The following is a 52975-nucleotide window of genomic DNA, read 5'->3' on the forward strand; positions in this document are numbered from 1 at the left end:
GACGTTCTCCGCGAGCCACGCCAGGCGCTCCGCCGGGCGCGGCAGCTCGAGGACCTCGAGGCGGAGACTCGAGCGTGCCAACGGGCCGCGGTAGGTCCGAAGCGGCTCGCTCTTCCCGAAAGCCAGCTGTGCCACGACATCGGCGACGACCCGGTCGTTGGCGGTCGCGGTGGTGCCGAGCACGGCGGTCTCGGGCGCCAGCGCGGCCAGCATGTCCTTGACGCGGCGGTAGTCGGGCCGGAAGTCGTGGCCCCAGTCCGAGATGCAGTGCGCCTCGTCGACGACCAGCAACCCGACGCGCTGCGCGAAGGCGGGCAGCATCTCCTCGCGGAACTGCGGGTTGTTGAGCCGCTCCGGGGAGATCAGCAGCAGGTCGACCGCGTCGGCGCGCAGCAGCTCGGCCACCTCGTTCCACGCGTCGCGGTTGGTCGAGTTGACCGTGTGCGCCCGCAGCCCGAGGCGCTCGGCCGCCTCGACCTGGTTGCGCATCAACGCCAGCAGCGGCGAGACGATCAGCGTCGGGCCGGCGGGCGGGTGGGGGCCGTTCTCCCGCAGCAGGGCCGTCGCGACGAAGTACACCGCGGACTTCCCCCACCCCGTCCGCTGCACGCAGAGCACGCGCGAGCGGTCCTCGACGAGGTCGGCGATCGCGTCCAGCTGGTGCTCGCGGAACGTCGCGTCGGGCCCGGCGAGAGACCGGAGATGCCGTTCGGCACGGGTTGCGATGGCGGTGCTCATGGGCACAGGCCAAGGTAGTGCAAGGCCGGCGGGCCAACTGTCACGCCCTGCCGCAATTCGGGTGGTTGACGCGTGCGAACCCCGGCAGGAGGGTCGCCCGATTATGTCCAATGTTCGAAGGTTTTCACTTGCCGTCGCCACCGCCCTCGCGGCCTGCGCGGCGATCGTCCCGGGAGCTCAGGCGACGTGGTCGTCGGCCTCCTGGACGCTGCCGACCACTAGCAGCCAGCTCGCCGGCGCGTCGTGCGCGAGCACGACGTTCTGCGTGCTGACCGGCTATCAGTCCGGCGGCACTCCCCGCGGCTTGTCCTACAAGTACAACGGGACCACCTACAGCTCGGTCGTGCCCGCCGCGACTACGGCGGAGCTCTACAACGTCACCTGCACGTCGACCACGTTCTGCATGGGCGTCGGCACCGACTACGCCACCTCGACTCCCGCCCCGCACGCCGAGTCCTTCAACGGCACGTCGTGGACGACGGTCACGTCGGCCACGCCCACCGGCGCCACGTTCACCGAGCTGGCGGGCATCGCCTGCCCGTCCACCACCAGCTGCTTCGCCGCCGGCCGCTTCCAGAAGGCCTCGGGGACGACTCCGCTGGTCGAGACCTACAGCGGCACGTCGTTCTCGCAGACGACGGTGACGCCGCCGACCGGCACGACGAACTCCCAGCTCAACGCCATCGCGTGCTCGGCGACGACCGCCTGCACGGCCGTCGGCGGCTACGACTCCGCCAGCCCGCGGACTCCGCTGATCTTCCGCTACAACGGCACGACCTGGGCCACGCAGACCGCGGCGGTCCCGGCGGGCTCGACGTACACGGAGCTGACCGGCGTCGCCTGCCCGTCGGCGACGGTCTGCCACGCGGTCGGCTACTACCTCGACAGCCTCAGCGCCGAGCACGCGCTGGCCGAGACTTGGAACGGCACGGCGTGGTCGACGCGCGCGGTCGCCGATCCGTCCGGTGGCCAGGACGCCTCGCTGACCGGCATCTCCTGCTACTCGACGACGGGCTGCGAGGCGGTCGGCAGCTACACCAACAGCACCAACCTCAACGTCGAGAAGCTGGCGGCGGGTTGGAACGGCACGGCGTGGTCGCTGCAGTCGGACGCGCGTCCGATGAGCGTCACCGACGCCCAGCTGATCGGCGTCGGATGCGTGTCGAGCTCGTTCTGCCGCGCCGTGGGCGTGTCCAACTACGACGGCACGACTGGCGTCACGGGCCTGCGCCCGGCGATCGACGTCGGCCCCTGAGGCCGCGCGCCAGCACGCGGACGGCTCGGCGGCGTCCGAGCCGTCCGCGCCGCGCGCTCGCGCGTGCGGGCGGGGAGCCCGACCGTCTAGGCTCGCGCCCGGTGCCGTCGGCCGCCGACATCGAGATCCTCCGCCTCGCCGCGTTCACCGACGACCCGCGCGGTGGCAACCCCGCGGGCGTGGTGCTCGACGCCGCGGGCCTCGACGCGACCGACATGCAGGCGATCGCCGCGGAGGTCGGCTACTCGGAGACCGCGTTCGTCGACGGCGACGCCGTGCGCTACTTCAGCCCCGCGATGGAGGTCCCGTTCTGCGGCCACGCGACGATCGCCACCGCGGTCGCGCTGGCCCGCCGCGACGGCCCGGGCGAGCGCGTGCTGAGGACCGCCGCCGGCGACGTCGCGGTCCGCACCCAGCACGAGGACGACGGCGGCGCGATCACCGCGACGCTGACCAGCGTGGCTCCGCGCGTCGAGGACGCCGGCGCGATCGACGAGGCGCTGGCCGCGCTGCGCTGGAGCGCGGACGACCTCGATCCCGCGCTGCCTCCGCGCATCGCGTTCGCCGGGGCGCGCCACCTGATCCTCGCGGCACGCACGCGCGCGCGGCTGGCCGACCTCGCCTATGACTTCGACGCGCTCGCGGGCTACCTGTCGGCGCGCGGCCTGGTGACCGTCGCGCTCGTCCACCGCCAGGACGCCACGACCTTCCACGCGCGCAACCCGTTCCCGGTCGGCGGCGTGGTCGAGGACCCGGCCACCGGCGCGGCGGCCGCGGCCTTCGGCGCCTACCTGCGCGCGCTGGGCCTCGTCGCGCCGCCGGCGCGGGTGACGATCCACCAGGGCGACGACCTCGGCCGCCCGAGCCTGCTGCTCGTCGACCTCGACCCGGATCCGGACAGCGGCGTGCGCGTGACCGGCGGCGCGGTGGCGATCGCGTCGTGAACGAGCTGGCGCGAGGCCTGTACCGCTGGGCGGCTCGCCACCCCGAGTGGCACCCGGGCGCCCACGCCGGCGACTTCGGCGCCGAGGTCGGGTCCTACGCCGCGCTGGCGGGCGACGAGCTGCTGCTGATCGACCCGCTCGTCGCCGAGGACGACACGTCGACGCTCGAGGCGCTGGACACGCTGCACGGCGCCGCCACCGACACCTCCATCTTGATCACGATCGGCTACCACGCGCGCTCGGCCGAGGCGCTCGCCGCCCGCTACGGCGCCACCGTGTTCGGGCCGCCACAGGTCGCCCGACGCCTGGAGCGCGCGCGCTTCGCGCCGCTGGAGCCCGGCGGCGCGCCGGGCCCGGCCGGCGTCGTCGCCCACGCGATCGGCAAGCCCCGCCGCGGCGAGACGCCGCTGTGGCTGCCCTCGCATCGCGCGCTGGCCTTCGGCGACGCGCTGGTCGTCACGCCCGCGGGCGAGCTGCGGATGTGGGCCCAGGACCAGGACGAGCCCAAGCGGCGCGCGTTCTACCGCGAGCGCTTCGCGCCGACGCTCGCGCCGCTGGCGGCGCTGGAGCCCGCCCACGTGCTGGTCACCCACGGCGAGCCGGTCCTCGGCGACGGGGCGCGCGCCCTGCGCGCGGCGATCGCCGCCGACCCGTGGTTCCGCGCGGGCTGAGCCGCCCGCGCCGCCGCGCGAGACCTACAGCTCGGGCCAGCCCGCCCGCAGCCGGTCGAAGACGTCGTGCAGCGCGGCGCGCGCGCCGCGCTCGGTGCCGAAGAGGTTCGGGGTCTCCAGCGCGAAGCGCGCGAGCGCCCGCAGCGCGGGATCGCCGACGTCGCGCCCGGTCGCGGCCGCCATCTCCGCGATCACCGCGTCCTGGCAGTCCATCCACAGCCGCAGCGCGTAGGCCCGCAGCGCGGGCGTCTCGGCGACCAGCCGCAGCTGCTTGCGGAAGCGCTCGGACCGCTGCTGCCCGGCGAACGCCCCGCGTGCGCCGATGAACGCCTCGATCGCGTCGAGCACGCGGACGCCCTCGCCGCGCTCGCGGATCGCGGCGGCCAGCGCGGCGCTGCGGTCCTCGCTCAACCCCATCCCCAGCTCCAGCTCGACGCCGCCGTGGAAGATCAGCGACTCCTTGCCCTCGGGGAAGTGCTTGAACAACGTCGTGACCGCGGTGTCGGCCTCCTCGGCGATCTCGGCGACGGTCACCGCGTCGTAGCCGCGTTCGAGGATCAGCTTCAGCGCGGCCTCGGCGAGCGCCTGGCGGGTCTGGAGCTTCTTGCGCTCGCGGCGGCCGAGGGCGGGAGCGGTGGGGTTGGTCGCGTCGACGTCGGTCACGCGTCCAGCATAGAACGAAGTCGTATTGACACCAAACATGTAGTCGCTACGCTTTTGGCATGACTAGCGCAAAGCGCACCCTCTTCCTCCCGATCCTCGCCCTCGTCCTGCTCGCCGACGCGCTCGACATGATCGACGCGACCGTCACGAACATCGCGGCGCCCACGATCGTCGGCGACATCGGCGGCGGCGACGCGCTGATCAAGTGGCTGACGTCCTCCTACGCGCTCTCGATGGGCGTCCTGCTCGTCCTCGGCGGGCGGCTCGGCGACCGCTACGGCCAGCGCCGCCTCTTCCTCGTCGGCATGGCGGGCTTCACCGTCGCCAGCGCCCTCTGCGGCGTCGCCTCGTCCCCCGCGCTGGTGATCGTCGCCCGCGCGATCCAGGGCGCGTTCGGCGCGCTGCTGATCCCGCAGGGCATGGCGATCATGACCAAGGCCTTCGACCGCGAGCAGCTCCAGACCGCGTTCGGCCTGTTCGGCCCGCTGCTCGGGCTCTCGTCGGTCGGCGGCCCGCTGCTGGCCGGCTTCATCATCGACCACGACCTCGCCGGCCTCTCGTGGCGCCCGATCTTCCTCGTCAACGTGGTCCTCGGCGTCGTCGGCCTGATCGCCGCCACCCGCGTGCTGCCCCACGACGAGCCCGACCCGGAGGCCAAGGTCGACGGCGTCGGCGCGGGCCTGCTGGCCGCCACGATGTTCGGCCTGATCTTCGGGCTGATCGAGGGCTCGACCGACGGCTGGACCGCCACCGCGATCGCCTCGCTGGTCGGCGGCGTCGCGTTCGGCGCGCTGTTCGCGCGCCGCCAGACGACCGCCGCCGCGCCGCTGCTGAAGCCCTCGCTGCTGGCCGACCGCGGGTTCACCTCCGGCCTGCTGACCGGCCTGGTGTTCTTCGCCGTGACCTCGGGCCTGGTCTACATCATCTCGCTGTTCATGCAGCAGGCGCTGGGCGCCGACCCGGGCGACGCCGCGCTCGGCCTGCTGCCACTGACGCTCGGGATCATCGTGTCCTTCGCGCTCTCGATGGGCGCGGGGCTGGCCACGAAGCTCGGACGAACGCTGATCGCGGTCGGGATGCTCGTGACGCTGGCGGGCGCCGGCGGGCTGCTGGCGATCGTCGCCACCCAGGGCCTGGACACCACGCTGTGGACGCTCGCGGGCCCGACGTTCGTCACCGGCCTGGGCATGGGCCTGTGCTTCGGCACGATCGCCGACATCGCGCTCGGCGACCTCGCCCCGGAGGAGGCCGGCGGCGCCTCCGGGTCGTTCTCGGCGGTCCAGCAGCTGGCCTCCGGCATCGGCTCGGCGGTCGTCACCAGCGTCTACCTGGCCAACGCGAACCTCACGACCGCGATGACCACCGCGCTGGTCGTCGTGCTCGGCGCGACCGCGCTCTGCTTGCCGGTCGTGCGCCTCCTGCCGCGCCAGGCCCAGCCCGAGGAGGCGGTGCCGGCCGCCGCATAGGCCGCTGGCGCGCGCGGCGCGCCCGGACCACCGGTCCGGCCGCATCGCGCCCCACTGGTCCTGGTCGCCCGCGCCACGACGCGCTTGGCTTGGGGCATGTCCGCCCGCGTCGCCCCCGCCACCGGCCTCCAGGCCCGCCTCACGGTCTGGTTCGCGCGTCGCCTCTACGGCGACCCGATGGCCGAGTCCACCGCGATCTTCGCCCGCCACCCGGCGCTGCTGCGCTGGTACGGGCTGTTCAACCGCGCCGTCGAGCGCCCGCGCGCGGTCCCGGAGCCGCTCCTGCACCTCGCCGCGCTGAAGGCCGCGACCGTCGTCGACTGCGCGTTCTGCATCGACATCGGCTCGGAGCACGCGCGCCGCGCCGGGCTCAGCGACGAGCAGCTCCTCGCGCTCCACGATCCGGAGCCGTCGGGGCTCTTCTCCGCCGACGAGCTGCTGGTCGTCGCCTACGCCGACGGCCTCACCCGCACGCCCGCCGTCGCCGACGACGCCGTCGCCGCCGCGCTGCGCGAGCGCTTCGGCGACCGCGGCCTCATGGAGCTGACGTACCTGATCGGCTGGGAGAACCTCCGCGCCCGCCTCAACGTCGGCCTCGGCATCGAGGCCGGCGGCTTCTCGGAGGGCAGGGTCTGCGCGCTGCCGGCGAGCGCGGCGACGGCCTCGGTCGCGACCGAGGCCTGAGAACGACGAAGGGCCGCGTCGGGTCCGCGGCCCTTCTGTGATCCTGCGTTCATCGGGGCGCCCGGATTCGAACCGGGGACCTCACCGACCCGAACGGTGCGCGCTACCAGGCTGCGCCACGCCCCGAGGTACTGGTCCAGTCTACCCGGACGTGCCCGCCACGGCCTTGTAGTAGCGGACGGCCAGCCCGGTGACCAGCGTCTGGAAGGCGTGATCGAGCGTCGTGTCCTCCCCGCGCGCCCACGCGGCGAGGCCGAGGTCCTCGATGGCCTGGGCCTCGGCGATGACGTCGTCGCAGAGGTCCGGGTGGCGATCGGCGAAGAACGCGCCGATCGAGTAGAGGCCGGTCTCCGTCAGCGACCCGAGGAGATCGGCCTCCGCCTCGCTCACTGCGTCTTCTTCCCGCCCAACAGCGAGCCGACCGCCGAGACGGCCTGGTCGACGGTGTTGCCGACCGCCTGGCCGGTGCCCTTGACGGTGTCGCCGACCTGGCCGCCGACGGTGTCGCCGACCGCGTCGGTCGCGCCCGACACCGCGCCGCCCACCGACTGCGGCGGCGCCTGCGTCGTGCCGCCGCCGGTCAGCGCGCCGAGGTTCGGGTCCACCAGCGGCTGCGTGCTGCCGGTGACCGGCGCCGTCGCGGTCGTGGTCGCGCTCTGGACCGGCTGGGTGACCGTCGTCGTGCTCGTGCCGGAGCCCGTCTTGCCCGACGACGACGCGCCGCCCTTGGCCGAGGACGCGGCGGTCTCGCGGGCGTCGGCGCCGCCGCCCGACGTGTCGCCCGCGCCCGAACCGGCGCCGGCGCCCGTCGAGCGGTCGCCGCTGAAGTCCTTGCGCGGATGCCCGGAGCCGTCGGCCGCCCCGGCCGGGCCGCTGGTCGTGCCCAGGCCGGCCGAGCTGGTGTGCGACGCGGTGCCGCGCGCCTGGGACGCGCGCGTGCCGCTCGCGCCGCCGCCGGGACGGTGGCCCGTGGAGCCGCCGGTCGCGGCCGCGCCCGTCACGGCGCCTCCCGTCGCCGCGCCGCCGGACGGATCGCCCGCGGCCCGGGTCTTGGCGGCGGGCGTCGCCTGCGCGGCGGCCGCGTCGCCGGGCCGCTTGGCGCCGCCGCCGCCCGCGACGTGCTCCACCGCCCCGGTCCCGACGCCCGCCAGCGCGACCGCCGCGGCGACCGCGCCCGCCTTCATCCAGCCCGCCATCGCGTCGCCGTGCTGGCCGACGACCGTCGAGGCCTGGGCCAGCGCGAGATGGCCGCCGGCCGCGTCGGCGCCGCCGGTGGCCGGGTCGATCCAGCGCTTCAGGAACGCGGGCAGCGGCAGGAACGCCGCGATGCGCGCCCGGACGGGGCGCCGCGCCAGGACGCCGGCGTCCAGCCCGGCCATGACCGCGTGCTTGCGACACGGCTGGCAGTGCGTGATGTGCGACGAGACGCGCCGCTGGTCGCGGATGCCCAGGCGCCCCGCGTCGGCGCTCTCGATGATGCCCTGGATGCGCACGCACCGCTCACCGGTGCGCAGCTCCTGATACTCCTCGGTGAGGCGCCGGCGCGCGCGGAACAGCGTCGACTCGACCGCCGGCCGGCTCATGCCCAGGCGCTCGCCGATCTCGCGGTAGGACAGGCCCTCCAGCTCGCGCATGACGAGGATCTGGTGGTGGGCGTCGCTCAGGCCGCCGAACGCGCCCTGCAGGTCGGCCAGCTGCTGCTTGCTCTCGACCGCCGCGTCGGGCGTCAGCCCGGTCGCGTGGAGCTTGCCGTGGTCGGCGCCCGACAACCCGGACCCGTCCTGCGCGTCGATCGACACCTCCTCGGCGCGCGAGGTGCGCCGGAACTGGTCGATGCACGCGTTCTTGGCGATCTCGTAGATCCACGGCTTGAAGACGATCGGCCGGTCGGTCTGGCGCATCCGGCGCAGCGCGGAGACGAAGACCTCCTGCGTGACGTCCTCGGCGCGACCGTGGTCGTGGACCATGCCGAAGATGTAGGCGCTGATCCGCCGGTGATAGCGGTGGTAGAGCCGCTCGAAGGCGTGGTCGTCCCCGGCCCGGACGGCCTCGACAAGATCGTGGTCGGTGACGTCGGGCCGACTCCGCGCGGTCGCGGAGACGCCCGGTGAAGCGAGCGTTGCCAAGATCCCAGTCCCTGTCTCCCGCCTGTCCGCGACCTCCCCAGGTCACGGTGGGCGGGAACTGTAGCGTTTCCCATACCCGACATGCCAGAGCTCACACAACTCGTCGACCACCTGGACCGGTTGCTCGCGATCGACGACTTCCGCGACTATGGCCCCAACGGCCTCCAGGTACCCGGACCCACCGAGGTTCAGACAGTGGTCACGGGCGTCTCGGCGAATGGCCCATTGATCGATCGGGCCGTCGAGCTGGGCGCGCAGCTGGTCGTCGTCCACCACGGCCTCTACTGGCGCGGCGACCCGCAGCGGATCACGCCGCTGCTGCACCGCCGGCTGGCGCCGCTGATCAAGCACGACGTCGCGCTGGCCGCCTACCACCTGCCGCTGGACGCCCACCCCGAGCACGGCAACAACGCGCTGCTCGCCCAGGCGTTGGGCGGCGGCGATCCGCGGCCGTTCGCCGAGTACGGCTTCGCGGTGACGTTCCCGGAGCCCGACGGGCTGACGGTCGACGAGCTGACCGCGCGCGTGACCGCCGCCGTCGGCGGCCGCGAGCCGCTCGTCGTGCCCGCCGGGCCGGAGCGGATCCGGACGCTGGGGATCGTCTCCGGCGCGGCGACCGACGCGATCGGCGACGCGATCGACCTCGGCCTCGACGCGTTCCTGACCGGCGAGCCCGCCGAGCGCGGCTTCAGCATCGCCACCGACGCCGGCATCCACTTCCTGGCCGCGGGCCACCACGCGACCGAGACGTTCGGCGTCCGCCGCCTCGGCGAGCTGCTGGCCGCCGAGTTCGGCGTCGACCACCGCTTCGTCGACGTCGAGAACCCGATCTAGAGCAGCTCGGCCAGCGCGCGCACGGCCGGGACCACGGACGGCTCGGGCAGGCACGCGTAGCCGAGCACGAGGCGCGCGACGCCGCCGTGCTCGTAGCCGACGACGCCGACGTCGCCCTGCCATGCACGGGCCAGCAGCGGCCCGAGCGGCACGTCGGTCGGCAGGCGCGCCGACACGTACAGCCCGGCCGGGATCCCCTCGACCACGAGCCGCGGCAGGTGCTCGGCCAAGGCCTGCAACAACGTGTCGCGCCGCGCCCGGTAGCGCCCGCGCATCCGGCGCAGGTGGCGGTCCAGCTCGCCGCGCTCGACGAACCGCGCGAGCGCGAGCTGGTCGAGCTGCGGCGAGCCCGAGTCGGCGAGGGCCTTGGCGTCGCCGACCCCCTCGTACAGGCCCGGCGGGACGACCACCCAGCCCAGCCGCAGCGCGGGCGCCAGCGTCTTGGACGCCGACCCGAGGTAGACGACGCGCGCGGGCGCGAGCCCCTGCAGCGCGCCGACCGGGTCGCGGTCGAAGCGGTACTCGCCGTCGTAGTCGTCCTCCAGGATCCACGCGTCGCGCGCGCTCGCCCAGGCGACGAGCCCCGCCCGCCGCTCCGGCGACAGCGCCATCCCGAGCGGCATCTGGTGCGACGGCGTCACCAGCACCGCGCCGACCTCCGGGTGGTGGTCCAGCGCCTCGACGACCAGGCCGTCGCCGTCGACCGGGATCGGCACGAGCGTCAGCCCCTCGCGCGCGAGGACCATGCGGTGGATCGGGAAGCCCGGGTCCTCCACCGCGACCGCGGTCACACCCGAGCGTCGCAGCGCGCGGCCGAGCACCGCGATCGCCTGGGTGATCCCGGTGGTCACGACGACGTGCTCGGGCCCGGCCGCCACGCCGCGGGCGCGACCGAGGTAGGAGGCCAGGACGGTCCGCAGCGCGGGCGCTCCGCAGCGGTCGCCGTAGCCCAGCGCGACGTCCGGGACGTCCCGGATCACGTCGCGCATCGCGGCCGACCACGCCCGCCGCGGGAACGCCGACAGGTCGGCGGACTCGACGCGGAAGTCAAAGCGCACCGGCGGCGGCACCCGCTCGACCACCGCGGGCGCCTCGCGCTCCTGGCGGACGACCTCGGCGACGCGCGTCGCCGCGCCCGGGCGCGCGACCAGGAAGCCCTCGGCGGCCAGCTGCGCATAGGCCTCGACGACCACGCCGCGCGAGACGCGCAGCTCGGTGGCCAGCGCGCGCGTCGACGGCAGCGCGGTGCCGGCGTGCAGCGCGCCGCGGCGGATCGCGTCGCGCAGCTGGTCCTCGAGCTGGGCGCGCAGCGATCGTCCGTCGGCGCGGTCGACGGCGACCAGGAGATCGAGGCCGGTTCCCTCCGCGGACGTCATGACGAGGACTTTGGCACGGACCGCTCGCGTCGCTTGACGAACCAGAATCTATGCGTTTGCGGCCATGGCTTGTCGACGTCCGCGCGGCGCGCTACGTTGCATCCGTCACCAACTCCCCCACATAGGAGGCATGCCGATGGCTATCCACCTCACGCCGACCGAGATGGCACGCGAGTCCGGTCTCGAGCGGCGCGACGTCATCGCCAAGTGCATGGAGATGGGCGTCCCGATCTTCCAGGGGCGCATCGACAAGACGCTCTTCCTGGCCTCGCTGCAGACCCACGCGAGTCCGGCGGCAAGGGAGGCGGAAGCCACCGCTTAGGGCGGTGCGCGGATGACCCTCGCGCGCCAGGCGCGCGGACCTTAGACTCCTCCTCCGACAGGGTGTCAACTGAGGAGGAGCACTCATGGAAGCCGGCACCACGCCCGCCCAGGGGACGGGGTCGCGCACGATCGCTGATCTGTGCGCGAAAGCCGCTGAGCAGTTCGGCGAGCACGTCGCGGTCAAGCACAAGGTCGACGGGGCATGGCAGGACGTCACCTTCGCGCGGGTCGGCGCGATCGTGGAGGAGATCGGCCTCGGGCTGATCGCGCTGGGCCTGCAGCCCGGCGAGCGCGTCGCGATCCTCGCCAACACGCGCCCGGAGTGGTCCTACGCGTCGTTCGCGATCTCCGCCGCCGGCGGGGTCGTCGTGCCGATCTACCCCACCAACTCGCCCGAGGAGTGCGAGTGGGTGGCGGGCAACAGCGAGTCGGCGATGATCGTCTGCGAGGACGCCTCGCAGGTGGCGAAGGTCGTCGCCGTGCGCGAGCGCCTGCCCGCGCTGCGCCGGATCGTCGTGATCGACCCCTCCGGCGAGGTCGCCGACGCGGTCTCGCTCGATGACGTCCGCGCCGGCGCGGCCGAGGCGGGCGACGCCGGTGTGCTGGCGCGGCGCACCGCGGCGATCGGCCCGGACGACCCCTACACCTTCATCTACACGTCGGGGACCACGGGCCCGCCGAAGGGCTGCGTGCTCACCCACGGCAACTACCGCTCGGTGCTCGACATGGTCGCCGAGCGCGGCCTGTTCGACACCGGCGACGACCTCGTCTACCTGTTCCTGCCGCTGGCCCACGCGTTCGCGCTGCTGATCCTGCTCGGCTCGGCCGACCGCGGCACCGGCATCGCCTACTACGGCGGCGACACGAAGGCGATCGTCGGCGAGCTGATGGAGGTCAAGCCGACCTACCTGCCGTCGGTGCCGCGCATCTTCGAGAAGATCTACACCTTGGCCCAGCAGCAGCTGACGGCCGAGGAGCTGGAGCTGATCCGCCGGGTCGGCGGCGAGATCCAGGACAACCTGGTCCGCGGGCAGCCGGTCCCGGCCGAGCTGACCGAGCGCTTCGCGCCGGTCGCGCCGAAGGCCGAGTTCGTCAAGGGCCTGTTCGGCGGCCGGATCCGCGAGGCGGTCACCGGCGCGGCGCCGATCGCGCCCGAGATCCTGGAGTTCTTCTGGGGCTGCGGCATCCCGGTGATGGAGGGCTACGGGATGACCGAGACCTCGACGGTCGCGACGTCGTCGCGGCCCGACGACCACAAGTTCGGCACGGTCGGCAAGCCGCTGCCGGGCGTGGAGGTCAAGATCGCCGACGACGGCGAGCTGCTGGTCCGCGGGGCCAACATCTTCCAGGGGTACCACCGCAACGACGACGCGTCGTTCGGCGCGGTCGACGAGGGCTGGCTGCACACCGGCGACCTCGGCTCGGTCGACGCCGACGGCTTCGTCTCGATCACCGGCCGCAAGAAGGACATCATCATCACGGCGGGCGGCAAGAACCTCACGCCGGCCAACCTCGAGAACGACATGAAGCAGTCGCGCTGGGTCTCCCAGGCGGTCATGCACGGCGACCGCCGGCCGTTCCCGGTGATGCTGATCACGCTCGACGAGGAGGAGATCGTCCCCTGGGCCGAGAACCAGGCCAACCCTCCCATCGAGGACCGCTCGATCGCCGCGCTGGCGCAGGACCCCCAGGTCCGCGCGCTGATCCAGGGGATCCTCGACGAGGCCAACAGCAAGTACGCGCAGGTCGAGCAGGTCAAGAAGTTCGCGATCCTCGACCACGACCTGTCGCAGGAGACGGGCGAGCTGACGCCGACGCTGAAGGTTAAGCGCAACGTCGTCAACGACAAGTACGGCCCGTTGTTCGACGAGCTGTACGGCGGCGCGGCCTAGCCCTGCCGCGTCGGGTCCTCGGAGAGGTCCGCCTGGGTGCGGACCTCTCGCCCGACCTCGGCCAGCGTCACGTCAGACGGGCGCGCCAGCAGCTCGCCGATCGACGTGACGTAGTACGTGAAGTCGGGCGTCCGGTAGTGGGCGCGCAGGGCCTCCTCGTCGCGCCAGCGGACGACCAGCAGGAACTCGGCGATCTCGCCGAGGACCTCGGAGGCGGAGGCCCCGAGGCACCCGTCGGCGGCGCGCAGGCGCGTGGCGTGCTCGACCAGCAGGTCGCGCAGCTCCCCCGCGCGGCCGGCCAGCCCATGGATCTCGGCGTGGACGTTCAGGCTCACGCCGCGAGATCTTGGCACCGATCCGCACACGAAGCCGTACCCTTAGTCGTGTGAGGACGGATCCGACCGACAACGGCGGTCTGTTCGTCGGCCGCCGCCCCGGGACGGCGCCGACGAAGTACCGCGCCCTGCCGGAGCGCGGCACGGCGCAGCGCCAGCGCGTGGACCGCTGGATCGCCCACGGGCTGCTGGGGCTGGAGGTCCTCGTCACGCTGCTGTACTGGGGCCCGATCCCGGCGGGCTCGCTCTGGGTCGCGGCGCGCGTGCAGTACTGGACCGGGAGCGTCGGCTTCGCGATCCTCGTCGCGTTCGCCGTGATGCTCACCGTGCTCTTCGGCGGGCTGATGCTGCTCAAGCGCATCGACCGCGCGTGGATCCTCGTGCGCCGCGCGGCGGGGATCGACCAGCGTTCGGGCGTCCTGGGCCGGGTCTTCGCGACGACCGCGATCGTCTGCGCGCTGATCTTCAGCTTCTGGTTCATCGTCATCAACGGCCCGGGCTCGTCGGTGATGTCCGGCCAGGGCGGCTAGCGGATGGCCGAGCAGCAGAGGCGGCGCGGCCTCTTCGGCTTCTACCGGCAGTTCGAGGGGCTCACCGAGGAAGAGGTCAACGCGGACCTCCGCGAGGCGGCGGCCGAGCGCCGCGCCAAGGAGCTATCGCGCCCGGACCCGCTGGACCTCTCGCGCACGACGTGGCCCGAGTACCCGCACCCCGCGATCGTCAACGCCATCACCTTCGCCGCGCGGCGCGGCCTGCATCGCTACCTGGACCGCGCCAGCGGGGAGCTGCGCTCCGAGCTGGCGCACCGCCACGGCGTCGAGGAGACGCGCGTCGTCGTCGGCGACGGCGCGGCGGCGCTGATGTCCGAGGCGACGAGCGCGCTGCTGGAGCCCGGCGACGAGCTGGTCACGCCGTGGCCGTCGTATCCGCTCTATCCGGTGATCGCGCGCCACGCGCGGGCCGCCGCGGTGCCGGTGAACGGGTTCTCGGTCGACGCCGTGCTGTCGGCGGTGACCGACCGCACGCGCCTGGTCGCGCTCTGCAACCCCAACGACCCGACGGGCGAGCTGCTGGGCGTCGCCGAGCTGGCGCGGCTGCTGGAGGCGCTGCCCGAGCGCGTCGTCGTGATGCTGGACGAGGCGCTGCGCGACTTCGTGGACGCCGAGGAGGTCGACGCGACGCTCGCGCTCCTGGATCGCTTCCCCCGCCTGCTGATCTTCCGGACGTTCTCCAAGGCCTGGGGCCTGGCGGGCCTGCGCTGCGGCTACGCGCTCGGCGGGCCCGGCGCCGAGCCGCTGCTGGAGCAGCTCGCGCCCGAGCTCGGCGTCAACGAGCTGGCGCAGGCCGGCGCGCTGGAGGCGCTGCGCTCCCGCGGCGACACGCCGCGCCACCGGGCCGAGCGGATCGCCGAGCACCGCGCCGGGTTGTTGGTGGCCTTGCGCGAGCGCGGCTTCGAGGTCGCGCCCTCGCAGGCCAACGTGGTGTGGGTGCTCGCGCCCGGCCGCGACGGCGCCGCCGAGCTGTCGGCGAGCCTGCACCGCTCCGGCGTGATCGTCCAGACCGGCACCGCCGTCGGGGCCCCCGACCGCGTCCGCGTCACCGTGCCCCACCTCCCGGAGCACGTCGACCGACTGCTGCGAGCGTTGGACGTCGCTTCCGGGTAACACCGGAAGCCATGGTCATCGGAGGAGTCATCGCGATCTGCATCCTGCTGGCGGTGCTGGCGTTCCTCGCCCCACGCCTCTCCCGCCACCCGCAGAACGCCGCCACCCGCACCGCCGGACTCGGATCGCGGGGCGCATCCAAAGCCCCAGGCAAGCTCGGGGAGTGGCTGCCCAAGCCATTCCGGACGAGCCAGAAGATGATGAACAAGTCCGCCGAAGGTGGCCGGCGCGGGCGGGGGAAGCTGCCGCTCTAGGCGCTTGTGGCGTCCAGCTCGGGTTGTTGGTGGTGGTGCGGGGCGCTGGTGGGTTTTGCATCGAGAGCGGCGAGCAGGGGTTGGCGGTGCCGGCGTTTGTTCGTCTGCCGTCTTGGCTTGGGCGGGTGCCTGCGCCGCTGCGGGGCCTGGCGCAGGGACTCGCATCCAGACCTGAACCCGGGCCAGGGTGGCGCACCCTCCACCCCGCATCGATGGCAGCCCGAGGGCTTCCGGCGACCCCAAAGTGCCATCGATCCGCCGAGGCCGGCGCCCCTGGGCGACCAACGGCGTCTTCGTGCTCCTGGGCGACATCAAGGCGCCGTCGGTGGGATCGAAGGCGAGGCCGGCGCTCCCCGGAGATCGATGGCAGCTCGGGGGCGCCCGGCGACCCCGAAGTGCCATCGATCCGCCGAGGCCGGCGCCCCTGGGTGACCGATGGCGTCTTGGTGTTCCTGGGCGACACCAAGGCGCCATCGGTCGGCCCACGACGAGGCTCGATGGCCGCCGGGCGCGTGCGGCGACCCCGAGGCGCCGCAGGGCGGCTCGCAGGCAACCCGCGGATGCCGCGGGCTAAGCCCGCGTTGTGGCGCTTCGGGCCCGAACGGCGCCCCGCGTGCCGCCAACCAACGCCCACGGCAGCCCTGGGCCCACGGAGACCACCCCAGCCCGGTCTGATGTCTGGATGCGAGTCCCTACACCGGGCACGAAGCGGCGCAGGCACCCGCCCCACACAACAACGGCAGACGAACGAACGCCGGCACCACCAACCCCTGCTCGCCGCTCTCAATGCCAAACCCACCAACACCCCGCACCGCCACCAACGCCCCCGCACCGGACGCCACAACAGCGAAGCCTCAGCGCTTCCGCGCCCCCACCTTGACCGTCCGCGACACGCCCGAGACGTGCGCGCCACCGTCGTGCGGCAGCCCCACCGCCCGGATCGAGATCGCCGTCCGGCGCGCACGGAGCGTCACGGAGTACCGCCCGTCCGCCCCCACGTGCCCGCGCTTCAGCGGCAGCCACTTCGCGCCGCTCGACGACGCCCGCTGCAACGCGACGACGCTCTTCGGCGTCGCCGGGATCATGCGCCCGCGTACGATCACGCGCCCGTCCGCGCGGCGCGTCAGCGAGGTGATCCCGGTCCGTGCCGCGCTGCGGATCGCGACGGGCGTCGAGAAGAACGGCGGCAGCCCGTCGACGACGACCAGCGCGCGGGTCGTGGTCGTCACGGCCGGCAGCGAGAACGAGTACTCGCCCTTGCTGTTGGACTTCAGCGCGTTGCCGGTGTCGGCGAAGGGCGTCGAGAACGGGAAGGGCGTCGTCTGCAGCTTGACCGTCACGCCCGAGAGCTTCGACCCGCTGAGCTTGCCGCTCAGCGTCACGCCGCGTCCGTAGACCACGGGGTCGACGGAGGCCGTGAGCGTCGCCGACGTCGCGGTCGTCGCCGCCGTGAACGTGCGCGTCGAGCCGCGGGACGTGCCCACCGAGTTGGTGGCCACGACGCGGTAGTAGTACTTCTTGCCCGCCGTGAGCCCGCCGATCGGCGTGCGCACCGTCGTCGACTTCGTCGACGCGGCCAACGACCCCGTCGGCGTCACCGTGCCCAGGCGCGACGAGGTCCCCCACTCCCACCGGTACGTCGTCGCCGCGCCGTGCGGGTTGACCGCCGCGCTCAGCGTCGCCGCCGTGGTCCCGACGTCGCTGACGGCGCCCGTCGAGGCCGCGGGCGCCGTCACCGTCGCCGCGGTCCTGAACGTCGCGTCGGCCCCGTTGACCGTCCCGCCGTCGCTCGTGGCCACCACGCGGAAGTGGTAGGTCGTGTTCGGCGTCAGGCCTTGGACCGGGATCTCGACGGTGACCGGATCGCTCCCGCCGCCGGCGTCCTTGGACGACGACTGCAGCCCGTAGGCCGCCGACGTCCCGAGGTCGAAGCGCACCGACGTCGCCGACCCGCGCGGCGTGACGGTCGCGACCAGCGTCGCGTCGGTCCGGCCGACGTCCTTGGCCGAGCCGGTGCTCGCCTGCGGCGGATCGGCGGCGCGCGCCACGGAGGCCGTCACCGAGGCGACGACGAGCAGCGCGAGCGCGGTGAGCAAAGCGAAGGTTCGCGGCATCTCGCCGCAAAGAAAACGGGGCGAACAGCGAAGTTGCGCTACGCCGTCGAGACGACCTACGCCCCGCCGTCCCCGCTCTGCCGCAGCAAGGTCCCGGTCGTCGAGACGACCTACGCCCCGCCGTCTCCCGACTGCCGCAGCAAGGTCCCGGTCGTCTGCTCCAGGATCTTGCGCCACGCGCCGGTCTTCTCCTGCTCGGCCGCGAAGTGCTTGACGACCTTGCGCACGCGCGTCGCCGAGATCTGGATGCCGTGGCGCTCGCAGACCTCGCGCAGCCCCTCGTAGTCGGACGCGAGCTTCAGCGTCACCGACTGGAAGCCGTGGCGGGCGATGTCCACGCGCTTGGTGAAGTTCATGATCGACGTCTGGAACATCAGCTCGTCGTTGGGGTCGGGCTCGATGAGCACGATGTCGACGCCCGGGTAGCGCTCCTCCCACTGCTTGGCCATCTCGTGAAGGCGCTGGTAGGCCATCAGCTTGAACGCCTGGTAGCCGATCTGCGGCAGGCCCATGTCGCTCACGTGCCGCGGGCGCGAGCCGAACAGCCCGCTCACGCGCTCGTTGAACTCGTTGACGTAGGGCACCAGCGGGTTGACGACCACGATGAACTTCGCGCCCGCCTCGACGGCGATGTCGAGGTTCGTCGTGGAGACGATCCCGCCGTCGATCAGCTCGCGGTCGCGGACGCGGACCGGCTTGTAGACCATCGGCAGCGCCGTCGACGCGCGCACCGCGGTCGAGATCGGCACGTCGTCCCAGTCGTTGGCGCCGAACACGATCCGCTCGCACGTGTCGAGGTCGGTCGCCGCCAGGTACAGCTCGGGCTCCAGCAGGCGGAAGTCGTCGGTGCGGTCGGGATCGCTCAACACGGTCCGCATGTAGGACTCGAGGCCGGACCCCGAATACACGCCGGACGGCAGCCCCTCGGCCAGCCCCAGCGCGAAGTCCATCACCGACACCTGCCCGATCTGCGGCGCCAGCTCGCGCAGGACGCTGACCGCCTTCCACGGCAGCGCGACGCCCTTGCGGACGTACTCCTTCAGGTTCGGCCGCAGCAGCTGCCCGAGGTCGATGTCGCGAAACGGCGTCGGCACCTGCTGGTTGACGACCCGCATCATCTCCTCGGGCGTCACGCCGTTGGCCGTCAGCGCGGCGACGAACGACCCGGCGGAGGTCCCGACGTAGACGTCGAACTGGTTGACGGTGCGGTTGACCGACAGGAGGTCGAGGGCCCGCAGCGCGCCGATCTCGTACACGCCGCCGGTGAAGCCGCCGCCTCCCAGCACCAGCGCGGTCTTGGACCGCCGCGGCCTGCGCCGCCGGGGCGCACCCTTTGGCGCCGCCGTGGGTTGGAGCTTGACGACCTTGCCCATCTTGAGACAAATGGTACCCAGGCGTCCGGAGCAACGAGCCACCCGGACGGCCAGCTACCCTCGCCCATCGATGTCCTCGCGCCGCGCCCTCCTGCTCGCGCTCGCCGTCGTCCTCGCCTGGCCGGCCGCCGCCCAGGCGGTCAGCCCCGCCGGCCTGCGCTCGACCCTCAACACGCTGCACCACCGGCTCGGCTCTGCCGCCGGGGCCTATGTCGTCGACCTCTCCGACGGCGCCGTGCTCTACTCGAGCCGGCCGACGCTCGCGCTCGCGCCCGCGTCCAACGAGAAGCTGTTCGTGACCGCGACCGCGCTGCTGCGCTTCGGCGCCTCCGGCACGCTGACGACCCGCGTGCAGCCGACGCCGGGCGCGACCGTCGCCAACGGCGTCCTGGACGGCGACCTCTACCTCGTCGGCGGCGGCGACCCGACGCTCGACGACGCCGGCCTCGGCACGCTGGCCGACACGCTCGCCGGCGCCGGCGTGACCAAGATCGACGGCGGCGTGATCGGCGACGAGTCGTTCTTCGACGCGCTGCGCGGCGGCCCGGACTCCCGCTACCGGTACGACTCCGACCTCGGCGGCTTCCTCGGCGGCCTGGCCTTCGACCACGGCCGCGCGAGCTCCGCGACCCGCGCCGCCACCAAGCTCGCCGCGCTGCTGAAGGCGCGCAAGGTCACCTACAAGCGCAAGCCGCGCGCGGGCAGGCTCCCCGCGGGCGGCGGCGACGACCAGGCGCTGGCCACGCTGGCCTCGCCCACGGTCGGCGCGCTGATCCAGCGCACGAACGTCCCGTCGGAGAACTACTACGCCGAGATGCTGACCAAGGCGCTCGGCGCGACCTACGGCGCGAGCGGCTCCACGACCGCCGGCCTGTCGGTCATCCGCGCGCAGATGGCGACGCTCGGCGTCCACCCGAAGATGATCGACGGCTCCGGCCTCTCGCACTCCAACCGCACCACCGCCCAGCAGCTCGTCCGGCTCCTGCAGCGCATGGACGGCCAGGACTCCGCGGCGACCTGGCGCGCCTCGCTGCCGATCGCGGGCCGGACCGGCACGCTGCGGTCGCGCATGCGCGGCACCGCCGCCGCGGGCCGCTGCGCCGCCAAGACCGGGACGCTCATCGGCGTCAGCGCGCTGAGCGGCTACTGCACGACGACCGGCGGGCGCGCCGTCGCGTTCTCGTTCGTCGAGAACAAGGTCTGCAACTACTGCGCCAAGGCGGTCGAGGACCGGATGGTCTCAGCCATCGCCCGGCTCGACGGCTAGGACGTCCAGCATCAGCACCTGCTGCGGGCCGCTGCGCCCGCCGAGGTACAGCCCGATGCCCGCCTCGACGAAGCCCGCCCGGCGATACAGCGCGATCGCGGGCGGGTTGTCGGTGTTGACGGTCAGCGCCACGAACCGGCGCCTCGGGAACCGCGCGCGGACGTAGGCGGGCAGCTGCGCCATCGCGGCGGTGCCGACGCCCTGGCCCTGGGCGCGGAGGTCGATCGCCAGCGCGCGCAACCCGATGATGTCGGTCGCCGCCGGCGCGCCCGGGACGCTGCGGGTGTCGAGCTGGAAGAAGCCGACGACGGCCCCGTCGCGCAGGATCGCCACCGACTCGCGCGCGGTGTCGCGGTCGCCGCCGGCCATCGACTGCGCGGGGATCCCGCCGAAGCGCACCTGGTCGGGCGCGACCTGGATCGCCTCGACGCCCGGGCGCAGCGCGTCGTCCAGCGGGGCCAGCGTGACGATCCCGATCGCGGTCGTCCTACTCGACCTCCTGGGCGGCCGGCGCCAGGAGCCGGTCCAGGTCGGCCAGCGAGAGCGGGCCGATGCCGTCGTGGTAGGTGAGGTCGAGGTGCATCGGCGTCACCGCGATCTTCCCTGCCGCGACCGCGGTGAGGTCGGTGCCGGGTTCGTGCTCGAACGTCGGCTCGGCGGTGTACAGGTGGTAGGTGCGCCGCGGCCCCTCGATCTCGCCGACCGGGGTCAGCTCGTCGCGGTAGACGCGCTTGCCCAGCCGCGCGACCTCGACGCCGTGCGGGACGCCCGACGGGACGTTGATGTTCAACAACGTCGAGGGCGGCAGCGGCACGGCCTCCAGCTCCTCGACGACGCGCGTGACGAACTTGGCCGCGTGCTCGAAGTCGAACCGCTCGCCGCCGAGGAAGTCGACCTCGCCACTGGCCGACTGCTGCGAGACCGCGATCGCCGGCAGGCCGAACAGCAGGCCCTCCATCGCGGCGGCGACCGTGCCCGAGTAGGTCACGTCGTCGCCGAGGTTGCCGCCGTGGTTGATGCCCGAGACGACGACGTCGGGCTGCCAGTCGGCGCCGAGCAGGCCGTGCCAAGCCAGGCGCACGCAGTCGACCGGCGTCCCGTCGGTGGCGAAGCCGCGGGTGCCGTCGTCGAACGTGCGCTCCTCGACGGCCAGCGCGCGGCGGATCGTGATCCCGCGGCCGACCGCCGAGCGGTTGCCGTCCGGCGCGACGACCCCGAGGTCGATCCCGTCGAGGCTCAGCAGCTCGCGCCGCAGCCGCTGCAGGCCGTCGGCGTCGATCCCGTCGTCGTTGGTGAGGAGGACACGCATCGCCGATCGAGTCTAGGGATGCCTTGTTTGGCGGTGGCCGCGGTCCGGGAACCCCATCAGTCGTAGGGGTTGAGGAGTCCCTTTATCCGTCCGTCCGACAAGGAGTGGTTTCTTCTCCATGCTGTGGCTCATCCTGGGCATCGTCCTGCTGGTGATCGCGATCGCCGGGGGCGTCATCATCCACCCGATCCTGTTCGTGATCGCCATCCTGGCGCTGATCATGTTCCTGAACGGGTACCGCGGTCGCGGCGCCGCGCTCTAGCCCGTGGCGCTGGTTCTTCCGTAGCCCACGCTTGCGAAGTAGAGCCCGTGCGGAGGCGCGGTCGGCCCCGCCTCCGCACGCGGGCGCCCTTCGAGGAGCGCCCGAAAGCCGTCGAGCGACCGCCGGCCGCCCGCCACCTGGAGCATCGTCCCGATCAGCACGCGGTTCATGTGCCGCATGAACGCGTCGGCGGTGATCCAGAACTCCAGGCGCTCGTCGTCGGGCGCCTCCACCCATCGCGCTTCGAGCACGTCGCGCTCGAAGCGCACGTGGTCGGTGATCGTCGGCGTGAACGCGGTGAAGTCGTGCGTGCCGACCAGCGCCGCCGCGCAGGCGTGCAGCGCGTCGCGGTCGATCGCGTGCGGCCAGTGCAGCGCGCGGCGCCCGTCGAACGCGCTGCGCGGCCGCCGGGTGAGGATCCTGTAGCAGTAGGTCCGCGAGACCGCGTCGCGGCGCGCGTCGAAGCCGTCGGGCGCGGGCTCGGACGCGAGCACCGCGACATCGGCGGGCAGCAGCGCGTTGAGGCCCTCCAGCGGCGCGGGGTCGCCGTCGTGCGAGGCGACCTGCGCGAGCGCGTGGACGCCGCGATCGGTGCGGCCGGCGACGGTCAGGTCGACGCGGGCGCCGCCGCGCAGCGTGGCCAGCGCGTCCTCCAACTCGCCCTGGACGGTCCGCAGGCCGGGCTGACGCGCCCAGCCCGCGAAGTCCGTGCCGTCGTACTCGACGGTGAGCCGTGCGGTCAGTTGCGCCCGCCGAAGAGGTTCAGCAGCGAGAGGAAGATGTTCACGATCGAGACGAAGATCCCGGTCGCCAGCCAGATGACGTCGTCCTCGGTCGCGTGGCGGCGCAGGTAGTTGAAGTCCACGACCAAAAACGCGGCCGAGATCGCCAGCACCGCGAGGCTGAACAGCGGGCTGCCGCCCGAGCCGAACAGGAGCAGCAGCAGGCCGATGGCCAGGAGGCCGAGCATCGCGAAGCTCAGCGGGCGGATCCAGCGCGCGAGGTCCTTCGACGTCGCCAGGCCGTAGGCGCCCATGCCCAGCGTGATGATCGCGGTGCCGCCGGCGGCCTGGGTGACCGCGACCGGGTCGGCCTGCACGTAGAAGTCGAGCACCGGCCCCAGGCTGAGGCCGAGGATCAGCGCGAAGCCGAACAGCCACGTGATGCCCAGAGCACCCGTGCGCAGCGGCTGCACGAACGACTGCGCCAGCACCATGCCCAGCGCGACGAAGCTCAGGACGCGCGCGGTGCCCAGCGCCAGGTCGCGGCCGACGAGCGAGCCGACCGCCAGGAACGCGATCGCCACCCCCACCAGGAACATCGTCTGACCGAAGATGGTCGCGGTGCTCGTCCGGGCCGGTGCCCGGGTGCCGGCGTAGCTGCCGTAGAGATCGCTCATGGCGAGAGCCTACCGTCCGGGCCCGCGCGGGCTCCAGGCTCCGGGAGGACGCGCTCGGCCGCCGCCCCCGACGCCGAGCGGCGCGAGCGCCGAGCGCTCAGGACGGCGGCAGGTGGGTCTCGGTCGCCACGAAGCCCTGCAGCGTGCGCAGCCGCATGCGCAGCTCGTCGCGCGCGGGCGTGTCCTCGTACTCCAGGCTCCAGGCGATGACGCGCCGCAGCGCGCCGAAGAAGAACTCGAGCTGGCACTCCGGCGGCGGGCTGGAGTGGTGGTGCTTCCAGGCGGCGATGAGCATGTCGACCCACTGGCCGCGGTCGCGCCGGCGCACGCTCAGCTCGGCGCCCCGCTCCGAGGAGTCGTTGACGACCGCCCGCGCCAGCGCGGGCTGGGCGAGCGCCCGCTCCACGAGGTCGGTCGTCGCCGCGGCGATCCCGTCCTTCCACGTGCGCTCGCGCACGACCAGCAGCTCGAACCGCGCCCGCATCGCGGCGGAGGCCTCGAGCGAGGCGCCCGCGGAGGGACCCCCCTCCACCATCTCGACCATCATGGACCCACTCCCCTTACGACGACCCTTACGACGATAGGTCCGGAAACTACGACGTCCCCCTGCCAAACGTCAAGAGGGACTTCCCTGCCCCATATGCTCGGGGGCGGGACGGGAGGCGGCGGCCGTCAACGACGACGGGCGCCCCGGAGGGCGCCCGTCGGAAGGCGAAGCGGTGTCGCGTGCGAGCTAGACCAGCTCGATGAACACCATCTCGGTCGCGTCGGAGCGACGCGGGCCGAGCTTGAGGATGCGCGTGTAGCCGCCGGGGCGGTCCGTGTAGCGCGGCGCGACCTCCTCGAACAGGGTGTGGACGGTGAACTTGTCCTGGCCCAGGATCGAGAGCGCCTGACGGCGCGCGTGGAGGTCGCCCTTCTTGGCGAGCGTGATCAGCTGCTCGACCTCGGGCTTGACGGCCTTGGCCTTGGCCTCGGTCGTCTTGATCCGCTCGTGCTGGATGATCTCCTTGCACAGGTTGGCCAGCAGGGCCTTCCGGTGCGCGCTGTCGCGCGAGAGCTTGTGACGGGTCTTCTGGTGACGCATGGCTCTACCGATTCTCTCTTTAGTCGTCGCGCAGCGCGAGCCCACGCGCGTGCAGCGTCTCGATGACCTCGTCGATGGACTTCTTGCCGAAGTTCGGGATCGCGGCCAGCTCGCCCTCGGACTTGCTGATGAGGTCGCCGACGGTCTGGATCCCGGCCCGCTTGAGGCAGTTGTAGGAGCGGACGCCCAGCTCGAGCTCCTCGATGAGGATGTCGTGCATCGGGCCCTGCGAGGTCGCCCCCGCGCCGTTGACGCCCGGGACCTGGCCGGCGTCCAGCGCGCCGCCCGGACCGGCCCGCAGCTCCTCGATGCGGTCGGCGTCGGTGAAGATCGCCAGCTGCGAGATCAGGATCTCGGCGGCCTCGCGCAGCGCGGCCTGCGGGTCGATCGAGCCGTCGGTCTCGATGTCGAGCGTCAGCTTGTCGTAGTCCGTGCGCTGGCCGACACGCGCCTGCTCGACGGCGTAGGCGACGCGGCGGACCGGCGAGAAGATCGAGTCGATCGGGATGACGCCGATCGGCTGGTCGGGCGACTTGTTCTCCTCGGCCGGGCGGTAGCCGCGGCCGCGGCCGATCGTCATGTACATCTCGAGCTTGGTCTTCTTCTCGAGCGTGGCGATGTGGACGTCCGGGTTGAGGATCTCGACGCCCGCGGGCAGGTCGATGTCCTTGGCCGTGATCTCGCCCGGGCCGGTGACGACCAGCGGGGCCTCGATCTCGGTCGCATCGCTGTGCATGCGGCAGACGATGCCCTTGAGGTTCAGGACGATGTCGGTGACGTCCTCCGTGACGCCCTTGATCGTCGAGAACTCATGGGCGACGCCCTCGATGCGCACGCTGGTCACCGCGGCGCCCGCCAGCGACGACAGCAGCACGCGACGGAGCGAGTTGCCGAAGGTGTAGCCGAAGCCACGATCGAGGGGCTCGATGACGAACGAGCCGCGATGCTCCTCGACGGATTCGCTGGTGATGCGAGGGATCTGGAAGTCGAGCACTGGGAGGTCCTGGTTCTTGTTCGTGGTGCCCGGCGCGGAGTGGGGAGGTCGCCGGGCCTCTCGCGCGGCCCTCCCGCGCTGTGAGCTGTTGGAGGGCGCGCGTGGTCGGTCTGGTCCTACTTGGAGTACAGCTCGACGATGAGCTGCTCCTGCACCGGCGTCGTGATCTCACGACGATCGGGCTTGCGCAGCACCTTCGCCGTCAGGCCGTCGTGATCGGCCTGCAGCCACGCCGGGACCTGAGCCGTGAGCTCGGTCGCGTCGCGGATGATGGCCTCGGCGCCGGTCCCGACCTTGACGGCCAGGACGTCGCCCTCGCGGACCTGGTAGCTGGGGATGTCGACGCGGCGGCCGTTGATCGTCCAGTGACCGTGGCGGATCATCTGGCGCGCCTGACGGCGCGACGCGGCGAAGCCGAGCCGGACGACGACGTTGTCCAGACGCGACTCGAGCAGCGTCAGCAGGTTCTCGCCCGTGATGCCGGGCTGGCGCGACGCCTTCTCGTAGTAGCGCGAGAACTGCTTCTCGAGCACGCCGTAGTAGCGCTTGGCCTTCTGCTTCTCACGCAGCTGGACGCGGTACTCGGACTGCTTCTGGCGGCCACGGCCGTGGTCGCCGGGCGGGTACGCGCGACGCTCGACGCCGCACTTGTCGGTGAGGCAGCGCTCGCCCTTCAGGAAGAGCTTCTGCCCTTCGCGGCGGCACTGCTTGCACTGGGGGCTGGTGTCACGAGCCATTGCTTCTGAGACTTCCTAGACGCGGCGCCGCTTGCGGGGGCGGCAACCGTTGTGGGCCTGCGGGGTCACGTCCTTGACGCCCGTCACCTCGAGGCCGGCGGCCTGGAGCGAGCGGATCGCGGTCTCACGGCCGGAGCCGGGACCCTTCACGAACACCTCGACCTTCTGAAGGCCCTGCTCGATGCCCTTGCGGGCAGCGGCGTCGGCCGTGACCTGCGCGGCGAACGGGGTCGACTTGCGGGAGCCCTTGAAGCCGGCACCGCCGGCGGACTCCCACGCGATCACGTTGCCCTCGCGGTCCGTGAGGGAGACGATCGTGTTGTTGAACGAGGTCTTGATGTGGGCCTGGCCGACCGGAATGTTCTTCTTCGGCTTGCGGCGGCCACGCTGCGGGCGCTTGGGAGCAGGCATCGACTACTTCTTGACCTTCTTCTTGCCGGCGATCGACATGCGCTTCGGGCCCTTGCGCGTGCGAGCGTTGGTCTTCGTGTTCTGCCCCCGGACCGGCAGACCGCGACGGTGGCGCAGTCCCCGGTAGCACCCGATCTCCATCAGGCGCTTGATGTTCTGCGAGCGCTCACGGCGCAGGTCGCCCTCGACCGTCAGCTGGTCGATGGCGTCGCGAAGCTTGGTGACCTCGTCCTCGGTCAGGTCGCGGACGTAGGTGTCGGGATGGATCCCGGCGTCGCTCAAGAGCTTGTTCGACGTCGAGCGGCCGATGCCGTAGATGTAGGTCAGACCGACCTCGACGCGCTTGTTGAGGGGCACGTTGACCCCGGCGATTCGAGCCATGGGTCCGTTACCCCTGACGCTGCTTGTGGCGGGGGTTCTGGCAGATGACGAGCACCGCGCCGTGGCGACGGATGATCTTGCACTTCTCGCACATCGGCTTCACCGACGGTCGTACCTTCATGGTCCCTTTCCAAGAGTTTGGCCCGGTGACGCGCTCTGGCCGCCGCAAGGGCTGCCGCTGCTACGTCACGGATGGCGCGCACGCAGGGGCAGTGCGCACGCGCGGACGATTGACGATAGCAAAGGCGCCGTGGTGCCGTCTGGTAGCGAACGAATGGCGCGGTTCGAGCCTGGGTCGACGAGATCGACCATCTAGAGGCCGTCTTCGCCCTCGTGCCACGGGTTCATGATCCGCGGCCCGTCCTCGGTCACCGCGATCGTGAACTCGAAGTGCGCGGCCAGCGACCCGTCCTGGGAGTAGATCGCCCAGCCGTCGTCGCCCATCCGGACCATGTGGCGCCCGGCGGTGGTCATCGGTTCGACGGCCAGCACCATCCCCGGCTCCAGCAGCGGGCCGGTGCCCGCGTTGCCGTAGTTGGGGATCTGCGGGTCCTCGTGCATGTCACGCCCGATGCCGTGGCCGACCAGCGAGCGGACGACCGACAGCCCCGCGCCCTCGACGGTCTGCTGCACCGCGTGCGAGACGTCGCCGAGGTGATTGCCCGGGCGGCACTGTTGCACGGCGTCGAACAGCGACTGGCGCGTGACCTCCAGCAGCTTGCCCGCCACCGGCGTGACCGGGCCGACCGGGAAGGTGACGGCGCCGTCGGCGACCCACCCGTTCTTGGTGACCCCGATGTCGATCGAGATCACGTCGCCGGCGCCCAGCCGGTACGGGCCGGGGATGCCGTGGACGACCATCGCGTTGGGCGACGCGCAGATCGACCCGGTGAAGCCGCGGTAGCCCTTGAACGACGGGACCGCTCCCTGCGAGCGGATGTGCTCCTCGGCGACCGCGTCCAGCTCGGCGGTCGAGACGCCCTCGCGGATCTGGCCGGCGACGAGCTTCATCGTCGCCGCGTGGATGGCCCCCGCGGCGGCCATCTTCTCGATCTCGGCGGGGGACTTCTTGATGATCACGGCCTAGAGGCTACGCAGCGCGCCTCTAGATCGCGTCCTCGAGGCGCAGCGTGGCGATCGTGGCGCGGACGTGGTCGTGGACCTCGGTCGGCGTCCGCGAGCCGTCGAAGCGGCGCAGCAGGTCGCGGCCCTCGTAGTAGTCCACCAGCGGCTCGGTCTGCTCGTGGTAGGTCACGAGCCGCTTCTTGATGACCTCGGGCTTGTCGTCGTCGCGCTGGATCAGCTTCGAGCCGTCCTGGTCGCAGACGCCCTCGTGCTTGGGCGGGTCGAAGTCCACGTGGTACGTGTGGTGGTTCTTCGCGCACTCGCGGCGGCCCGACAGCCGGCGGACGACCTCCTCGTCGGGCACGTCGATCAGCAGCACCGCGGTGATCTTGCGGCCGACCTTCCCCAGGGCCTCCCCCAGCGCGTCGGCCTGCGCGATCGTGCGCGGGAAGCCGTCGAGCAGGAAGCCGTCGGCGGCGTCGGCGGACTGCAGCGCCTCCAGCAGCACGCCGATGATCAGCTCGTCGGGGACGAGCTTGCCGTCGTCCATGAAGGCCTTGGCCTGCTTGCCGAGGTCGGTGCCGTCGGCGACGGCCGCGCGGAGGATGTTGCCGGTCGCGAAGTAGGGCAGGCCGAAGTCCTGCTGGATCCGCTCCGCCTGGGTGCCCTTTCCGGCACCGGGCGGCCCGACCAGGATGAGGTTCAGTTCAGACACGGATGCGCTCACGGGCTCGCTGCGGGCCGGCGCATCGAGGCCGCCGGTCCCTGGGAGGTCGGGCATCCTACTTGAGGAAGCCTTCGTAGTTGCGCATCATCAGCTGGGCCTCGAGCTGCTTCATCGTGTCGAGGGCCACGCCGATCACGATCAGCAGCGACGTGCCGCCGAACTGGAACGACTGCGTGGCGCCCGTGACCGCGATGACGATCGTCGGCAGCGCGGCGACCGCCGCGAGGTACAGCGCGCCCGGGAACGTGAGCCGGGCGAGGATGCGGTCCAGGAACTCGGCGGTCGGCCGACCGGGCCGCACGCCGGGGATGAACCCGCCGTACTTCTTCAGGTTCTCGGCCTGGTCCACGGGGTTGAACGTCACCGCCGTGTAGAAGTACGTGAAGAGGATGATGAAGATCGCCTCGCCGATGACGTAGGGCGCCCTCCCCGGGTTGAGGAAGTTCGCGACGTCATGCGTGAAGGGCGTGTTGATCAGCTGGCCGACCGTCGGCGGGAACGCCATGATCGACGCGGCGAAGATGACCGGGATGACGCCCGCCATGTTCACGCGCAGCGGCAGGTAGGTCTGCCCGCCGCCGCTCATCCGGCGGCCGATGACGCGCTTGGCGTACTGCACCGGGATCCGGCGCTGGCCCTCCTGGATGAACACGATCGCGCAGACGACGGCCAGCGCGAGGAACGGCATCATCACGACGAAGACGTGGTCGGGGTTGTTCCACCACGACGAGATGCCGGCGGGCAGGCGCGCCACGATCGACGCGAAGATCATCAGCGAGATGCCGTTGCCGATGCCGCGCTGCGTGATCAGCTCGCCCATCCACATCAGCAGGATCGTGCCCGCCGTGAGCGACATGACGATCAGGAAGACGTGCGGCGTGTCGAACTGGCTGATGATCTTCTCGCCCGTCGACGGCGCCAGCGACTTGAAGAGGAACACGTAGCCGATCGACTGCGCGAACGCCAGGCCGACCGTGAGGTAGCGCGTGTACTGCGTGATGCGCTGCTGGCCGACCTCGCCCTCCTTCTGGAGCTTCTCCAGCGAGGGCACCACGACCGTCAGCAGCTGCAGGATGATCGACGCCGTGATGTAGGGCATGATCCCCAGCGCGAACAGCGCGATCCGGCTCAGCCCACCGCCGCTGAAGGTGTTCAGCAGGTTGAGGATGCCACCGCCGCCGAACGACTCCTGGGCGTCCTTGACCGCCTGGACGTTGACGCCGGGAACCGGGATGTGGGAGCCGAGGCGGTAGAGGGCGAGAAGCAGCGCCGTGAAGGCGAGCTTCTTGCGGATCTCCGCGACGGTGAACGCGCTCAGGATCGTGGACAGCATGAGAGATCGCGAAGGGTACTCGACTCCCGCTCGCCGGAGCCCGCCCGGCGTTGCCGGAGCGTCAACGCTCCCGCGCGGGCCGGACGGGCATCCGATCGAGGACGGGCCGAGGGGCTTCTAGCCGACCTTGATCGTCTTCGTCAGCTGCTTGCTCTTGGCGCCCTTGGACGACGGCGTCCAGCGGACCAGAAGCCGGTAGGTGCCCTTGCGCACGAGGCGGCGCTGCTTGGCGTTGCGGGCGCGCAGGGAGACGGAGACGGTGCCCGCCGCCTTGGCCGTCGCGCCGCCGGTCGCGGCGGTGCCGCCCTTGCCGGCCTTGCCGCGGGCGAGCGTCAACGCGATCTTGCCGCGGCCGGGCGCGGTGACCTTCAGCGTGCGGCCGGCCTTCTTGAGCGCGCGCGCCGAGAGCGTCTTGGGCAGCGAGACCGAGAGCTTGCTCGACTTGCCCCCCGGCTTCTGGCCCGGGGTCTTGCCGCCGTCCGGCTTCGGGTTCGAGACGACGCCGCGGTCGACGTTCTCGCAGTCGGGCGCGATCACGTCGATGGGATCCGCGACGACCGTGTCGGTGCCCGGACCGCAGGTGACCGTGTCGACCTCGCCGTCGCGGACGTAGATCGTGTCGTTGCCGTAGATCGGGCGGCACTCCAGGAAGTTGCAGCCGTCGACGGCGTCGGCGTTGATCGTGTCGCGCCCCGGGCCGCCGGTGATCGTGTCGTGGCCGTAGCCGCCGATCAGCGTGTCGTCGCCGGCGCCGCCGTCGATGACGTCGTCGTAGTCGAAGCCGGTCAGCGTGTCGTTGCCCGGCCCGCCGATCAGGCGCGACGGCGCGGCGAGCGTGTGGAAGACCTTGAGGTCCGAGCCGCCCGGCCCGGCGGTCATGTCGGCGGCCACGAGCAGGTGGACGACCTCGACGCCGATGATCTCGTCGCCCTCGCCCGGACGGCCGTCGTCGGCGCCGCCGGCGTCGAGCGTGATGTGCACCGGACGCTGCGACGTCCCGTCGTTGTACTCGTACTCGCTGAGCGTGTCGCGGCCGGGGCCGCCGTCGATGACGTCGGCCGACAGCGACGCGCCCGGATCGCCCGACAGCGTGTCGTCGCCGTCGCCGCCGCGCACGACGTCGCGGCCCGCGCCGCCCTCGAGGTTGTCGCGGCCCGCGCCACCGTCGAGGGTGTCGTCGCCGTCGCCGCCCTTGAGCGTGTCGTCGCCGTCGCCGCCGGCGAACGTGTCGGCCTCCGCCCCGCCCTCGAGGCGGTCGTTGCCCGCGCCGCCGTCGACGGCGATCGGGACCGCCGCGCGCCAGTTGGAGCCGACGCGGAACACGTCGTCGCCGTCGTTGAGCTCGACGCGGACGGCGGCGGACGGGGCGCAGCGGACGATCGTCGGGAAGTCGGGGCCGGCGCCCTCGCAGCCGGACGCGGCGATCGTGATCGGCTGGGAGTCGTTGAAGGCGAACTCGGGGCTCTCGTCGTTGACGAACAGGTCGTTGGCCTCGCCGGGCGCGGCGCGGAACACCAGCGTGTCGCCTTCGCGCGTCAGCGTGCCGGCCGAGGCGGAGGCGGCGGGGAGCAGAACCGCGAGCGCGGTGGCGCCGAGCAGCAGCGGGCGCATGGGGAGTCGGGTCATGCCACCAGGGTCGAGGGCCGATGCCCAGGTGGCATCGGGGGGTTGCCTAGTAACCCTTGAGACGGCACCCCGGAACGACCGAGGGCCCCGGAAACCGGGGCCCTCGGCGTGAAGCGAAGACGCGCGCGGGCGCGCCGAGCTGCGTGGGCTACTTGGACTCGACCACGACCACGGTCCCGCCGGCGGCCTCGATGGCCTCCTTGGCGGACGCGGAGAACTTGTGCGCGTGGACGGTCAGCGGCTTGGAGATCGAGCCCTTGGCCAGGATCTTGACCGGGACGTCGTCCTTCTTGGCCAGGCCGGAGGTCTTCAGGGCCTCCAGCGTGACCTCCGCACCGGAGTCGAAGCGGCGCTCCAGGTCCTGCACGTTCACGCCCTGCGTGTACGTGCGGAACATCTCGAACGGCATCGACTTCTTCATGTGCGGGCCGCGCAGCTTGCGCATCCGCATGTGGATCGGCATCTGGCCGCCCTCGAACCGCGCGCGGTCCTTGGCGCCGGAGCGCGAGCCATAGCCCTTCTGGCCGCGGCCAGAGGTCTTGCCCAGGCCGGAGCCCTCGCCGCGGCCGACGCGCTTGCGCGCCTTCCGCGAGCCGGGGGCCGGCTTCAGGTTGTGGAGCCCGATCGCCTCGGCGCCGGTCTCCTCGGTCTTCTTCTCGTCGGCCATGTGGCTAAGCCTCCTCGACCTTGATCAGGTGGCGGACGCGATGGAGCATCCCGCGGGACTGCTCGTTGTCCACGACCTCGACCGTCTGGCCGATCTTGCGCAGCCCCAGCGAGCGCAGCGTGTCGAGCTGGCGCTGGTTGGAGCCGTTCTTGCTCTTGATCTGGGTGATGGAGATGGTCTTGTCGGCCATCACTCGCTCGCCTCCTCGGCGGGCGCCTCGGCCTCCTCGGCCGGGGCCTCCTCGGTGGCGACCGCGACGGCGCCCTCCTCGGCCTCGGCCTCGAACGCCTCGAGCGTCTCGCCCGCGGGCGCCTCGTTGCTGAGGCCCAGGACCTCGGCGATCGACAGGCCGCGGATCGCCGCGACCTCCTCCGGCGTGCGGAGGTCCTGGAGGCCGGCCAGGGTGGCCTTGACCAGGTTGATCGGGTTCTGGGTGCCCAGCGACTTGCTCAGGATGTCGTGGATGCCCGCGAGCTCCAGGACCGCGCGCACGCCGCCGCCGGCGATGACGCCCGTACCGGGCGAGGCCGGCTTGAGCAGCACGTGGCCGGAGCCGAAGACGCCCTCGACCTGATGCGTGATCGTCGAGCCGTGCTTGGGCACGCGGAACAGGTTCTTCTTGGCCTGCTCGACGCCCTTCTGGATGGCGATCGGGACCTCGTTGGCCTTGCCGTAGCCGATGCCGACGACCGACTGCTCGTCACCCACGACGACCAGCGCCGTGAACGAGAAGCGCCGGCCGCCCTTGACGACCTTGGCGACGCGGTTGATCTCGACGACCCGCTCCTGCAGGTCGAGGCCGACCGGCGAGACGACGCGATCGGCGAAGCTGTCGTGCCTCATACGGTGAGCCCTCCCTCGCGGACGCCGTCGGCGAAGGCCTTCACGCGCCCGTGGTACTGGTAGCCGCCGCGATCGAACACGGCGGACTCGACGCCGGCGGCCTTCGCGCGCTGCGCGAGAAGCTCGCCGGCCTTGCTGCTCTGCTCGGACTTCCCGAGGTCGCGCAGCTCCGGCTCGGTCCACTGGACCGCGACGATCGTCTTGCCGGCGACGTCGTCGACCAGCTGCGCGAAGATGCCGCGGTTGGACCGGCGCACCGAGATGCGGGGGCGCTCGGCCGTGCCCGTGACCTTCGCGCGGACGCGACGGCGGCGCTTGAGGCGGCGCTTTTCGGGGGTGCTGATGCTCATGCTCGCTTACCGACCTTGCGGGCGACGTACTCGCCCTCGTAGCGGATGCCCTTGCCCTTGTAGGGCTCCGGCGGCCGCTGCTTGCGGATGTTGGCGGCGATCTCGCCGACCAGCTGCTTGTTGATGCCCTTGACGATCACTCGCGTGGGCTGCGGGACCTCGAACTCGATCCCGTCCGGCGCCTTGATCGACACCGGGTGGGAGTAGCCGAGGGCCAGCTCCAGGTCCTTGCCCTTGAGCGCGGCGCGGTAGCCGACGCCCTGGATCTCAAGCGTCTTGACGTACCCGTCGGTCACGCCGACCACCATGTTGGCGATCAGCGAGCGCGACAGCCCGTGCAGCGCACGGTGCTCGCCACGGTCCGTCGGGCGGGACACGGTCAGCGTGTCGCCGTCCTGCTGCACCGTGATGTCGCGGTGGATGCGCTCGACGAGCTCGCCCTTCGGACCGTTGACACGGACCGACTCGGGCTCGATGGAGACGGTGACCCCGGCGGGGACCGGGATGGGCTTGCGTCCGATACGGCTCATGTCAACCTCACCAGACCTTTGCCACGACTTCGCCGCCGATGCCGCGGCGACGGGCCTCGTGGCCGGTCATGACGCCCTGGGACGTCGAGACGATGGCGGTGCCCATGCCGCCGAGCACCTTGGGGATGCCGGTGGCGGGCACGTAGTAGCGCTGGCCCGGACGCGACGCGCGCTGCAGCCCCGACACGACGGACTTGCGGTCCTCCGTGTACTTGAGCTGGATGCGGATCAGCGAGCCGGGGTGGTCGCTGTTCGGCGCCTCGGTCTCCCACGCCTCGATGTAACCCTGCTCGGCGAGGATGCGGGTCATCTCGCGCTTGAGCTTCGAAGCGGGGATCTCGACGACGTCGTGCTGAGCACGGATCGCGTTGCGGATCCGCGTCAGGTAGTCGGCGACAGGATCGGTCATCGACATATCGGACCTACCAGCTCGACTTGGTCATGCCGGGGATGAAGCCGTTGTGCGCGAGCTCGCGCAGGCAGATGCGGCACACGCCGAACTTGCGGTACACGGCGCGCGAACGGCCGCACCGGCGGCAGCGGGTGTACTCCCGCGTCTTGTACTTGGACCCGCGCTGCTGGCGGACCACCTGGGACGTCTTGGCCACGGGTCTAGCTCTCCTGGTTGCCGTCGGCGTTCACGTACGGGTTGCCCTCACGGCTGAAGGGCATGCCAAAGGCCTCGAGCAAGGCATAGGTTTCAGCACTCGATTGCGCGGTCGTGGTGATCGCGATGTCGAGGCCACGCACCTGATCGATGGCGTCGTAGTCGATCTCGGGGAAGATGATCTGCTCGCGCAGGCCCATCGAGTACCCGCCGCGCCCGTCGAAGGACGTCGGCTTGAGCCCGCGGAAGTCCCGGACGCGCGGAAGCGAGACCGAGATCAGGCGGTCGAGGAACTCGTAGGCACGATCGCCGCGCAGCGTGACGCTGACGCCGACGGGCATGCCCTCGCGGACCTTGAACTGGGCGATGGACTTGCGGGCGCGCCGGATCGACGGCTTCTGGCCGGCGATCGTCGCGAGCTGCTCCGCCGCTGCGTCGAGAAGCTTCGAGTCCTGCTTGGCGTCACCGACGCCCATGTTCAGGGTGATCTTCACGAGCTTCGGCGCCTGCATGTAGCTCGAGTAGCCGAAGCGCTGGATCAGCGCGGGACGGATCTCCTCGAGGTACTGCGTCTTGAAGCGTGCGGTCTGGGTTGCTGCGGCTTCCATGGTTCTCGGCTGCCTTAGTCGAACTTCGTCCCGGACCCACGGGCGACGCGGTTGCGGTTGCCGTCCTCGCGGACGACACCGACGCGGGTGCCCTTCTTGGTCTTGGGATCCAGAAGCTGGACGTTGGAGATGTGGATGGGGCCTTCGCGCTCGATCACGCCCGCCTCGATCTGGGGGGCGTTGGGGAGCGGGCGCTGGTGGCGCTTGACGATGTTGACGCCCTCGACGTAGACCCGCTCCTTCTTGGGGTCCACGCGGAGCACCTTGCCGGTCTTGCCGCGGTCCTTGCCGCTGATGACGACGACCTCGTCGTCGCGACGGATCTTCAGAGCCATGGCTTAGAGCACCTCCGGCGCGAGCGAGATGATCTTCATGTAGTTGCGGTCGCGCAGCTCGCGGGCCACCGGCCCGAAGATGCGCGTGCCGCGCGGGTTGCCGGCGGCGTCGATGATCACGGCCGCGTTCTCGTCGAAGGCGATGTACGTGCCGTCCTCACGGCCGAACTCCTTCTTCGTGCGAACGACGACGGCCTTGACGACCTCGCCCTTCTTGACCGTGCCCTGCGGGTTGGCGGTCTTGACCGTGGCGGTGATCACGTCGCCGACGTGCGCGTAGCGGCGCTTGCTGCCGCCCTGCACGCGGATGACGAGGATCTCGCGGGCGCCGGTGTTGTCGGCGACCTTGAGGCGGGATTCGTTCTGGATCACTTGGCACGCTCCAGCACTTCGACGAGGCGCCAGCGCTTGGTGGCGCTGAGCGGGCGGGACTCGATGATGCGCACGACGTCGCCGATGTTGGCGTCGTTGGTCTCGTCGTGGGCGTGGAGCGTCGTCGAGCTGCGCACGATCTTCTGGTACCGGCGGTGACGACGGGCCACGTCGATGCGGACCGTGATCGTCTTGTCGGCCTTGTTCGAGGTCACCGTGCCCAGGCGCTCCTTGGGGGAGCCGGGGCCGTGCTCGATCGGCGACACCGTCTTGGCGGGGCCGGCCTCGCCGCGCTTCTCGTTGCGCTTGGCGCGCGCGTTGGCGCGGTAGCGCGAGCGAGCGGCGGCCTTGGCCTTGCGGGCCTCGGCGCGCTCCTCCGGCGTCGCGCCGCGGCGCAGGCCGCGACGGGCGCGGGCAGCGGCCTTGCGCTCCTTGGGGGTCTGGGGGGCGACCGGCTCGGCGGCGGCCTCGGGCTCGGCGGCAGCCTCGGCCGCCTCCGTCTCCGGAGCCTCAGGGGCAGCGGTCGTCTCCTCCGCCGCGTCGGCGGCGGGGGCGACCTGCTCTTCGGTCGTGTCGGGGGTCTCGTCAGCCATGGCTACTAGTTGATGTCCAGCCCGCGCTGGCGGGCGATCGTCAGGGCGCGAGCGAGGTCGCGCTTGCCGGTCTTGAGGCCGGCGGTGTTCTCCAGCTCGCCGGTGGCGTGCTGGAACCGCAGGCCGAAGAGGTCGCGGCGCACCGTCTTGATGTGGTCGACGAGCTCGTCGTCGTGCAGCTCGCGGATGTCCTTGGCGTCCATCAGGCCTGATCCTCCGCGGTCACGATCTTGGTCCGAACGGGCAGCTTCATCCCGGCCAGGCGCAGGGCCTCGCGGGCGAGGGGCTCCGGCACGCCGGCCAGCTCGAACATGACGCGGCCCGGCTTGACGACGGCGACCCAGCCCTCCGGCGAGCCCTTGCCGGAGCCCATGCGGGTCTCGGCGGGCTTCTTGGTGTAGGACTTGTCCGGGTAGACGTTGATCCAGACCTTGCCGCCACGCTTGATCTTGCGCGTCATCGCGATACGAGCGGCTTCGATCTGGCGGTTCGTCAGCCAGCCGGCGTCGAGCGACTTGATGCCGAACTCGCCGAACTGGACCGTGGTCTGCCCGCGCGAGAACCCGGGCTTGCGCCCACGGTGCTGCTTGCGGTGCTTGACGCGCTTGGGGGAGAGCATCTAGCGACCCCCTCCGTACCCGCCGCCGCCACGCGGACCGCCGCCCTGGCCGCCGCGGCCACCGCCGCCGCGACCACCGCGACCGCCGGGGCCGCCCGGACCACCGGGACCGCCACCGCGACCGCCGCGCCCGCGGCCACCGCCGCGCCCGTCACGGTCGTTGCGGCCACGGCCGCCGCGGCGATCCTCGCCACGGTCCATGCCGGCCGCCTGCGGGGCCTCGATCTCGGTCAGGTCGGACCCGCCGTAGCCCTCGGGCATGATCTCGCCCTTGTTGATCCACACCTTGCAGCCGATGCGGCCGAAGGTCGTGCGGGCCTCGTAGAAGCCGTAGTCGATGTCGGCGCGCAGCGTGTGCAGCGGGACGCGGCCGTCGGAGTACATCTCCGTGCGCGCCATCTCCGAGCCGCCGAGGCGGCCGCCGACCTGGATCTTGCAGCCCTTGGCGCCCGAGCGCATCGCGCTCGTCAGGGCGCGCTTCATCGCGCGGCGGAAGGCGACGCGGTTCTGCAGCTGCTCGGCGATCGACTGGGCGACGAGCTTGGCGTCCAGCTCGGGCCGCTTGATCTCCAGGATGTTCACCTTGATCTGCTTCTTGGTGATCTTGTGCAGATCGCGGCGCAGCGCGTCGACCTCGGACCCGGACTTGCCGATCACGATGCCCGGACGCGCGGTGTGGATGTTGACCTCCACCTCGTTGGCGTCCTTGCGGATCGTGATGTCCGACAGGCCGGCGTGCGCCAGCTTGTTGGTGATGTGGTTGCGGATGGCGACGTCCTCGGCCAGGTAGTCGCTGAAGTCACGCTCGGTGAACCAGTTCGACTTCCAGTCGTGGATGTAGCCCACGCGCATGGACTCGGGGTGAACCTTCTGTCCCATGCTCTTACTGCTCCTTCGGCGTGAGCGCGATCGACAGGTGCGAGGTGCGCTTGCGGATGCGCGAAGCGCGGCCCATGGCACGCGGGCGGAAGCGCTTGAGGGTCGGGCCCTCGTCGGCGGTGATGGACAAGATGCGCAGGTCGTCGCCGAGCAGCTCGTGGTTGTGCTCGGCGTTGGCGACGGCGGAGTTCAGGAGCTTCTCCCAGTCCTCCGCGACGGCGCGGGGCGTGTGCGCGAGGATCGCGCGGGCCTCGGTGACCGACTTGCCGCGCACGTGGTCGGCGACCAGCCGCGCCTTGCGGGCGGAGGTGCGCACGTACTTGGCCTGGGCCTTGACGACCGGGCGGCCGTTGGCCGACGGCGCCGGCTTGGCGGCGGGCTTGGCCTTCTCGGCCGGGGGCTCCTCGGCCTTCGGCTCGGCGGGCTTCTTCGCACGCGAGCGCTTGGGCTTCTCCTCGGCGACGGGCTCCTCGGCGGCCTCCTCCTCGGCGGCCTCCGTCTCCGGAGCCTCCTCGGCGGCAGCCTCGGCCTCGGTGGCCTCGGCCTCCGGCTCGACGGGCGTCTCCTCGAGCGTCGTCTCGTCGACGACCTCGGTCTCCGGCTCGTTCTTCTCGTCGGCCGGGGTCATCGCTTCTTCCCGGTGTCGACGTGGCCGCGGTAGGTGCGCGTCGGCGCGAACTCGCCGAGCTTGTGGCCGACCATCGACTCGCTCACGAAGACCGGCACGTGCTTGCGCCCGTCGTGGACGGCGATGGTGTGGCCCACCATCTCGGGGAAGATCGTCGACGTCCGCGACCAGGTGCGGAGCATCTGCTTGGTGTTGGACTCGTTCATCTTCTCGATGCGCGTCATCAGACGCTCCTCGACGAACGGGCCCTTCTTGGATGAACGGCTCATCGCTGCTTCCTAACCCTCTACCGCTTGCCCTTGCCGCGCTTGCGGGCGCGGACGATGTAGCGGTCGGACGTCTTGTTCTTCTTGCGGGTGCGGTACCCGAGCGTCGGCACGCCCCACGGCGTGACCGGGTGACGGCCGGGCGTCGTGGAGCCCTCGCCGCCGCCGTGCGGGTGGTCGACCGGGTTCATGGCCGTGCCTCGCGTCTGCGGGCGCACGCCCATGTGACGCTTGCGGCCGGCCTTGCCGATCTTGACGTTCTGGTGATCGGCGTTGCCGATGACGCCCACGGTCGCGCGGCACTCGGCGCGGACCATGCGCATCTCGCCGGACGGCAGGCGCAGCGTCGCGTAGTCGCCGTCCTTCGCCATCAGCTGGATCGAGACGCCGGCCGAACGGCCCATCTGGCCGCCGCGCCCGGGCTGGAGCTCGACGTTGTGGACGACCGTGCCCGTCGGCATGTTGGCCAGCGGGAGGCAGTTGCCCACGGCGATCTCCGCCTCCGGGCCGCTCATCACCGTCTGGCCGACCTGCATCCGGGCCGGAGCCAGGATGTAGGACTTGACGCCGTCGGCGTAGTGCAGCAGCGCGATGTAGGCGGTGCGGTTGGGGTCGTACTCGATCGCGGCGACCTTGGCCGGGATGCCGTCGCGACGGCGCTTGAAGTCGACCTTGCGGTACAGGCGCTTGGCCCCGCCGCCGCGATGGCGGGAGGTCTTGCGCCCGTTGGCGTTGCGGCCGCCGGACTTCTTCAGGCCCTCGACGAGGGTGCGCTCGGGCTCGGTCTTCGTGATCTCCGCGAAGTCCGGGTAGGAGACGAAGCGGAGGCCCGGGGACGTGGGCTTGGGCTTGCGGATGGGCATCGAACTACGACTCCTCGAGGCCCTCGAGGCCCTGGAAGATCGGGATGGACTGACCCGGCGCCACCTGCACGATCGCCTTCTTCCACGAGCGCGTGCGCCCGATGGACTGGCCACGGCGCTTCGGCTTGGACTTCACCGACATCGTGCGCACCTCGACGACGTTCACCTCGAAGAGGGACTCGATCGCCTGGCGGATCTGCGTCTTGTGGGCGTTCGGGTGGACCCGGAACGTGTACTTGTCGGCCGCGGCGAGCACGTAGCTCTTCTCGCTGACGACCGGGCGGATGATCACCTGGCTGGCGTCCATCAGGCGTTCGCCTCCTCGGCGGTCTTCTTCTCGCCCTTGGCGCGCGCGGTGAGCTCCTCCAGCGCGGCCTCGGACACCAGGACGTTGGCGGCTCCGACCAGGTCGGCGACGCCGACGGCGGTCGTCGGCAGCACGCCGCGGACGTGACCCAGGTTGCGGAACGACAGCGCCGCCTGCTCCTCGGCCTCGGACAGGACGACCAGCAGCGAGCCGGCCGCGCCCCAGTCGGAGAGGAGCTTGGCGGCCGCCTTGGTCGACGGCGTGTCGAAGGCCTTCACGTCGAAGACGGCGATCGAGCCACGCTCGGCGTGGATCGACAGCGCGCTGCGGAACGCGGCGCGCTTCTCCTTGCGGTTGACCTTGAACGTGTAGTGGCGCGGCTTGGGCCCGAAGACCGTGCCGCCGCCCGTCCACACCGGCGAGCGGGACGAGCCGGCGCGGGCGCGGCCCGTGCCCTTCTGGCGCCACGGCTTGGCGCCGCCGCCGCTGACCTCGCCGCGGGTCTTGGTGGACGACGTGCCCTGACGGCGCGCGGCCAGCTCGGCGCGCACCGACTCGTGGACGAGCGGGCCGTTGAAGGCGGCGCCGAAGGCGACGTCGTCGAGGGTGACGTCGGCGCCACCGCCGAGGTTCTTGGCGCTAGGCATCGGTGCGGACCTCCACGAAGCCGTTCTTGGGACCGGGGACCGAGCCGCGGACGATCAGCAGGTTGTCGCCAGCGTCGATGCGGACGATCTCCAGGCCCTTCTGGGTGATGCGCTTGTTGCCCATCTGCCCCGGGCCGCGGATGCCCTTCATCACGCGGGCGGGCCAGGCGGACGCGCCGATCGATCCGGGGGCGCGCACGTTGTGCGAGCCGTGGGACTTCGGGCCGCGCTTGAAGTTGTGGCGCTTGATCGTGCCCTGGAAGCCCTTGCCCTTGGACGTGCCGGCGATCTTGACGTGCTGGCCGACCTCGAAGGCCTCGACGGTGACCGTGTCACCGACCGTCAGCTCGCCCGCCTCGTCGCGGAACTCCACGAGGTGGCGCATCGGCGGCGCGGACGCCTTCTTGAGGTGGCCGAGCTCGGCCTTGGACAGGTGCTTCTCCTTGGACGCGCCGAACGCGAGCTGGACGGCCTCGTAGCCGTCGCGCTCGTTGGTCCGGATCGCGGTCACGGGACACGGACCGGCCTCGAGGACCGTGACGCGCTCGACGCGGCCGTCCTCCAGGAACAGCTGCGTCATCCCGAGCTTCTTGGCGAGGATGGCGGGCATGGCTTAGGCGAGGAGCTTGATCTCGATGTTCACGCCGGCCGGGAGGTGGTCGAGGCGCTGGAGCGAGTCGACCGTCTTCGGGGTCGGCCCGTGGATGTCGATCAGGCGCTTGTGCGTCCGGATCTCGAAGTGCTCCTGCGAGTCCTTGTCCTTGAACGGCGACTTGATGACCGCGTAGATGTTGCGGTCGGTCGGCAGCGGCACGGGACCCGAGACGGTCGCGCCCGTGCGCGTCGCCGTCTCGACGATCTCCTTGGCCGCCGTCTCGAGGGCCTGGTGGTCGTAGGCCTTCAAGCGAATGCGGATCTTGTTCTGTGTGGCGGCTGCCATCTGCCTGTTCGATTCGATTCCGTCTGCTGTCTGGGAAATGCTGTCCGCTGGGTTGCCTCGTGGCTTTAGGAGCGGACCGCTCGCCGAATCCGACGGGTCTCCGCTCCACTCCCTGCGGTCGTATCTGAAGTTGGTGCTACGGGGTGCCTGCGCGTTGACGGGGCGCCCGAAGGCGCCCCGTCGCGCAAAGCGGTGTTACTGGATGATCTCGGTGACGACGCCCGAGCCCACCGTGCGGCCACCCTCACGGATGGCGAAGCGGAGGCCCTGGTCCATGGCGATCGGCTGGATCAGCTCGATCTCCATCGTGACGTTGTCGCCGGGCATGACCATCTCGACGCCCTCGGGCAGGTTAGCGACCCCGGTCACGTCCGTCGTGCGGAAGTAGAACTGGGGGCGGTAGCCGGTGAAGAACGGCGTGTGACGGCCGCCCTCCTCCTTCTTGAGGACGTAGACCTCGGCCTTGTACTTCGTGTGCGGCGTGATGGAGCCCGGCTTGCACAGCACCTGGCCGCGCTCGATCTCCTCACGCTTGGTGCCACGGAGCAGGCAGCCCACGTTGTCGCCGGCCTGGCCCTGGTCGAGGATCTTGCGGAACATCTCGACGCCCGTGACGACCGTGGTCGTCGTGTCCTTGACGCCGACGATCTCGACCGTGTCGCCCGTGTTGACGACGCCCTGCTCGATGCGGCCCGTGGCAACCGTGCCACGACCCGTGATCGAGAAGACGTCCTCGACCGGCATCAGGAACGGCTTGTCGAGGTCACGGGTGGGCTCCGGGATGTAGGAGTCCAGCGCGTCGGCCAGCTCGTAGATCTTCTGCTTGTACTCCTCGTCGCCCTCGAGCGCCTTCAGAGCGGACCCCGTGATGAACGGGATGTCGTCGCCCGGGAAGTCGTACTCGGAGAGGAGGTCGCGGACCTCGACCTCGACGAGCTCCAGGAGCTCCTCGTCGTCGACCATGTCGGCCTTGTTGAGGAACACGACGATGTAGGGGACGCCGACCTGACGGGCGAGCAGGATGTGCTCACGGGTCTGGGGCATCGGGCCATCGGCGGCCGAGACCACGAGGATCGCGCCGTCCATCTGCGCCGCGCCCGTGATCATGTTCTTCACGTAGTCGGCGTGGCCGGGACAATCGACGTGCGCGTAGTGACGCGCCTCGGTCTGGTACTCGACGTGCGACGTGGCGATCGTGATCCCGCGCTCCTTCTCCTCAGGAGCGTTGTCGATCTCCGCGAAGCTGCGAGCCTCGCCGCCCATCTTCTCGGCGAGCACCGTCGTGATGGCCGCGGTCAGCGTCGTCTTGCCATGGTCGATGTGACCGATGGTGCCGACGTTGACGTGCGGCTTGTCGCGCTCGAACTTCTCCTTCGCCACTTCTGTTCGCTCCTGTCTCGGAAGTCTTGTGTTGCGGTGTTCTAGAGGGGGGTGCTCACCTGGCGAACCAGGGAAAGCTATCGCGATCCGTCTCGCGACGTCCGCTGGGTGTGTTAGGCCGCCTCGGCGTTGCCGGTGCGACCCTCGACGATCTTCTCCGCGATGTTCGGCGGAACCTCGTCGTAGCTGTCGAACTGCATCGTGTACGTGGCGCGGCCCTGCGTGTTGGAACGCAGGTCCGTCGCGTAGCCGAACATCTCCGACAGCGGGACGCGGGCCGTGACGGCCAGGGCGTTGCCCCGGCGATCCTGACCCTCGACGCGACCGCGGCGGCGGCTGAGATCGCCGATCACGTCACCCAGGAAGTCCTCCGGGGTGACGACCTCGACGGCGAAGATCGGCTCGAGCAGGACGGGCTTGGCGCGCTTGGCCGCCTCCTTGAAGGCGAGCGAGCCGGCGACCTTGAACGCGATCTCCGAGGAGTCCGTGTCGTGGTACTTGCCGTCGACGAGCGTGACGCGGATGTCGACCATCGGGTAGCCGGCCTTGACGCCGGTCTCCATGGCCTCCTCGACGCCCTTCTCGATCGCGGGGATGAACTCGGTCGGAACCGAGCCGCCCTTGATCTTCGAGACGAAGTCGAAGCCCTCGCCGGGCGCCGGCTCCATGTCGATGTAGACGACGCCGTACTGGCCCGAGCCACCGGTCTGGCGGACGAACTTGCCCTCGATCTTGGTGGCGGTGCCGCGGATCGTCTCGCGGTAGGAGACCTGCGGCTTGCCGACGTTGGCCTCGACGTTGAACTCGCGGCGCATGCGGTCGACCAGCACCTCGAGGTGCAGCTCGCCCATGCCGGAGATCTCGGTCTGGCCCGTCTCCTCGTTGGTCTGGACCTGGAACGTCGGGTCCTCCTCGGCCAGACGGCCCAGGGCGACCGACATCTTCTCCTGGTCGGACTTGGTCTTCGGCTCGACGGCCACCTTGATGACCGGCTCCGGGAACTCGATCTGCTCGAGCTTGATCGGAGCGTCCGGCGCGGCCAGCGTGTCGCCGGTGACGATCTGCTTGATGCCGACCGCCGCGGCGATGTCGCCCGCGTAGACCTCCTCGAGCTCCTCGCGGTCGTTGGCGTGCATCATCAGGATGCGGCCGACGCGCTCGGTCTTGCCGGAGGAGACGTTGAGGATGCGCGACCCGGCCGACAGGCGGCCCGAGTACACGCGGAAGTAGGTGAGCTTGCCGACGAACGGGTCGGCCATGATCTTGAACGCCAGCGCGGCGAACGGCTCGTCGTCGGAGGCGCTGCGCGTCTCCTCGCTGATGTCGCCGTTGCGGGCCTCGACCGTGCCCTCGACCGGCGGGACGTCCAGCGGGGACGGCAGGTAGTCGAGGACCGCGTCCAGCAGCGGCTGCACGCCCTTGTTCTTGAAGGCCGAGCCGCAGAAGACCGGGGTGATCTGGATCGCCAGGACGGCCTTGCGGATCGACTCCTTGAGCTGGTCGACCTCGACGTCGCCGTTCTCGAGGTAGGCCTCGGCGAGGTCGTCGTCGAACGTCGTCAGCGCGTCGAGCAGGGCCTCGCGCGCCTCGGCGGCGCGGTCGGCGTGCTCGTCCGGGATGTCGACGACGTCGAAGTCCTTGCCCAGGTCATCCTTGTAGATGATGGCCTTCATGCCGATCAGGTCGATGATCCCGACCAGGTCGGCCTCGGCGCCGATCGGCAGCTGCACCGGGATGGCGTTGGCGCCCAGGCGGTCGACCATCGTCTCGACCGCGCGGTCGAAGTCCGCGCCGATGCGGTCCATCTTGTTGATGAACGCGATGCGCGGGACGTGGTACTTGTCGGCCTGGCGCCAGACCGTCTCGGACTGCGGCTCGACGCCGGCGACCGAGTCGAAGAGGGCGATCGCGCCGTCCAGGACGCGCAGCGAGCGCTCGACCTCGACGGTGAAGTCCACGTGGCCGGGCGTGTCGATGATGTTGATGCGGTGGTCGTTCCACTCGCACGTCGTCGCGGCGGACGTGATGGTGATGCCGCGCTCCTGCTCCTGCTCCATCCAGTCCATCGTCGCGGCGCCCTCATGCACCTCGCCGATCTTGTAGGTGCGACCGGTGTAATAGAGGATCCGCTCGGTCGTCGTCGTCTTGCCGGCGTCGATGTGCGCCATGATCCCGATGTTCCGGGTCTTCTGAAGAGAGAACTTGCGTGGCATATCTGAGTCGGCTGGCGGTGAAGGGAGCGAGGGTGGTTGCGGGCAAAGAAAACGGGCCCCTCGGGCCCGCGCGCACGTCAGGAAGCTGTCCTGGGCGTGGCGCTATGTGCTCGAGGAATCCATCCTTGCTGCGCGGAGGGCGACCCGGGGACGAGCGCGCATGAGCGGCGCTCTACACGGGGCAGAACGCGATGATAGCAAAGGCCCGAACGCCGCCCGGGCGTCGTCGGGCGTCCTGCTGACGGTCCGGCTCGTGCTGGCCCTCCTGGGCCTCGCGGGCGCGGTCCTGTTGTTGGTGGCCTCGTTCGCCACGGTGATCGAGATCACGGTCGGGACGACGTCGAAGGTGGTCGACGCCGACACCGCGCAGAGCGGCTGGGATCGGCACGGTCCGGCCTTGCTGCTGCTGGGGTTCCTCGCGCTGTTCCTGCTCTTCGCCGGGCTGCGGGGCGCGCGGGTCGCGGTGGTGGGGCTGGTCGTCGTCGGCGTCGCGTCGCTGGCGATCGCGTGGGCGTGGGACCGCCCGCACGTGCACGACACGGGATCGGTCGGCGACGTGTACGCGGACGCGACCGCGGATCCGGGGACGGGCTACTACCTGGAGACGCTCGGGGGCGCGCTGCTGCTGTTGGTCGGCGGGTCGCTGCTGGTCTTCGGACGGACGCCGGGCCCGGGGCCGCGCGCGCCGGAGGCGCCGACGTCGGCGTCCGCCGAGGAGCGCTCGCGGGCGCGCCGCGCCCGGCGGGCGGCGAGCGCGGAGTAGCCGGCGCGCTCCGCGTCCCCAGAAACGCGAACGGCCGCCCCGAGGGGCGGCCGTTTCCGCGAAGCGTGGTGCGCGTGGCGCGGGCTACCAGCGGTAGTGCGCGAAGGCCTTGTTGGCCTGCGCCATGCGGTAGATGTCGTCCTTGCGCTTGTAGGCGCCGCCCTGGGAGTTCTGGGCGTCCAGCAGCTCGTTGGCGAGGCGCTGGGCCATCGTCTTCTCGCGGCGGGCGCGGGCGAACTCGACGAGCCAGCGGACGGCGAGCGTGCGAGCGCGGCGCGGCTGGACCTCGACCGGGACCTGGTAGGTCGCGCCGCCGACGCGGCGGGAGCGGACCTCGAGGGCCGGCGTGAGGGCCTTCAGCGACGCCTCGAGCTGCTCGACCGGGTCCTTGCCGGTCTTCTCGCCGATGATGGCGAGCGCGTCGTAGACGATCCGCTCGGCCGTGCTCTTCTTGCCGTCGAGCATGACCTTGTTGATGACCTGGGTGACCAGGCGCGAGCGATGGACGGGGTCCGGCTCGATGGGCCGGATCGTTGCGGCGGAGCGGCGGGGCATGAAGTCTCTACTTCTTCTTGACGCCGTACATGGAACGGCTCTTCTTGCGGTCCGACACGCCGGAGGCGTCCAGCGTGCCGCGGATGACCTTGTAGCGCACGCCCGGGAGATCCTTGACGCGGCCGCCGCGCACGAGCACGACGGAGTGCTCCTGCAGGTTGTGGCCCTCGCCCGGGATGTAGGAGGTGACCTCCACCGAGCCGGTGATGCGAACACGCGCGACCTTGCGCAGCGCGGAGTTCGGCTTCTTGGGCGTCGTCGTGTAGACGCGCGTGCAGACGCCGCGGCGCTGCGGGGCGGCCTGCTTCTTCTTGTTGCCCTTCCCGGACTTCAGGCCCGGGGTGGACATCTTGCGCGGCTTGGGCTTGCGACCCTTGCGGACGAGTTGGCTCGTGGTGGGCATGCGGCGCGTGATGGTAGCAAGCGTTCGGCCCCAGTCCGTTTCCGGAGGGTGACGCCGCGGCCCACCGGATACCGGCCGATGGGCCGCACATCTTCTCGCGCGCGCGAGAAGTCCGTCGCGTGGGACCGGGTTCGATTCCCGCTAGGCCGCGGCGGGAACCCGGTCCAGCGCGGCGAGCGGGTCCACCGCCGTCAGGCCCTGGTCGATCGCGACGGGCTCGTAGGTGACCTCGCCGGCGGCGACGTTGAGGCCCGCCAGGAAGCCCGGGTCGGACTTCAGCGCGGCGTGGACGCCCTGCTCGGCGAGCTTGACGACGTAGGGCATCGTCGCGTTGGTCAGCGCGAACGTCGAGGTGATCGGCACCGCGCCGGGCATGTTGGCCACGCAGTAGTGGGTCACGCCGTCGACCTCGTAGGTCGGGTCGGTGTGCGTCGTCGGGCGCGAGGTCTCAAAGCACCCGCCCTGATCGATCGACACGTCGACCAGCACCGCGTTGGCCTTCATCAGCTTGAGCTGCTCGCGCGTGATCACGTGCGGCGCCTTCGCGCCGTGGACCAGGACGGCGCCGACGACCAGGTCGACCTCGGGCAGCAGGCGCTCGATCGACAACGTCGACGAGAACACCGTCGAGCAGCGGTTGTTGAGCAGGAAGTCCAGCTCGCGCAACCGGTCGATCGAGCGGTCGAAGACGTAGGTCTCGGCCCCCATGCCGATCGCGATCTCCGCCGCCGTCAACCCCACGACGCCACCGCCGATGACCATCACCTTGCCCGCCGCGACGCCCGGCACGCCGCCGAGCAGCAGGCCGCGGCCACCGAGCGGCTTCTCCAACATGAACGCGCCCGCCTGCGTGGCGATCTTGCCCGCGACCTCGCTCATCGGCGCCAGCAACGGCAGCTTGCCCTTGGCGTCGGTCACCGTCTCGTAGGCGATGCACGTCGCCCCGGACTCGCGCAGCCCCCGCGTCAGCTCGGCGTCGGGCGCGAGGTGCAGGTAGGTGAACAGCGTGTGGCGCGGCTCGAGCATCGCGACCTCGACCGGCTGGGGCTCCTTGACCTTGACGATCATGTCGGACCCCGCGAACACCGCCGCCGCGTCGGGCACGATCGACGCGCCCTGCTCCGCGTACTCGGCGTCGGGGATCGCCGACCCCTCCCCCGCCCCGTGCTGGATCAGGACCTCATGGCCCCGGTCCACCAGCTCGCGCACGCCCGCGGGCGTGAACGCGACGCGGTACTCGTCGGTCTTGATCTCGGTCGGAACGCCAACCTTCATGTGGGACTCCCCTCCCGCGCGGGAACTCAGCTGACCAGCTCGCGCCCGCGCAGCGCCAGCCAGAACTCGATGCGATCGCGGGCGCTGGCGAGGTCGCGCCCCGTCAGCTCCTCGATCTTTCGGATGCGGTACCGCAGCGTGTGGCGGTGGCAGTACAGGCGCCGCGCCGCGGCCTCCCACTGCCCGTTGCACTCGATGAAGGCCTCCAGCGACCGCATCAGCTCGCCGCCGTAGTGGCCCTCGCCCGTCTCGATCGGGCCCAGCAGGGACTCGCAGAACAGGCGCAGCGCGTCGCTGTCCTGCAAGGACAACAACAACTGGAAGGACCCGAGGTCGCGATAGGTCGCGACCGTCGGCTTGGTGGAGACCGCGGCGGAGCTGCCGTTGCTCCCGTGGCCGTTCAGCTCGGCGCCGACCGGGCGGCCGAGCGTCCGGGCCTCCAGCGCGCAGCGCGCCTCGTGGTAGGCGCGGCGGGCGTCGCCGGCGGCGACCGCGCGGCCCGCGCCGGCCGCCGGCGCGCTGCCGAGCTTGGCCACGACGCGGTCCAGCACCCGCTGGGAGAGCTCGAACAGCTCCTCGTCCAGGAAGCCCGGAAGCAGCGCGCAGACGTGGCTGTTGGCGGTCGCGACCAGGCCGCTGACGGCCTCGTCGCGCAGCGCGGAGGCCAGCGCGGCCTCGCAGGCCTCCGGCCCGCCGCCCTTGCCCGCGGTGCGCGGCGGCGGCGACAGCACCAGCGCGGTCACGCGCCCGCCGAGGCCGAACGGCTCCAGGCGCCGCGCGAGGTCCGGCCCCGCGACGGTCCCGGTGACCAGCTCGCTGAGCACGTCGCCGGCCAGCCGGCGCTCGGTCGACGCCGCGACGTGGCGGCGCAGCAGCTCCAGCGCGACGACCGTCACCGCCTGGTGCAGCACGACGCGGTCGAACTCCGACAGGCCGCCGGAGTCCTTGATCGCGACCAGCCACGCCTGCGGCAGGCCGGTCGTCTCGGCGCCCGCGACCGGCAGCGCGAGCGAGCGCGGCGCGAGGTCGGGGTGCGACGGCACGAAGCCGCGCGCCTCGGTGCGGCGGGCGCGCTCGCGCAGCTCGGCGCCGACGGCGGCGATCGCGTCGTCGGGCAGCTCGCGGCGGAACGCGTGCAGCGCCTGCGGCTCGCCGCGGCCGTCGAAGACGATCGTCGTCCCGCCGATCAGCGTCGCCAGCGCGGCGGCGATCGCGTCCAGCCCGCGCTCGGAGAGCACGATCCGCTGCAGGCGCTCCTGCACCGCGATCGACCGCTGCAACAACGCGTACTGCTCGTTGACCAGGCGCGCGAACGCCTTCTCGGTCACCGCGATGAACGGCGTGTCGTAGGAGATCTCGATCAGCGGGAAGTCCCGCTCGGCCGCGGCCTCGATCAGCGCCTCGGGCACGGCCTCGTGCCCGAAGCCGACGCCGAACCCCAGGCCCGCCAGGCCGTGGTCGGCCAGCTGCGTGACGTACGCGCGCTGCTCGGCCGCCGACGACAGCGACAGGCCGGTCGTCAGCAGCAGCTCACCGCCCGAGAGCCACGGGGTCGGGTCCGCCAGCTCGGAGATGTGAACCCAGCGGACCGGCGCGTCGAGGTTCGCCTCACCGGCGAGGACCCCGACGTCCAGATCCCGCAGCAGCTCTCGGACGGTCAGCATGGTCGTCCGCTACCCGACGCTCATGCGTCGGGAAGCCTCCTCGAGGACCGGGCGCAGGACGCTCTCGATCTCCGCGAACTCGTCCGGGCCCGCGATGAGCGGCGGCGAGAGCTGGATGACCGGGTCGCCGCGGTCGTCGGCGCGGCAGATCAGCCCGCGCTCGAACAGCTCGGAGGACAGGTAGCCGCGCAGCAGCGTCTCGGACTCCTCGTGGGTGAAGGACTCCTTGGTGTCCTGGTCCTTGACCAGCTCGATCGCCTGGAAGTAGCCCGCGCCGCGCACGTCGCCGACGATCGGGATGTCGCGCAGCGAGTCGAGCATGCCGCGGAACGCGGGCTCGTTGGCGCGGACGTTGCCGAGGATGTCCTCGTCCTCGAAGACCGCGATGTTGGCCAGCGAGACGGCCGCCGCGACCGGGTGGCCGCCGAACGTGATGCCGTGGGTGAACGTCGTCGTGCCGTGCGAGAACGGCTCGAAGACCTTCTCGGAGGCGATGACCGCGCCCATCGCGGCGTAGGCCGAGGTGATGCCCTTGGCCGTGGTGATGATGTCGGGCTGGTAGTCGAAGCGCTGCGCGCCGAACCACTCGCCGAGCCGGCCCCACGAGCAGATGACCTCGTCGGAGATGAAGAGGACGTCGTAGTGGTCGGCGATCTCGCGGACGCGCTCGAAGTAGCCCTCCGGCGGGACGAAGCAGCCGCCGGCGTTCTGGACCGGCTCGAGGATGATCGCGCTGACGGTCTCCGGGCCCTCGAACTCGATGCGGTGGGCGATCGCCTCGACCAGCTCCTCGGGCCTGTGCCCCTCGGGCAGCCGGTAGGTGTTGGTGTTCGGGACGTGGCAGCCGCCCGCGGGCAGCGGCTCGTAGGGCGCGCGCAGGTTGGCGATGCCGGTCGCCGTCAGGCAGCCCATCGTCGTGCCGTGGTAGGCCGTCTCGCGCGCGATGACCTTGTACTTGGTCCCGTTGCCGCGGAGCTTGTGGTACTGGCGAGCGAGCTTCAGCGCCGACTCCACGGCCTCCGAGCCGCCGGAGGTGAAGAACACGCGGTTGAGGTCGCCCGGCGTCAGCTCGGCGATCTTGGCCGCCAGCTCGATCGCGCGCGGGTGCGCGTAGCTCCAGTTGGTGAAGAAGCCCAGCTCCTTCGCCTGATCGGCACCCGCCTGCGCCACTTCGGCGCGGCCGTGGCCGATGTTGGTGCAGAACAGCGAGCTCAGGCCGTCGAGGTACTTCTTGCCGTGCTGGTCCCAGACGTAGCAGCCCTCGCCACGCGTGATGATGGGCACCTCGGCGCCCTCCTGGTACGCGCCCATGCGGCTGAAGTGCATCCAAAGGTGCTTGCGGGCCAGCTCCTGAAGCTCGGCGTTCGTCGTCTCGGCGGTGGTCGCCATCGACAGGTCTCCCTTTCCCGTTGTCCGATCTGGCAGGTACGGCGTCGCGATGGACAACGGTACCGGCCCGGCAAGCGTCGCGGGAGCGTGACCTCCGCGCTGGCCGAAGATCCTCACGCCGTTACGACGGTTCGGACAACCCCCTGATCGGGGGCCTTGAAGGTCCGATTGCCGTTTGGTGTGTCACATCCGCGCTCGCCGCACGTACTTAAGGACGGGTGCCACATGTCCACTGTCCCAGCTGCGGTCTCTCCAGCTACGCGGTGATCCCGCACAGCACCGCGTCGCTGTGCCCGTATTGCGACGCCGAGCTGTTCCCGCGCATCGTCCGCCCGGCCGCCGGCGAGGACGACGCGACGGCCGCCGAGATCGAGGCCGAAGCAGCCTAGGGTCGCGGCGGCGGCGCCACGACCAGGCGCAGGCCCGCGTCGTAGGCGTCCAGCGTGCGCAGGTGGCCGTGGCGCTCGTCCCAGGCGCCGGAGGCCAGGTCGCGGCGCACGTCGGCCACCACGCGCTCCACGACGTCGCGCGGCTGGCGCGCGAAGCCGCTGGTGGCGGCCCGCGCCGCCGGGTCCAGGACGCGCTCGGGGTGCGCCCAGAAGGACAGGAGCGTCTGGTCGGGCGTGTCGCGCGCGACCGGGATCGTGTGCACGCGCGCGTCGCCGCCGAGCCACCCCGCGAGCTGCCGCGGCGGCGGGCAGATCGCGCGGTCCATCGCGCCGACCTCGGTCAGGTAGTCGGCCATCAGCCACATCGCGCCGCTGACCTCCGGGTCGTAGGTGAGGATCACGACCGGCCCGCGCGCGACCCGCCGCAGCTCGCGCACGCCGCGCTCGCGGTCGGCGTCCCAGTGGTGGACGGTCATGATCGCCATCGCCGCGTCGACGCTGCCGTCGCGCAGCGGCAGTGCGGCCGCGCCCGCCCTGATCGCCGGCGCCAGCTCGGCCGGCCGCTGCGCCGCCATCACGTCGCTGGGCTCGACCGCGATCACGTGCCGGTCGCCGGGCTCGTAGGACCCCGCGCCCGCGCCGACGTTGACGACCGTCCGCGCCGTCCCGAGCGCCACCGCGATCAGCGCGGCGACCGTGGGGTCCTCGCGCCGCCGCGCGGCGTAGCCGTGCCCGATCGCGTCGTAGCGCGGCGTGACGTCCTGCGCGGCCATCACGGAAGCGTAGTTCCGGCGTCAATCGGTCTTGACCGGCGCGCGGTCCAGGTCCTGCAGGTGGTAGCCGAGCGCGTGGAAGCCGCGGCGGGCGGCGAGGAGGTCGGCGCGGGTCCGGGCGGAGACGATCCGCCCGGTGCTCAGCAGCGCGTTGGCGGCCTGGACGTCGCCGTGCTCCAGCGCGGTCCGGGCGCGGTCGAGGTCGGCGGCGAAGGAGCGGATGCCGGCGACGTAGCGGGCCTGCGGCGCGACGGCGGGCTCGGGCGGGTGCAGGGAGTCCAACCGCGTCGCCCAGTCGCGCAGCAGCCGCTGCAGGCCCGCGACGTGCTCGGCCTGCCGCGCGGCGCCGGCGTCGGAGTCCAGGTCCCGGCCCACGCCGTATCTGGCGGCCAGGCCCTGCGCGGCGCGCGGGAAGGCGTCCTCGTACTGCTTCTGGCTCAGCGAGCCGGTCGGCAGCTCGGGGACCGGCAGGGGCTTCTCGCCGCAGCCCGTCAGGACGGCGGCCAGCAGCAGGACGACGCCGAGGCACGGCAGACGGCGGCGGAGGCGGAGGCGGCGCGGCACGCCGCCCGAACGCTACGCGGCGGCGCCGGCGGGCGCGACGCCGTGGCCGGCGGTGACCGCGCCGTCGGCGGAGCGCGCCGGGGGCGTCATCGCCGAGGCGACGATGACCAGCAGGAACGCGACGGCCTGGAGCACGATGCCGAGCGTCGTGCCGGGCATCGGGTCGCCGAAGACGATGATCCCGGCGGCGACCGTCGTGATGTTCGCGGCGGTGCCGGTGATCGCGATCACGCTGACCGCGT

68 protein-coding genes, 1 tRNA gene and 1 pseudogene (1 of these 70 cut by a window edge) are annotated in these 52975 nt (G+C 71.6%); 15 read left to right on the forward strand and 55 right to left on the reverse strand.

All coding sequences use genetic code 11. From position 1 onward, the window contains the following. The coding region (locus VFG42_RS24790; RefSeq protein WP_324911528.1) for a DEAD/DEAH box helicase at positions 1-738 on the reverse strand (738 nt) is incomplete at its 3' end. A 103-nt stretch (positions 739-841) separates the two neighbouring features. On the opposite strand from VFG42_RS24790, the gene VFG42_RS24795 reads away from it, so the two are divergent. The 3 genes from VFG42_RS24795 (at position 842) to VFG42_RS24805 (ending at position 3608) form a co-directional block, all read left to right on the forward strand. Next, complete coding sequence (locus VFG42_RS24795) at positions 842-1993, forward strand: hypothetical protein (RefSeq protein ID WP_324911529.1); 1152 nt, start codon at positions 842-844, stop codon at positions 1991-1993. 101 nt (positions 1994-2094) lie between these two features. Further along, entirely contained in the window at positions 2095-2937 is an 843-nt protein-coding gene (locus tag VFG42_RS24800) for a PhzF family phenazine biosynthesis protein (protein WP_324911530.1), read from the forward strand. Continuing rightward, complete coding sequence (locus tag VFG42_RS24805; RefSeq protein ID WP_324911531.1) at positions 2934-3608, forward strand: MBL fold metallo-hydrolase; 675 nt, start codon at positions 2934-2936, stop codon at positions 3606-3608. Before VFG42_RS24800 ends, VFG42_RS24805 begins: the two co-directional genes overlap by 4 nt. A gap of 24 nt (positions 3609-3632) precedes the next feature. On the opposite strand, the gene VFG42_RS24810 is transcribed toward VFG42_RS24805, so the two are convergent. Further along, positions 3633-4271, reverse strand: a complete 639-nt coding sequence (locus VFG42_RS24810) for a TetR/AcrR family transcriptional regulator (protein WP_324911532.1) — start codon at positions 4269-4271, stop codon at positions 3633-3635. 59 nt (positions 4272-4330) lie between these two features. Here VFG42_RS24810 and VFG42_RS24815 point away from each other — a divergent pair, with 59 nt between their 5' ends. After that, on the forward strand, positions 4331-5737 hold the full coding sequence (locus VFG42_RS24815) for an MFS transporter (RefSeq protein WP_324911533.1): 1407 nt from the start codon (positions 4331-4333) through the stop codon (positions 5735-5737). A gap of 96 nt (positions 5738-5833) precedes the next feature. Continuing rightward, positions 5834-6421 carry a carboxymuconolactone decarboxylase family protein gene (locus tag VFG42_RS24820; protein ID WP_324911534.1) on the forward strand — a complete coding sequence of 196 codons (588 nt, stop codon included), beginning with the start codon at positions 5834-5836 and terminating at the stop codon, positions 6419-6421. Positions 6422-6473: 52 nt separating this feature from the next. Here the strand turns inward: VFG42_RS24820 and VFG42_RS24825 are convergent. From VFG42_RS24825 to VFG42_RS24835, 3 genes are all read right to left on the reverse strand, one after another. Further along, positions 6474-6547: transfer RNA gene (locus tag VFG42_RS24825), tRNA-Pro, on the reverse strand. Between the two features lie 15 nt (positions 6548-6562). Beyond that, positions 6563-6811 carry a hypothetical protein gene (locus VFG42_RS24830; protein WP_324911535.1) on the reverse strand — a complete coding sequence of 83 codons (249 nt, stop codon included), beginning with the start codon at positions 6809-6811 and terminating at the stop codon, positions 6563-6565. Beyond that, positions 6808-8547, reverse strand: coding sequence for a sigma-70 family RNA polymerase sigma factor (locus VFG42_RS24835; protein WP_324911536.1), 1740 nt, complete (start codon positions 8545-8547; stop codon positions 6808-6810). Before VFG42_RS24835 ends, VFG42_RS24830 begins: the two co-directional genes overlap by 4 nt. Positions 8548-8628: 81 nt before the next feature. Between VFG42_RS24835 and VFG42_RS24840 the strand changes: the two genes are divergently transcribed. Continuing rightward, positions 8629-9381: a Nif3-like dinuclear metal center hexameric protein gene (locus VFG42_RS24840; protein WP_324911537.1), complete on the forward strand. Its 753-nt coding sequence runs from the start codon at positions 8629-8631 to the stop codon at positions 9379-9381. Here VFG42_RS24840 and VFG42_RS24845 read toward each other — a convergent pair. Then, entirely contained in the window at positions 9378-10757 is a 1380-nt protein-coding gene (locus tag VFG42_RS24845; RefSeq protein WP_324911538.1) for a PLP-dependent aminotransferase family protein, read from the reverse strand. The two genes, VFG42_RS24840 and VFG42_RS24845, sit on opposite strands and share 4 nt — an antisense overlap. 136 nt (positions 10758-10893) lie before the next feature. Between VFG42_RS24845 and VFG42_RS24850 the strand changes: the two genes are divergently transcribed. Both VFG42_RS24850 and VFG42_RS24855 read left to right on the forward strand, forming a co-directional pair. Further along, positions 10894-11079 (forward strand): hypothetical protein, encoded by a 186-nt coding sequence (locus tag VFG42_RS24850; protein WP_324911539.1) that lies wholly within the window; start codon positions 10894-10896, stop codon positions 11077-11079. Positions 11080-11164: 85 nt separating this feature from the next. After that, positions 11165-12973 carry an AMP-dependent synthetase/ligase gene (locus VFG42_RS24855; protein ID WP_324911540.1) on the forward strand — a complete coding sequence of 603 codons (1809 nt, stop codon included), beginning with the start codon at positions 11165-11167 and terminating at the stop codon, positions 12971-12973. On the opposite strand, the gene VFG42_RS24860 is transcribed toward VFG42_RS24855, so the two are convergent. After that, entirely contained in the window at positions 12970-13308 is a 339-nt protein-coding gene (locus tag VFG42_RS24860) for a putative quinol monooxygenase (RefSeq protein ID WP_324911541.1), read from the reverse strand. The genes VFG42_RS24855 and VFG42_RS24860 overlap by 4 nt on opposite strands. Positions 13309-13358: 50 nt before the next feature. Between VFG42_RS24860 and VFG42_RS24865 the strand changes: the two genes are divergently transcribed. From VFG42_RS24865 to VFG42_RS24875, 3 genes are read left to right on the forward strand one after another with little or no spacing between them, the layout of a single operon-like run. Continuing rightward, entirely contained in the window at positions 13359-13838 is a 480-nt protein-coding gene (locus VFG42_RS24865) for a hypothetical protein (RefSeq protein WP_324911542.1), read from the forward strand. Between the two features lie 3 nt (positions 13839-13841). Then, complete coding sequence (locus VFG42_RS24870; protein ID WP_324911543.1) at positions 13842-14972, forward strand: pyridoxal phosphate-dependent aminotransferase; 1131 nt, start codon at positions 13842-13844, stop codon at positions 14970-14972. Between the two features lie 11 nt (positions 14973-14983). After that, positions 14984-15226 (forward strand): DUF6411 family protein, encoded by a 243-nt coding sequence (locus VFG42_RS24875; protein WP_324911544.1) that lies wholly within the window; start codon positions 14984-14986, stop codon positions 15224-15226. Between the two features lie 854 nt (positions 15227-16080). Here VFG42_RS24875 and VFG42_RS24880 read toward each other — a convergent pair. Continuing rightward, a complete protein-coding gene (locus VFG42_RS24880) occupies positions 16081-17340 on the reverse strand; it encodes a hypothetical protein (protein WP_324911545.1) in 1260 nt (419 codons plus the stop codon). Positions 17341-17450: 110 nt separating this feature from the next. After that, positions 17451-18713, reverse strand: coding sequence for a patatin-like phospholipase family protein (locus tag VFG42_RS24885; protein WP_324911546.1), 1263 nt, complete (start codon positions 18711-18713; stop codon positions 17451-17453). Between the two features lie 70 nt (positions 18714-18783). Between VFG42_RS24885 and dacB the strand changes: the two genes are divergently transcribed. Then, positions 18784-19980, forward strand: coding sequence for a D-alanyl-D-alanine carboxypeptidase/D-alanyl-D-alanine endopeptidase (dacB, locus tag VFG42_RS24890; protein WP_324911547.1), 1197 nt, complete (start codon positions 18784-18786; stop codon positions 19978-19980). On the opposite strand, the gene VFG42_RS24895 is transcribed toward dacB, so the two are convergent. Both VFG42_RS24895 and surE read right to left on the reverse strand, forming a co-directional pair. After that, positions 19954-20379 carry an N-acetyltransferase gene (locus tag VFG42_RS24895; RefSeq protein WP_324911548.1) on the reverse strand — a complete coding sequence of 142 codons (426 nt, stop codon included), beginning with the start codon at positions 20377-20379 and terminating at the stop codon, positions 19954-19956. The two genes, dacB and VFG42_RS24895, sit on opposite strands and share 27 nt — an antisense overlap. 88 nt (positions 20380-20467) lie before the next feature. Continuing rightward, a complete protein-coding gene (gene surE, locus VFG42_RS24900; RefSeq protein ID WP_324911549.1) occupies positions 20468-21289 on the reverse strand; it encodes a 5'/3'-nucleotidase SurE in 822 nt (273 codons plus the stop codon). A 118-nt stretch (positions 21290-21407) separates the two neighbouring features. Between surE and VFG42_RS24905 the strand changes: the two genes are divergently transcribed. After that, a complete protein-coding gene (locus VFG42_RS24905) occupies positions 21408-21551 on the forward strand; it encodes a hypothetical protein (protein WP_324911550.1) in 144 nt (47 codons plus the stop codon). On the opposite strand, the gene truA is transcribed toward VFG42_RS24905, so the two are convergent. The 36 genes and pseudogenes from truA to fusA form a co-directional block, all read right to left on the reverse strand. Then, the gene (truA, locus tag VFG42_RS24910) at positions 21548-22294 is read right to left on the reverse strand and encodes a tRNA pseudouridine(38-40) synthase TruA (RefSeq protein ID WP_324911795.1); all 747 of its coding nucleotides are present in this window, start codon (positions 22292-22294) and stop codon (positions 21548-21550) included. The genes VFG42_RS24905 and truA overlap by 4 nt on opposite strands. Further along, positions 22291-22950, reverse strand: coding sequence for a Bax inhibitor-1/YccA family protein (locus VFG42_RS24915; protein WP_324911551.1), 660 nt, complete (start codon positions 22948-22950; stop codon positions 22291-22293). The genes truA and VFG42_RS24915 overlap by 4 nt, the downstream gene beginning before the upstream one ends. A 97-nt stretch (positions 22951-23047) precedes the next feature. Further along, complete coding sequence (locus VFG42_RS24920) at positions 23048-23497, reverse strand: hypothetical protein (RefSeq protein WP_324911552.1); 450 nt, start codon at positions 23495-23497, stop codon at positions 23048-23050. Between the two features lie 186 nt (positions 23498-23683). Beyond that, positions 23684-24037 carry a 50S ribosomal protein L17 gene (rplQ, locus tag VFG42_RS24925; protein WP_324911553.1) on the reverse strand — a complete coding sequence of 118 codons (354 nt, stop codon included), beginning with the start codon at positions 24035-24037 and terminating at the stop codon, positions 23684-23686. A 19-nt stretch (positions 24038-24056) separates the two neighbouring features. Further along, positions 24057-25031 (reverse strand): DNA-directed RNA polymerase subunit alpha, encoded by a 975-nt coding sequence (locus VFG42_RS24930; RefSeq protein WP_324911554.1) that lies wholly within the window; start codon positions 25029-25031, stop codon positions 24057-24059. Between the two features lie 116 nt (positions 25032-25147). Next, the gene (gene rpsD / locus VFG42_RS24935) at positions 25148-25768 is read right to left on the reverse strand and encodes a 30S ribosomal protein S4 (RefSeq protein ID WP_324911555.1); all 621 of its coding nucleotides are present in this window, start codon (positions 25766-25768) and stop codon (positions 25148-25150) included. A gap of 15 nt (positions 25769-25783) precedes the next feature. Further along, entirely contained in the window at positions 25784-26179 is a 396-nt protein-coding gene (gene rpsK, locus VFG42_RS24940; RefSeq protein WP_027005645.1) for a 30S ribosomal protein S11, read from the reverse strand. Positions 26180-26182: 3 nt separating this feature from the next. Then, complete coding sequence (gene rpsM, locus VFG42_RS24945) at positions 26183-26560, reverse strand: 30S ribosomal protein S13 (RefSeq protein WP_324911556.1); 378 nt, start codon at positions 26558-26560, stop codon at positions 26183-26185. Between the two features lie 7 nt (positions 26561-26567). Beyond that, complete coding sequence (gene rpmJ, locus VFG42_RS24950) at positions 26568-26681, reverse strand: 50S ribosomal protein L36 (RefSeq protein ID WP_037400725.1); 114 nt, start codon at positions 26679-26681, stop codon at positions 26568-26570. A 191-nt stretch (positions 26682-26872) separates the two neighbouring features. Continuing rightward, complete coding sequence (gene map, locus VFG42_RS24955) at positions 26873-27640, reverse strand: type I methionyl aminopeptidase (protein WP_324911557.1); 768 nt, start codon at positions 27638-27640, stop codon at positions 26873-26875. 25 nt (positions 27641-27665) lie between these two features. Then, positions 27666-28331, reverse strand: coding sequence for an adenylate kinase (locus VFG42_RS24960; protein ID WP_349260460.1), 666 nt, complete (start codon positions 28329-28331; stop codon positions 27666-27668). A 76-nt stretch (positions 28332-28407) separates the two neighbouring features. Continuing rightward, positions 28408-29685, reverse strand: a complete 1278-nt coding sequence (gene secY, locus VFG42_RS24965; RefSeq protein ID WP_324911559.1) for a preprotein translocase subunit SecY — start codon at positions 29683-29685, stop codon at positions 28408-28410. 117 nt (positions 29686-29802) lie between these two features. Then, complete coding sequence (locus VFG42_RS24970; protein ID WP_324911560.1) at positions 29803-31311, reverse strand: calcium-binding protein; 1509 nt, start codon at positions 31309-31311, stop codon at positions 29803-29805. 148 nt (positions 31312-31459) lie between these two features. Further along, positions 31460-31978 (reverse strand): 50S ribosomal protein L15, encoded by a 519-nt coding sequence (rplO, locus tag VFG42_RS24975; RefSeq protein WP_349260456.1) that lies wholly within the window; start codon positions 31976-31978, stop codon positions 31460-31462. 4 nt (positions 31979-31982) lie between these two features. After that, positions 31983-32168, reverse strand: coding sequence for a 50S ribosomal protein L30 (rpmD, locus tag VFG42_RS24980; protein WP_324911561.1), 186 nt, complete (start codon positions 32166-32168; stop codon positions 31983-31985). Then, entirely contained in the window at positions 32168-32821 is a 654-nt protein-coding gene (gene rpsE, locus VFG42_RS24985; RefSeq protein WP_349260457.1) for a 30S ribosomal protein S5, read from the reverse strand. Before rpsE ends, rpmD begins: the two co-directional genes overlap by 1 nt. Next, positions 32818-33171 carry a 50S ribosomal protein L18 gene (gene rplR / locus VFG42_RS24990; RefSeq protein WP_324911562.1) on the reverse strand — a complete coding sequence of 118 codons (354 nt, stop codon included), beginning with the start codon at positions 33169-33171 and terminating at the stop codon, positions 32818-32820. The genes rpsE and rplR overlap by 4 nt, the downstream gene beginning before the upstream one ends. After that, complete coding sequence (rplF, locus tag VFG42_RS24995) at positions 33168-33701, reverse strand: 50S ribosomal protein L6 (protein WP_324911563.1); 534 nt, start codon at positions 33699-33701, stop codon at positions 33168-33170. The genes rplR and rplF overlap by 4 nt, the downstream gene beginning before the upstream one ends. 7 nt (positions 33702-33708) lie before the next feature. Continuing rightward, positions 33709-34110, reverse strand: a complete 402-nt coding sequence (gene rpsH / locus VFG42_RS25000) for a 30S ribosomal protein S8 (RefSeq protein ID WP_349260458.1) — start codon at positions 34108-34110, stop codon at positions 33709-33711. A gap of 13 nt (positions 34111-34123) precedes the next feature. Continuing rightward, positions 34124-34309, reverse strand: coding sequence for a type Z 30S ribosomal protein S14 (locus VFG42_RS25005; RefSeq protein ID WP_324911565.1), 186 nt, complete (start codon positions 34307-34309; stop codon positions 34124-34126). 4 nt (positions 34310-34313) lie between these two features. Beyond that, entirely contained in the window at positions 34314-34916 is a 603-nt protein-coding gene (gene rplE / locus VFG42_RS25010) for a 50S ribosomal protein L5 (protein ID WP_324911566.1), read from the reverse strand. Between the two features lie 14 nt (positions 34917-34930). Continuing rightward, on the reverse strand, positions 34931-35251 hold the full coding sequence (gene rplX / locus VFG42_RS25015; RefSeq protein ID WP_324911567.1) for a 50S ribosomal protein L24: 321 nt from the start codon (positions 35249-35251) through the stop codon (positions 34931-34933). Positions 35252-35254: 3 nt separating this feature from the next. Next, on the reverse strand, positions 35255-35623 hold the full coding sequence (gene rplN, locus VFG42_RS25020; protein WP_324911569.1) for a 50S ribosomal protein L14: 369 nt from the start codon (positions 35621-35623) through the stop codon (positions 35255-35257). Beyond that, complete coding sequence (rpsQ, locus tag VFG42_RS25025) at positions 35620-35880, reverse strand: 30S ribosomal protein S17 (protein ID WP_349260461.1); 261 nt, start codon at positions 35878-35880, stop codon at positions 35620-35622. The genes rplN and rpsQ overlap by 4 nt, the downstream gene beginning before the upstream one ends. 341 nt (positions 35881-36221) lie before the next feature. After that, the gene (rpmC, locus tag VFG42_RS25030) at positions 36222-36419 is read right to left on the reverse strand and encodes a 50S ribosomal protein L29 (protein ID WP_324911570.1); all 198 of its coding nucleotides are present in this window, start codon (positions 36417-36419) and stop codon (positions 36222-36224) included. Then, positions 36419-36835: a 50S ribosomal protein L16 gene (gene rplP / locus VFG42_RS25035; RefSeq protein WP_324911571.1), complete on the reverse strand. Its 417-nt coding sequence runs from the start codon at positions 36833-36835 to the stop codon at positions 36419-36421. Before rplP ends, rpmC begins: the two co-directional genes overlap by 1 nt. Further along, a complete protein-coding gene (gene rpsC, locus VFG42_RS25040; RefSeq protein WP_349260459.1) occupies positions 36836-37714 on the reverse strand; it encodes a 30S ribosomal protein S3 in 879 nt (292 codons plus the stop codon). Between the two features lie 4 nt (positions 37715-37718). Continuing rightward, positions 37719-38048, reverse strand: a pseudogene (gene rplV / locus VFG42_RS25045) (50S ribosomal protein L22); the annotation flags it as partial. A gap of 290 nt (positions 38049-38338) precedes the next feature. Next, the gene (rpsS, locus tag VFG42_RS25050; RefSeq protein WP_324911572.1) at positions 38339-38611 is read right to left on the reverse strand and encodes a 30S ribosomal protein S19; all 273 of its coding nucleotides are present in this window, start codon (positions 38609-38611) and stop codon (positions 38339-38341) included. Between the two features lie 17 nt (positions 38612-38628). Further along, positions 38629-39471: a 50S ribosomal protein L2 gene (gene rplB / locus VFG42_RS25055; protein WP_324911573.1), complete on the reverse strand. Its 843-nt coding sequence runs from the start codon at positions 39469-39471 to the stop codon at positions 38629-38631. A gap of 4 nt (positions 39472-39475) precedes the next feature. Next, positions 39476-39778 (reverse strand): 50S ribosomal protein L23, encoded by a 303-nt coding sequence (gene rplW / locus VFG42_RS25060; protein WP_324911574.1) that lies wholly within the window; start codon positions 39776-39778, stop codon positions 39476-39478. Beyond that, complete coding sequence (rplD, locus tag VFG42_RS25065) at positions 39778-40425, reverse strand: 50S ribosomal protein L4 (protein WP_324911575.1); 648 nt, start codon at positions 40423-40425, stop codon at positions 39778-39780. Before rplD ends, rplW begins: the two co-directional genes overlap by 1 nt. Continuing rightward, positions 40418-41035 (reverse strand): 50S ribosomal protein L3, encoded by a 618-nt coding sequence (rplC, locus tag VFG42_RS25070; protein ID WP_324911576.1) that lies wholly within the window; start codon positions 41033-41035, stop codon positions 40418-40420. Before rplC ends, rplD begins: the two co-directional genes overlap by 8 nt. 3 nt (positions 41036-41038) lie before the next feature. Then, the gene (rpsJ, locus tag VFG42_RS25075) at positions 41039-41365 is read right to left on the reverse strand and encodes a 30S ribosomal protein S10 (RefSeq protein ID WP_027005623.1); all 327 of its coding nucleotides are present in this window, start codon (positions 41363-41365) and stop codon (positions 41039-41041) included. A 195-nt stretch (positions 41366-41560) separates the two neighbouring features. Continuing rightward, the gene (tuf, locus tag VFG42_RS25080) at positions 41561-42745 is read right to left on the reverse strand and encodes an elongation factor Tu (protein WP_324911577.1); all 1185 of its coding nucleotides are present in this window, start codon (positions 42743-42745) and stop codon (positions 41561-41563) included. 113 nt (positions 42746-42858) lie between these two features. After that, the gene (gene fusA, locus VFG42_RS25085; protein ID WP_324911578.1) at positions 42859-44958 is read right to left on the reverse strand and encodes an elongation factor G; all 2100 of its coding nucleotides are present in this window, start codon (positions 44956-44958) and stop codon (positions 42859-42861) included. 253 nt (positions 44959-45211) lie between these two features. Between fusA and VFG42_RS25090 the strand changes: the two genes are divergently transcribed. Continuing rightward, a complete protein-coding gene (locus tag VFG42_RS25090) occupies positions 45212-45721 on the forward strand; it encodes a hypothetical protein (protein WP_324911579.1) in 510 nt (169 codons plus the stop codon). A gap of 84 nt (positions 45722-45805) precedes the next feature. Here VFG42_RS25090 and rpsG read toward each other — a convergent pair whose 3' ends face one another. The 5 genes from rpsG to VFG42_RS25115 form a co-directional block, all read right to left on the reverse strand. Then, a complete protein-coding gene (gene rpsG / locus VFG42_RS25095) occupies positions 45806-46276 on the reverse strand; it encodes a 30S ribosomal protein S7 (protein ID WP_324911580.1) in 471 nt (156 codons plus the stop codon). A gap of 7 nt (positions 46277-46283) precedes the next feature. Then, entirely contained in the window at positions 46284-46679 is a 396-nt protein-coding gene (gene rpsL / locus VFG42_RS25100; protein WP_324911581.1) for a 30S ribosomal protein S12, read from the reverse strand. Positions 46680-46820: 141 nt separating this feature from the next. After that, entirely contained in the window at positions 46821-47954 is a 1134-nt protein-coding gene (gene ald / locus VFG42_RS25105; protein WP_324911582.1) for an alanine dehydrogenase, read from the reverse strand. 26 nt (positions 47955-47980) lie between these two features. Then, positions 47981-49618: a PucR family transcriptional regulator gene (locus tag VFG42_RS25110; RefSeq protein ID WP_324911583.1), complete on the reverse strand. Its 1638-nt coding sequence runs from the start codon at positions 49616-49618 to the stop codon at positions 47981-47983. A 9-nt stretch (positions 49619-49627) separates the two neighbouring features. Then, the gene (locus VFG42_RS25115) at positions 49628-51007 is read right to left on the reverse strand and encodes an aspartate aminotransferase family protein (protein WP_324911584.1); all 1380 of its coding nucleotides are present in this window, start codon (positions 51005-51007) and stop codon (positions 49628-49630) included. A gap of 218 nt (positions 51008-51225) precedes the next feature. Here VFG42_RS25115 and VFG42_RS25120 point away from each other — a divergent pair, with 218 nt between their 5' ends. Then, on the forward strand, positions 51226-51396 hold the full coding sequence (locus VFG42_RS25120) for a hypothetical protein (protein WP_324911585.1): 171 nt from the start codon (positions 51226-51228) through the stop codon (positions 51394-51396). Here VFG42_RS25120 and VFG42_RS25125 read toward each other — a convergent pair. The 3 genes in view from VFG42_RS25125 to VFG42_RS25135 are tightly spaced (at most 21 nt apart) and all read right to left on the reverse strand, a layout consistent with a single transcriptional unit that may run on beyond the window. Beyond that, the gene (locus tag VFG42_RS25125) at positions 51393-52169 is read right to left on the reverse strand and encodes a class I SAM-dependent methyltransferase (protein ID WP_324911586.1); all 777 of its coding nucleotides are present in this window, start codon (positions 52167-52169) and stop codon (positions 51393-51395) included. The two genes, VFG42_RS25120 and VFG42_RS25125, sit on opposite strands and share 4 nt — an antisense overlap. Positions 52170-52190: 21 nt before the next feature. Continuing rightward, positions 52191-52733: a hypothetical protein gene (locus tag VFG42_RS25130; RefSeq protein ID WP_324911587.1), complete on the reverse strand. Its 543-nt coding sequence runs from the start codon at positions 52731-52733 to the stop codon at positions 52191-52193. Positions 52734-52745: 12 nt separating this feature from the next. Continuing rightward, positions 52746-52975: the 3' portion of a hypothetical protein gene (locus VFG42_RS25135; protein ID WP_324911588.1), read on the reverse strand. Its footprint extends 682 nt past the window's final position; only the last 230 of its 912 coding nucleotides appear in the window; its start codon lies beyond the right edge, outside the window; its stop codon occupies positions 52746-52748.

This window comes from Baekduia sp., assembly GCF_035685985.1.
In the GTDB taxonomy this organism is placed as follows: Bacteria; Actinomycetota; Thermoleophilia; order Solirubrobacterales; family Solirubrobacteraceae; genus Baekduia.

Excerpts from the sequence above, each read along its gene's own strand:
- VFG42_RS24795 (WP_324911529.1), top strand. The coding sequence starts at position 842 with ATGTCCAATGTTCGAAGGTTTTCACTTGCCGTCGCCACCGCCCTCGCG.
- VFG42_RS24815 (WP_324911533.1), top strand. The coding sequence starts at position 4,331 with ATGACTAGCGCAAAGCGCACCCTCTTCCTCCCGATCCTCGCCCTCGTC.
- VFG42_RS24820 (WP_324911534.1), top strand. The coding sequence starts at position 5,834 with ATGTCCGCCCGCGTCGCCCCCGCCACCGGCCTCCAGGCCCGCCTCACG.
- VFG42_RS24840 (WP_324911537.1), top strand. The coding sequence starts at position 8,629 with ATGCCAGAGCTCACACAACTCGTCGACCACCTGGACCGGTTGCTCGCG.
- VFG42_RS24845 (WP_324911538.1), bottom strand. The coding sequence starts at position 10,757 with ATGACGTCCGCGGAGGGAACCGGCCTCGATCTCCTGGTCGCCGTCGAC.
- VFG42_RS24850 (WP_324911539.1), top strand. The coding sequence starts at position 10,894 with ATGGCTATCCACCTCACGCCGACCGAGATGGCACGCGAGTCCGGTCTC.
- VFG42_RS24855 (WP_324911540.1), top strand. The coding sequence starts at position 11,165 with ATGGAAGCCGGCACCACGCCCGCCCAGGGGACGGGGTCGCGCACGATC.
- VFG42_RS24870 (WP_324911543.1), top strand. The coding sequence starts at position 13,842 with ATGGCCGAGCAGCAGAGGCGGCGCGGCCTCTTCGGCTTCTACCGGCAG.
- VFG42_RS24875 (WP_324911544.1), top strand. The coding sequence starts at position 14,984 with ATGGTCATCGGAGGAGTCATCGCGATCTGCATCCTGCTGGCGGTGCTG.
- VFG42_RS24880 (WP_324911545.1), bottom strand. The coding sequence starts at position 17,340 with ATGCCGCGAACCTTCGCTTTGCTCACCGCGCTCGCGCTGCTCGTCGTC.
- VFG42_RS24885 (WP_324911546.1), bottom strand. The coding sequence starts at position 18,713 with ATGGGCAAGGTCGTCAAGCTCCAACCCACGGCGGCGCCAAAGGGTGCG.
- dacB (WP_324911547.1), top strand. The coding sequence starts at position 18,784 with ATGTCCTCGCGCCGCGCCCTCCTGCTCGCGCTCGCCGTCGTCCTCGCC.
- surE (WP_324911549.1), bottom strand. The coding sequence starts at position 21,289 with ATGCGTGTCCTCCTCACCAACGACGACGGGATCGACGCCGACGGCCTG.
- VFG42_RS24905 (WP_324911550.1), top strand. The coding sequence starts at position 21,408 with ATGCTGTGGCTCATCCTGGGCATCGTCCTGCTGGTGATCGCGATCGCC.
- VFG42_RS24915 (WP_324911551.1), bottom strand. The coding sequence starts at position 22,950 with ATGAGCGATCTCTACGGCAGCTACGCCGGCACCCGGGCACCGGCCCGG.
- VFG42_RS24920 (WP_324911552.1), bottom strand. The coding sequence starts at position 23,497 with ATGATGGTCGAGATGGTGGAGGGGGGTCCCTCCGCGGGCGCCTCGCTC.
- rplQ (WP_324911553.1), bottom strand. The coding sequence starts at position 24,037 with ATGCGTCACCAGAAGACCCGTCACAAGCTCTCGCGCGACAGCGCGCAC.
- rpsD (WP_324911555.1), bottom strand. The coding sequence starts at position 25,768 with ATGGCTCGTGACACCAGCCCCCAGTGCAAGCAGTGCCGCCGCGAAGGG.
- rpsK (WP_027005645.1), bottom strand. The coding sequence starts at position 26,179 with ATGCCTGCTCCCAAGCGCCCGCAGCGTGGCCGCCGCAAGCCGAAGAAG.
- rpsM (WP_324911556.1), bottom strand. The coding sequence starts at position 26,560 with ATGGCTCGAATCGCCGGGGTCAACGTGCCCCTCAACAAGCGCGTCGAG.
- rpmJ (WP_037400725.1), bottom strand. The coding sequence starts at position 26,681 with ATGAAGGTACGACCGTCGGTGAAGCCGATGTGCGAGAAGTGCAAGATC.
- secY (WP_324911559.1), bottom strand. The coding sequence starts at position 29,685 with ATGCTGTCCACGATCCTGAGCGCGTTCACCGTCGCGGAGATCCGCAAG.
- VFG42_RS24970 (WP_324911560.1), bottom strand. The coding sequence starts at position 31,311 with ATGACCCGACTCCCCATGCGCCCGCTGCTGCTCGGCGCCACCGCGCTC.
- rplO (WP_349260456.1), bottom strand. The coding sequence starts at position 31,978 with ATGGCCGACGAGAAGAAGACCGAGGAGACCGGCGCCGAGGCGATCGGG.
- rpmD (WP_324911561.1), bottom strand. The coding sequence starts at position 32,168 with ATGGCCGACAAGACCATCTCCATCACCCAGATCAAGAGCAAGAACGGC.
- rpsE (WP_349260457.1), bottom strand. The coding sequence starts at position 32,821 with ATGAGGCACGACAGCTTCGCCGATCGCGTCGTCTCGCCGGTCGGCCTC.
- rplR (WP_324911562.1), bottom strand. The coding sequence starts at position 33,171 with ATGAGCATCAGCACCCCCGAAAAGCGCCGCCTCAAGCGCCGCCGTCGC.
- rplF (WP_324911563.1), bottom strand. The coding sequence starts at position 33,701 with ATGAGCCGTATCGGACGCAAGCCCATCCCGGTCCCCGCCGGGGTCACC.
- rpsH (WP_349260458.1), bottom strand. The coding sequence starts at position 34,110 with ATGACCGATCCTGTCGCCGACTACCTGACGCGGATCCGCAACGCGATC.
- rplE (WP_324911566.1), bottom strand. The coding sequence starts at position 34,916 with ATGGAAGCCGCAGCAACCCAGACCGCACGCTTCAAGACGCAGTACCTC.
- rplX (WP_324911567.1), bottom strand. The coding sequence starts at position 35,251 with ATGGCTCTGAAGATCCGTCGCGACGACGAGGTCGTCGTCATCAGCGGC.
- rpmC (WP_324911570.1), bottom strand. The coding sequence starts at position 36,419 with ATGGACGCCAAGGACATCCGCGAGCTGCACGACGACGAGCTCGTCGAC.
- rplP (WP_324911571.1), bottom strand. The coding sequence starts at position 36,835 with ATGCTCTCCCCCAAGCGCGTCAAGCACCGCAAGCAGCACCGTGGGCGC.
- rpsC (WP_349260459.1), bottom strand. The coding sequence starts at position 37,714 with ATGGGACAGAAGGTTCACCCCGAGTCCATGCGCGTGGGCTACATCCAC.
- rpsS (WP_324911572.1), bottom strand. The coding sequence starts at position 38,611 with ATGAGCCGTTCATCCAAGAAGGGCCCGTTCGTCGAGGAGCGTCTGATG.
- rplB (WP_324911573.1), bottom strand. The coding sequence starts at position 39,471 with ATGCCCATCCGCAAGCCCAAGCCCACGTCCCCGGGCCTCCGCTTCGTC.
- rplW (WP_324911574.1), bottom strand. The coding sequence starts at position 39,778 with ATGGACGCCAGCCAGGTGATCATCCGCCCGGTCGTCAGCGAGAAGAGC.
- rplD (WP_324911575.1), bottom strand. The coding sequence starts at position 40,425 with ATGCCTAGCGCCAAGAACCTCGGCGGTGGCGCCGACGTCACCCTCGAC.
- rplC (WP_324911576.1), bottom strand. The coding sequence starts at position 41,035 with ATGCCCGCCATCCTCGCCAAGAAGCTCGGGATGACGCAGCTGTTCCTG.
- rpsJ (WP_027005623.1), bottom strand. The coding sequence starts at position 41,365 with ATGGCAGCCGCCACACAGAACAAGATCCGCATTCGCTTGAAGGCCTAC.
- fusA (WP_324911578.1), bottom strand. The coding sequence starts at position 44,958 with ATGCCACGCAAGTTCTCTCTTCAGAAGACCCGGAACATCGGGATCATG.
- rpsG (WP_324911580.1), bottom strand. The coding sequence starts at position 46,276 with ATGCCCCGCCGCTCCGCCGCAACGATCCGGCCCATCGAGCCGGACCCC.
- rpsL (WP_324911581.1), bottom strand. The coding sequence starts at position 46,679 with ATGCCCACCACGAGCCAACTCGTCCGCAAGGGTCGCAAGCCCAAGCCG.
- ald (WP_324911582.1), bottom strand. The coding sequence starts at position 47,954 with ATGAAGGTTGGCGTTCCGACCGAGATCAAGACCGACGAGTACCGCGTC.
- VFG42_RS25110 (WP_324911583.1), bottom strand. The coding sequence starts at position 49,618 with ATGCTGACCGTCCGAGAGCTGCTGCGGGATCTGGACGTCGGGGTCCTC.
- VFG42_RS25115 (WP_324911584.1), bottom strand. The coding sequence starts at position 51,007 with ATGGCGACCACCGCCGAGACGACGAACGCCGAGCTTCAGGAGCTGGCC.
- VFG42_RS25125 (WP_324911586.1), bottom strand. The coding sequence starts at position 52,169 with ATGGCCGCGCAGGACGTCACGCCGCGCTACGACGCGATCGGGCACGGC.